The organism is Limimaricola variabilis (assembly GCF_034371605.1).
Taxonomy (GTDB): Bacteria; Pseudomonadota; Alphaproteobacteria; order Rhodobacterales; family Rhodobacteraceae; genus Limimaricola; species Limimaricola variabilis.
The window spans coordinates 1,493,030-1,548,473 of sequence record NZ_CP139691.1; the positions used below are offsets into that span (position 1 = coordinate 1,493,030).

The following is a 55,444-nucleotide window of genomic DNA, read 5'->3' on the forward strand; positions in this document are numbered from 1 at the left end:
CGAGGCCGAGCGGATCGTCAACTGGTCCTTTCGCCAATTCGCGCAGCGTGACATCGGCGAGGCTGGCACCCGGATCGCCGAAGCCGAGGTCTGGATGGGCGAGCGCGACCGCGTCGGCCTGACGCTGGCCGAGGATGTCTCGCTGCTGCTGCCGATCACGGCGCGCGACGATGTCGAGGCCGAGGTGGTCTACCAAGGTCCGATCGAGGCACCGATCGAAGCCGGTCAGGAACTGGCCGAGCTGGTGATCGCGCGCGAAGGCATGCCGGCCACCCGGGTGCCGCTGGTGGCCGAGAACGCGGTCGCGCGTGGCGGCTTCCTGCCGCGCGTCCGGGTCGCGGCCACGGTGCTGTTCGACCGCTTCGGCCCCGAGGGCGTCGCCCTTCCCGGGCTGGACCCGCTGGGCGGCGTGCCGCGGGCGGAGCCCGAGGCCGAGCCCGCCCCGAATGCCGAGGCGACGACCGGCGACGAAACCTGAGCACGTGGCACGCAGCCTCTTCATCAGCTTCGAGGGCATCGACGGCTCGGGCAAGTCGACCCAGGCGCGTCGCCTGCATGACAGCCTGCGGGCCCGGGGCCTCGACCCCGTTCTGACCCGTGAGCCCGGCGGCAGCCCCGGTGCCGAGGAAATCCGGCAGCTCCTTCTAACCGGCGATACGGCCCGCTGGTCGGCCGAGACCGAATTGCTGCTGTTCACCGCCGCGCGGCGCGACCATCTGGAGCGGACCATCGGTCCGGCGCTGGAGGCGGGCCGCCCGGTGATCACCGACCGCTTCGCGGATTCCACCCGGGTCTACCAAGGTGCGACGCGCGGCGATCTGCGCGACATGGTGGACCGGTTGCACGCGCTGACGATAGGCACCGAGCCGGATCTCACCTTCCTCATCGACATGGACCCGGCGACCGCGCTGGCGCGCGGGCTCGCCCGCGGTTCCGGAGAGGATCGGTTCGAAGAGATGGGCCTCGGCTTCCAGCAGACACTGCGCGCCGGCTTTCTTGAACTTGCCGCCGCTTCACCCGACCGCTTCAGGGTGATCGATGGCGATCGCGCGCCGGAGGCCTTGGCCCAAGAGATCGCCGCCATCGCCCTGCCCCGCCTCGGTCTCGCGCCGTGAGCGAGGATCTCCCCGATCCGACCGGCCTGCCGGGCCTGCCGCATCCGCGCGAGACGGCGCAGCTCTTTGGCCAGGACGCCGCCGTCGAGGAGTTCCTCGCTGCACAGGCGGGAGGGCGGCTGCATTCGGGCTGGCTGCTGACCGGGCCGGCGGGGGTGGGCAAGGCCACGCTCGCCTACCGCATCGCGGCGCATCTGCTGGGCGGTCACGACGCCGATCGCGGTCTCGACCTGCCGGCGGATGACCGCGATCTGCGGCTGATCCGGGCTGGGTCACATCCGCGGCTCTTCGTGCTGCGGCGCGGACCGAACGACAAGGGCGACCGTCTGTCGGCGCAGATCCGTGCCGAGGAAATGCGCAAGCTGCGCAGCTTCTTCCACCTCAGTTCCACCGATGGTGGCCACCGCACTGTCATCGTCGACGCCGCCGATGAGATGAACGTCTCGGCCGCCAATGCGCTGCTCAAGGAGTTGGAGGAGCCGCCCGCCGACACCACGCTCATGCTGATCGCGCACCAGCCCTCGGCGCTCCTGCCGACGATCCGTTCGCGCTGCCGCGTGCTGCGACTGCGCCCGCTCGCGCCTGAGCCGATGGCGCGGGCCTTGGAACAGGCCGGGGTGACCGGCGCGGCGCCCGAGGCGCTGTCGGTCCTCGCCGCGGGATCCGTCGGGGCCGCTGCCCGGGTCGCGCAGGCCGAGGGCGTCGCGCTCTATGGCGAGCTGGTGGCGCTGCTGTCGGGGCTACCGCATCTCGACCGTCCGCGCGCCATCGCCATGGCCGACAGCTGCGGCGGCAAGGGGGTTGAGACACGCTTTCCCCTGCTGCTCGACTTGATCGACCTGCTGCTGGTACGCGCGGCGCGGGCCGGACTCGCGGGCGCGCCGGAGACCGAAGCCGCGCCGGGCGAGGCGCGCCTTCTTGTCACGCTGGCGCCTGATCCGGCGGCGGCACGGCGCGTCGCCGGGCTGCAGCAGGAGCTGTCGGCGCGGGCGCGGCACGGGCGGGCGGTCAACCTTGACCCATCGGCGCTGCTCCTAGATATGCTGCTGAGGATCGAAGCGATGGCGACCGGTGTCGCCGCAGCCTGAGGCCAGATGACTTCTCCAGATTTCCAACTTGTCGACGCGCATTGCCACCTCGACTTTCCCGACTTTGCCGAGGAACGCGACGCGGTGATCGCTCGCGCCATCGAAGCCGGCGTGAAGCGGATGGTCACGATCTGCACCCGGCTGAAGAACGCGGATGCCGTGCGCGCCATCTCGGACGCGCATGACCCGGTGTTCTGGGCCGCAGGTACTCATCCGATGAGCGCCGCGGACGAGCCGCTGGCCTCGGTCGAGGATCTGCTCGCGCTGGCCGAACATCCCAAGATGGTCGGCATCGGCGAGACCGGGCTCGACTACCACTACACCGCCGACAGCAAAAGCGTGCAGCAGGAGAGCCTGCGCATCCATATCGAGGCGGCCCGGCGCAGCGGCCTGCCGCTGATCATCCATGCGCGCGACGCCGATGACGACATGGCGCGGATCCTGTCGGAGGAACACGCGGCCGGGGCGTATCAGTGCATGATGCACTGCTTCTCCTCCTCGGCGGCACTGGGGCGCGCGGCGCTGGACCTCGGCTTCTATCTGTCGATGTCGGGCATCGCCGCCTTCCCGCGCTCGAAGGAGCTGCGCGAAATCTTCGCCTCGGCGCCGCTCGACCGCATTCTCGTGGAGACCGACAGCCCCTATCTCGCGCCGCCGCCCCATCGCGGCCGCCGGAACGAGCCCGCCTACACCGCCCATACCGCCAAGGTCGGTGCCGAGCTGTTCGACCTGTCCCTGCCCGATTTCGCGGCCCGGACATCGGCCAATTTCGATCGGCTCTTCGCCAAGGCAGCCGCCTGGTCCTCGCCGCGGAGCCAAGCATGACCGACCGGCTGGAGGCGCGCATTCTCGGCTGCGGCTCCTCGGGCGGCGTGCCGCGGCTCGGCAATCTTTGGGGCGACTGCGACCCGTCGGAGCCGCGCAACGCCCGCACCCGCTGTTCGCTGCTGCTGACCCGCTATGGCGCGAACGGCGCAACCCGCGTGCTGGTCGACACGTCGCCGGACCTGCGCGCCCAGCTTCTGGCAGCCGAGGTCGGCGAGCTTGACGGCGTGGTCTGGACCCACGCCCATGCCGACCACGTGCACGGCATCGACGATCTGCGGATGATCGCCTTCAACATGCGGGCGCGGCTGCAATGCTGGGCCGACGCGCCGACGCGCGAGGCGCTGCTGGCGCGTTTCGGCTACGCCTTCGAGACGCCGCCAGGTTCCTCCTACCCGCCGATCTGCGACCTGCACATGCTCGAAGGCGAGGCGACGATCGACGGCGCCGGCGGGCCGATCAGCCTGACCGCCTTCGATCTCCAGCATGGCGACATCACCGCGCTCGGCCTGCGCTGCGGGCCGCTGGCCTACCTGCCTGACGTCAAAGAGATCCCGGACGCGGCATGGTCACACTTGGACGGGCTCGACTGCCTGATCGTCGACGCACTGCGCCGCAAGCCGCATCCGAGCCACGCGCATCTCGAGCTGACGCTTGAATGGATCGCCCGTGCAGCCCCTGCCCGCGCGGTGCTTACCAACATGCATTTCGATCTCGACTACGCCACCCTCGCGGCCGAGACGCCCGATCATGTCGTGCCCGCGCATGACGGGATGACCATCGGCTTCGACATCTAGACGCGGGGGCCCCGCCCCTTCGCCGTTCCGACCATACGCATTTCCGCGGCACCCGCCCGCGCGGAGGCCCGATCATGCTGTTGCTGACCGTCACTCTACCGGTCTTTCTGGTGCTGGGTTTCGGCTACCTCGCCTCCTGGCGTGGCTGGATCGGTGAGACGGCGATCGATGGGGTGATGAAGTTCTCTCAGGGCTTCGCGATCCCCTGCCTGCTGTTTCTGGCCATCGCGCGCCTCGATCTCGCGCAGGAGTTCGACCTCGCCCTACTTGGCAGCTTCTATGCGGGCGCCCTTGCCGGCTTCTTCGCGGGGCTGTTCGGCGCCCGGCTGATCTTCGGCCGGAGCTGGGAGGACGCGGTGGCGATCGGCTTCGTCGGGTTGTTCTCGAACTCGTTGCTCCTTGGCCTGCCGATCACCGAGCGGGCCTACGGACCGGATGCGCTGCAGGCAAATTTCGCGATCATCGCTCTGCATTCACCGTTTTGCTACGCGGTCGGCATCACCGCGATGGAGCTGGTGAGGGCCCGGGGCGGCGGGCTGCGGCAGCTGCCCGGCAAGGTGCTCAAGGGCATGGGGCGCAACGCGCTGATCCTCGGCATCGCACTGGGCGCCTTGGTCAACGTGTCGAACCTGCCGATGCCGGAGGTGCTCGTCGAGGCGCTGGAGCTGATGGCGCGCGCTGGCCTGCCGACAGCGCTGTTCGGGCTGGGCGGCATTCTCTACCGCTACCGGCCCGAAGGCGACATGCGGGTGATCCTCTACGTCGTCGCGGTGTCGCTGGTGCTGCATCCGGCGGTCGTCTGGGGCCTCGGTTCGCTGGCCGGCCTCAAGCTCGAGGCGTTCCGCTCGGCGGTGATCACCGCGGCCATGGCGCCGGGCGTCAATGCCTATCTCTTCGCCTCGATCTACGGCACGGCCAAGCGGGTCGCGGCCTCGGCGGTGCTGATCGGCACCGCGGCCTCGATCGGGACCGCGACGCTCTGGCTGGCGCTGCTCCCCTAGGCTTTGGACCCCAACCCGAAGGGCCGACAGCAAAATGCCCCGCACGCAGGCGGGGCATTTCGAGCTCTGCGAATAGGTCGGCGGATCAGCCCGGCGACATGCCCCGGAGCCGCTCGGAACGGCGCCGCAGCACCTCGAGCGTGACCAGCAGCACCACCGAGATCGAGATCAGCACCGTCGCGGCGGCGAGGATGGTCGGCGAGATCTGCTCACGCAGGCCGGTGAACATCTGCCACGGCAGCGTCTTCTGCCCGGCGGAGCCGACGAAGAGCACCACCACCACCTCGTCGAAGGAGGTGATGAAGGCGAAGAGACCGCCGGAGACCACGCCCGGCAGGATCAGCGGCATCTGCACCTTGAAGAAGGTGCGCACCGGACCCGCGCCGAGGTTCGCCGCCGCCCGCGTCAGCGAGCGGTCGAAGCCCACCAGCGTCGCGGTCACGGTGATGATCACGAATGGGATGCCCAGTGCCGCATGCGCCAGCACGACGCCCCAATAGGTGCCCTGCAGGCCGATCCGGCTGTAGAAGAAGTACATGCCCGCGGCCGAGATGATCAGCGGCACGATCATCGGCGAGATCAGGATCGCCATGATCGCGCGCCGGAACGGCACGTGGGGCTGGCTCAGGCCGATCGCCGCGAGCGTGCCCAGCGCCACCGACAGGAAGGTCGCGACGGGCGCGATCTTCAGCGAGTTCCACAACGGCACCTGCCAGTCGGGGTTGGTGAAGAAGTCGCGGTAGTGCTTGGTCGAATATCCCTCCGGGTCCAGCGCCAGCATCTCCGGGGTGAAGGTGAAGAAGTTCTCGGCGTTGAACGACAGCGGGATGATGATGAGGATCGGCGCGATCAGGAAGAAGAAGATCGCCGCGCAGATCACCAGGTAGGAATAGTGCCAGACCTTCTGGCCGGTCGAGGCATAGGGGGGAAGTCCAGCCATGTCTCAGCCTCCCAGCTTGACGTTGTCGATGCCGACGATCCGGTCGTAGACCCAGTAGAGGGTGAGCACGAGCGCCAGCAGGATCGTGCCCAGCGCGGCCGCGAGGCCCCAGTTCAGCGACGACGAGATGTGATAGGCGATCCGGTTCGAGATGAAGACACCCTCGGTGCCGCCGACGATCTCGGGCGTGATGTAGTAGCCGATCGACAGGATGAAGGCGAGGATGCTGCCCGCGCCGATGCCCGGCACCGAGAGCGGGAACCACACCCGCCAGAACGCGGTCCAGTCATTCGCGCCCATCGACTTGGCAGCGCGCATGTAGCTCGGCGGGATCGTCTTCATCACCGAATAGAGCGGCAGGATCATGAAGGGCAGCAGGATGTGCGTCATCGCGATCACCGTGCCGGTGGCGTTGTTGATCAGCGCGAGACGGTTGGCGTCGGACACGATGCCGAGCCAGACCAGCGTGTCGTTGATCACGCCCTGCTGTTGCAGCAGCACCTTCCAGGCCGAGGTCCGCACCAGCAGCGACGTCCAGAACGGCAGCAGCACGAGGATCATCAGCACGTTGGCCGAGCGCAGCGGCAGCGTCGAGAGCAAGTAGGCGATCGGGTATCCCAGCAGGATGCAGGAGAAGGTGATCGCCAGCGACATCCACATCGTGCGCCAGAACAGCTTGAGATAGATCTGCTCGTCGGCGGGGCGCCATTGGGCGTCGCCACCGGGGCCGTTCATCATGTCGACCGAGTTCAGGAAATAGCCGTCGGTATAAGCCGGGCTGTAGGTCTTGATGACCTGCCAGATCTCGGGATCGACCCAATCCTCGTCCGACTCCTCGAACAGCGCCTTGATCGAGACGCTTTCGAAGCCGGAGACGTCGACGTCGGGGAAGCCGGCAGGCGCGGCGCCGTTCGAAAGATCGCGATAGAGCGCGGTATAGACGAAGTCCTCGACATCCTCCTCGAGCGGGTCGTCCTCATAGGCCTCGACGGTCAGCTTGACCCAGGCATCCCAGGCGTCGGCGGTCGCGGGCAGCGCCGCGCGGATCTCGTCGTTCGCCATCCAGTTGGACCACGCCACGGGGTCCTCAAGCGCGGGCTCAGCCTCGACGAACTGGTCGGTGTAGATATCGGTGTCGAAGCGGCCGACATCGCGGCCGGTGCCGCGGAACAGCGAGCTGAGGCCGGTCATCTCGTAGTTGAGACGGCTGCCGAGGCGCGTGTGCGACTTGTACTCGGCGGCGATGAAGAGGTCGGTGTAGAGCGCCTCGTAGACCGGCTCGCCGGGAGCGGCCTCGGGCAGGTTCTGGTCCTCGCGCAACGCCACCACGGTGCGGGGCAGCGTCTCGGAGACGATCTGGTTCTCGACCGAGCGGAACAGCATGTCCGCGATCGGGGCCACGAAGGCCACGAGGATGAAGATCAGCAGCGGCGAGACCAAGAGGAAGGCGCGCAGCTTCTCGCGCCGGAGCGCCCGTTTCAGGCTGTGCTTGAGAGGCCTGCCATCGGCGGCCAGCATCGGGCCTCCTTCGGTCACCTCGCCGCCCGGGAGCGCCGCCATCGGCTGTCTCGGGGGTGTCGTCGCGCTGTCGGTCATCATGCCTCCGGTATTGGGGGGTGGGACGGGGCCGTGGTGGCCCCGTCCCTCATGCGCTCAGGCGCGCGACGTCACTGGGCGAGCCAGGCCTGGAACTTGCTGTCCAGATCGTCGCGGTAGTCGGCCCACCACTCGTAGTTCTGCACGAACGCGCCCTTGGCGTTCTCGGGGTTGGTCGGCATGTGCGGCGCCATGTCGATCCCGAGCTCGGCGTGCTCGCCGACGAGCGGCGCGGAGGATTTGCGGGCCGGGCCGTAGGAGATGTACTTGGCCTGGTCCGCGAGACGCTGGGTGTCGGTCGCGAAGTAGAGGAAGTCCTTGACGCGGGCGAGCGACGCCTCGTCGAGACCCTCGGGGATGATCCAGCCGTCGAGATCGTAGGACTGGGTGTCCCACATCATGTTGACCGGCTGGTCCTGCTCGACGATCAGGCTGAACAGGCGACCGTTGTAGGTCGAACCGAAGACGACTTCGCCATCGGCGAGCAACTGCGGCGTGTCGGCGCCCGAGGACCACCAGATGGTCTCGTCCTTGATGGTGTCGAGCTTGGCGAAGGCGCGGTCCTGGCCTTCCTCGGTCTCGAGCACGTCGTAGACGTCCTCGTAGGCGACGCCGTCACAGATCAGCGCCCATTCGAGGTTGTTGTGGGGACGCTTCTCGAGCGACCGCGTGCCCGGGAAGTTTTCCAGGTCGAACACGTCGCAGATGCTGTCCGGCTCCTTGCCGTTCCACTCAGCCACGTCGTTGCGGTAGCCGAAGGTGTAGGAATAGGCGATCTGCGGGATGAAGCAGTCGGAGACCAGCATCTCCTCGCCGAAATCCTCGGAGGCCGGGGTGCCGTCGGGCGCCGGGGCGAGATCCTCATCGGGATCGATTTCCATCGCGAGGCCTTCGTCGCACAGACGCATCGCGTCGGCGGCGGTGGCGTCGACGAGGTCCCAGGTGACGTTGCCGGCTTCGTTCTGGGCGCGCAGCTTGGCCACGGCCTCGGCCGAGCTTTCGTCCCAGGTGACGGTTACCTCGGGATGCATCTCGAGATAGGGCTCGACATAGGCCTTGAGCTGGCTCTGCTGGTAGGCGCCGCCCCAGCTGACGATGGTCATCTCATTGGCCATTTCGACATGGCTTTCCGCCCCGGCGACGGTGGCGGAGGCCACGAGCGCGGTGGTCGCGGTCAGAAGACGAGTGATGTTCATTCAGAACTCCCGTTGTTTACCCGGTTCTTGGTTTCACAGGGGACGCGGTCCGGGTGACGACGCCCCGCATAGGCCGCGCCCCTTTTGCGGGGCGCGGTGGCGCGATCGACGTCAGGCGTCGAGCGCGCGGCAATCCTCGGCGAGCCAGCCGATCCGGATCTGCTCGCCCGGCTTCAGGCGCGGCTGGTCGGGGGCGTTGCGGGTCTTCATGATGAAGTCGTCGCGCCCGGCGACATTGAGCCGCGTCCGGAAGGTGTCACCCATGTAGATGAACTCCTGCACCGTGGCCGGCAGCGTATGCGCGTCGGGATGCAGGCGATCGAGGTTGGATTCGACTCGCTCGGGGCGGATCGAGACGCGGGTGCGCTCGCCCACCTTCGAGACGTTGACCGGCAGCGCGTCGATCACCTCGCCACCGTCGAGCCGCACCAGGCAGGAGGTCGCGTCGATCTTCTCGACCACGCCCTCGAGCGTGTTGTTCTCGCCGATGAACTGGGCGACGAAGCTGTTCTGCGGCTTCTCGTAGAGCTCATCGGGCGGCGCCAGCTGCTGGATCCGGCCATCGTCGAACACCGCCACGCGGTCCGACATGGTCAGCGCCTCGGTCTGGTCATGGGTGACGTAGACCACGGTGATGCCGAGACGGTGCGCCAGCTCGGTGATCTCGAACTGCAGGCTTTCGCGCAGCTGCTTGTCGAGCGCGCCGAGCGGCTCGTCCATCAGCACCAGCTCGGGTTCGAACACCAAGGCGCGCGCCAGCGCGATCCGCTGCTGCTGGCCGCCCGAAAGCTGGGTGGGACGGCGGTTCTTGAACTCGCCCATCTGCACCATGTCGAGGGCGCGGGCGATCTTCTGCTCGCGCTCGGACTTGCTCAGCTTGCGCACCTCGAGCGGGAAGGAGAGGTTCTCCCCCACCGTCATGTGCGGAAACAGCGCGTAGTTCTGGAACACCATGCCGATGCCGCGCTTGTGCGGCGGGATGTTGTTGATCGACTTGCCGTCGAGCCGGATCTCGCCATGGGTGGCGGTCTCGAAGCCCGCGAGCATCATCAGGCAGGTGGTCTTGCCGGAGCCGGACGGCCCCAGCATGGTCAGGAACTCCCCCTTGGGCAGAGACAGGTTGAGGTCCTTCACGACGAGCTTCTCGCCGTCATAGCTTTTCTGCACGCGTTCGAACTCTACGAACGCCTCCGAACTCGAGCCGTTGGCCAAGCCTTGCTCCCCGTTGTTGTGCCGGCGGATTGGTCCGCGCTTGTCTGGGGAAACTAAAACAAGCCGCCCTCCGCATTGCAACCGAATAGCCGAGAAGTCGATATGACGCCGGGTCACTCGCGCTGCGGCGCGGCATCAACCTCCTGCGCTGCAAGCCTCTCGCGCTTCGCAACGCGGTGCAATGCCGCAGGCAGATCAAGGAAGATTTCCTACAATCTGAAGATGTATCTCAGCAGGATTTTCTCGAAATACGATTCTCACCTGTCTCATGGCGACATGCGAATGTCGCGAAACGACATGATCGGCGAGCCGGAATGCGGTGGATCCAGCGAGGCCGCGAACACGAAAAAAGGGCCTGCGTTTCCGCGGCCCGGCATCCGGTTCATCAGGTCATCGAGGAGGCTGTCTGCCCGCCGCTCCGGCGGGCCCTCCTGAATGGTGCGGTCGAGAAGACTCGAACTTCCACGGGTGTTACCCCACAGCGACCTCAACGCTGCGCGTCTACCAATTCCGCCACGACCGCACGTGATCAGGTAGGATGGCGGCCTCATAGCCTTGGCTCTCGGGGGAGCGCAAGAGCGAAAATCACCCCTACCCCACGTCAAGCGCGAGAAAACGCATCGCGCCACCGGCTTTGACTTTTCGCCCCGCCCACGGCACCTCATTCGCAGGGAAACCGGATCGGAGCACGGGCAATGGTGGACTGGATCGTGAGCGACGGGCTGACGCCCTATGAGAACGCCCTCTCCGCCATGGAAAACCGGGCGCAGGCCATCGCCGCCGGCGAGGCCCCCGAGGCAATCTGGCTGCTCGAACATCCGCCGCTCTACACGGCCGGCACCTCGGCCAAGCCCGCGGACCTGGTGACGCCCGACCGCTTCCCGGTCTTCGAGACGCGGCGTGGCGGGCAATACACCTATCACGGTCCCGGCCAACGCGTCGTCTACGTGATGCTCGACGTCGGCGCGCGCGGCCGCGACGTGCGGGCCTTCGTCAAGGCGCTGGAAGGCTGGGTCATCGACACGTTGGCGGAATTCAACGTCACGGGCGAGCTGCGCGACGGCCGGGTCGGCGTCTGGGTCCAGCGGCCGGACAAGCCTTTGACCCCCACGGGCGCCGTCGCCGAGGACAAGATCGCGGCGCTGGGCATCCGGCTGCGCAAATGGGTGAGTTTTCACGGGCTGGCAATCAACGTCGAGCCGGATCTGGAGCACTTCGGCGGCATCGTGCCCTGCGGCATCGCCGAGCACGGGGTGACCAGCCTTGTCGATCTCGGCCTTCCGGTGACGATGGCCGACCTCGACACCGCGCTGGAGCGCTGCTTCGCGGGCCGGTTCGAAGGAGAGCTGCGGCGCGCCCCGCATCTGTGACAGAAACCAGCTGCGCGGCTTGGTGAGCGCTCCGTGGACCAATGGATCGCGCGCGGCGCTGCCACGCGGCGGCAGCCGCGCCGAAAACCATGCGCTGGCCCCTCGCAGACGGGACCAAAAGGGCGCCACGACCCCCATACCTGCGGCACCGTGACCGTTGCCCTGCCCGGCATCTCCTTCTAGAAGGGCGCCAATTGCCTGCGCGAGTCTGCGTGCGGGCCCGTCAGGCAACCAAAACTCGGGAGAGCCACATGGCAGACGCCGCCATCCACGGCCACGGGCATGATGACAAGCGGGGGTTCTTCACCCGCTGGTTCATGTCCACCAACCACAAGGACATCGGGATCCTCTACCTCTTCGCGGCGGGCTTCGTGGGCCTGCTGTCGGTGATGCTGACGCTGCACATGCGGCTCGAGCTGATGCAGCCGGGCGTGCAGTTCATGTGCACCGAGAACGTCGGCGCCAACCCGATCATGACCGTGCTGCGCTCCTGGGTGCCGACCGCCTCCGAGGCCTGCACGCCCAACGGCCACATGTGGAACGTCGCGATCACCTATCACGGCGTGCTGATGATGTTCTTCGTCGTCATCCCCGCGCTGTTCGGCGGCTTCGGCAACTACTTCATGCCGCTGCAGATCGGCGCGCCGGACATGGCCTTCCCGCGCATGAACAACCTCTCCTTCTGGATGTTCATCGCCGGCGTCGCGCTGGGCGTGGCCTCGCTCTTCTCCCCCGGCGGCAACGGCCAGTCCGGTTCGGGCGTGGGCTGGGTGCTCTACCCGCCGCTCTCGACCTCCGAGCCCGGCATGTCGATGGATCTCGCGATCTTCGCGGTGCACGTCTCGGGCGCCTCGTCGATCCTCGGTGCGATTAACATCATCACCACCTTCCTCAACATGCGCGCGCCCGGCATGACGCTGCACAAGGTGCCGCTCTTCGCCTGGTCGATCTTCGTCACCGCCTGGCTGATCCTCCTCGCCCTGCCCGTGCTGGCCGGCGCGATCACCATGCTGCTGACCGACCGTAACTTCGGCACCTCGTTCTTCCAGCCCGCTGGCGGCGGCGACCCGATCCTGTACCAGCACATCCTGTGGTTCTTCGGTCACCCCGAGGTCTACATCATCATCATCCCCGCCTTCGGCATCATCAGCCACGTGATCGCGACCTTCTCCAAGAAGCCGATCTTCGGCTACCTGCCGATGGTCTACGCGATGGTGGCGATCGGCGTGCTCGGCTTCGTCGTCTGGGCGCACCACATGTACACCGTGGGCATGTCGCTGACGCAGCAGTCCTACTTTATGATGGCCACCATGGTCATCGCGGTGCCCACCGGCGTTAAGATCTTCTCGTGGATCGCGACGATGTGGGGCGGCTCGGTCGAGTTCAAGACGCCGATGCTCTGGGCCTTCGGCTTCCTGTTCCTGTTCACCGTGGGCGGCGTCACCGGCATCGTGCTGTCGCAGGCCGGCATCGACCGCGCCTATCATGACACCTACTACGTCGTGGCGCACTTCCACTACGTGATGAGCTTGGGCGCCGTGTTCGGCATCTTCGCGGGGATCTACTTCTACTTCCCCAAGATGACCGGCAAGATGCTCCCGGAACTCGCGGGCAAGATCCACTTCTGGCTGATGTTCATCGGTGCGAACATCACCTTCTTCCCGCAGCACTTCCTTGGCCGTCAGGGCATGCCGCGCCGCTACATCGACTACCCGGAGGCCTTCGCCACCTGGAACATGGTCTCGTCGATCGGTGCCTTCATCGCCTTCGCCTCGTTCATCTTCTTCATCGTGGTGCTGTTCTACACCCTCGCCAAGGGCAAGCGGATCAACGTCGCGAACCCCTGGAACGAGTATGCCGACACGCTCGAGTGGACCCTGCCCTCGCCGCCGCCGGAGCACACCTTCGAGACGCTCCCCAAGCAGAGCGACTGGGACCGCAGCCACGCCCACTGAGGCACGGCCCGCGCGACATCACCGAAGGGCCCGGCGGCAACGCCGGGCCTTTTTCGTTCACGAGGATCTCCATGCCGCATGAATGGACCCGCCCGCCTTCCGAGACGGGCCCCGTCGAGGCGGAGCTGCAACTCTGGCCCTATCGCTCGCTCCCGAAGCGCGGCTTCGCGGGCTTTGTCGGCGGCACCGCGGCGCTGATCGCCCTGCCACTGCTGATGGTGCTGGGCACGCCGGTGTTGTGGGCACTGCTGCCCTTCCTCGCCGGCGCCATCGCCGCGATCTGGTGGGCGCTGGCGCGCAGCTACCGCGACGGCGAGGTGATCGAACGACTTGAGATCCGCCCCGACCGGATCCGGCTGACCCGGCGCGACCGCGGTCGGCCCGAGCGTGTCTGGGAGGCCGATCCCTATTGGGTCGAGCTGCGGCTGCACGAGGGGGAACGACCGGTACCGGGCTATCTCACGCTGCGGGGGGCGGGCCGCGAAGTCGAGCTTGGCGCTTTTCTACCCGAGGACGAGCGCCGCGCGCTGGCCGAGGATCTGCAGCGTCTGCTGGCCCGGATCGGCCGGCGGTGATCCCCTTTCCGACCCCGCGTCGTTACGTCGCCATGGAACTCCGGGCCCGGGATGGGCATTTTCATGACAACGGAGGATTCGACATGCCCAAGCATACCCCCCAGAAGGAAACGATCCGCAGGCTGGCCGAGGCCGGTCGTGCCCTCGCCGACGTCATCACCGGCGCGCTGCTGCCGCAGCCCCGGCCCCAGCATCGACCGATCCCGATTCCCGTCAACAAGCCACGCCAGCGCTGATCTAGCGCGGCATTCCCGGGCCCAAATGACGAGGGGCGGCTTCTTCGCAGAAGCCGCCCCTTTCTTTGGCGGTCAGCCCTTCTTGTCGGGCAGGTCCTTGCGCTTGGTATGGGCGATATCCTCGAGCTCGGATTCGCTCATGTCGTCATACATTTCCTTCGACGACCCCTTGAGGTCCTTGACCTTGGTGTCGCCGCGCTTGGCCGAGAGCGCCGCCCCGGCCGCCTTCTGCTGCGCCTTGGACTGTGCCGGCATATCGATCCTCCATAGCCAGAGTCTCGAAAACGCCCGAGGGTTGCGCCCCGTTCCCGGCCCTCAGCCGAGCCGGTCGCGCACCAGTGGCCCCACCCGGCCGAAATCCATCCGACCTGCATAGCGCGATTTGAGCGCCGCCATCACCCGGCCCATGTCGCGGATCGAGGTCGCCTCGGCCGCGGCGATCGCCTCGTCCACCGCGGCCTCGGTCTCCGACTCGCTGAGTGGGCGCGGCAGAAATTCCTCGATCACCGCGACTTCGGCGCGTTCCTTTTCGGCCAGTTCGATCCGACCGGCTTCGTCATAGGCACGTGCACTCTCCTGGCGCTGCTTGACCATCTTGGCCAGAATCGCCAGCACCACCTCGTCCGAGACCAGCCCCTCTTCGCCTTCACCCCGCGCCGCGATGTCGCGATCCTTGATGGCGGCGTTGATGAGGCGCAGCGTGGACAGCCGATCGGCTTCCTTGGCCTTCATCGCATCCTTGAGCGAGGCGTTGATCTTGTCGCGCAATGTCATCGGGTCCGTTCCGGATTGTTGCAGACACAAGCGCGCAAGCTACCCGGTTCGGCGGGGCCTGACAACAAGCCGCGCCGGATGCCGCCGCGTCTTGATTCTTTCCGCCCCTGCCCCTAGGTAGCGGCGGGTTTCAAAACAGGAGCAATGACGCCATGCCGCAAAATGTTTCCGGCAAGCCGACCGCCTGCCTCGCGCTCGCGGACGGGACCGTGTTCTACGGGCAGGGCTTCGGCGCTCCGGGCCGCGTCGTGGCCGAGCTGTGCTTCAACACCGCGATGACCGGCTACCAGGAGATCATGACCGACCCGTCCTATGCCGGGCAGGCCGTGACCTTCACCTTCCCGCATGTTGGCAATACCGGCACCACCGAAGAGGATGACGAGGCCGCCGACCCGGTCGCCTCGGCGATGATCGTCAAGTGGAACCCGACCGAGCCGTCGAACTGGCGTGCCACCGACACCCTGTCGGGCTGGCTGGCGCGGCGTGGCCGGATCGGCATGGGTGGCATCGACACCCGCCGCCTGACCCGCGCGATCCGCCAACAGGGCGCGCCGCATGTCGCGATCGAGTTCAACCCCGAGGGCAACTTCGACCTCGAGGCGCTGGTCGCCGAAGCGCGCGGCTTCAAGGGGCTGGTCGGTCTCGACCTCGCTAAGGAAGTCAGCTGCGTCCAGTCCTACCGTTGGGACGAGATGCGCTGGGCCTGGCCGGACGGCTTCAAGAAGCAGGACAACCCGCGCCACAAGGTCGTCGCCATCGATTACGGCGCCAAGCGCAACATCCTGCGCAGCCTCGCCTCCTCGGGCTGCGAGGTCACCGTGCTGCCCGCCACCGCCACCGCCGAGGAGATCCTCGCCCTGAACCCTGACGGGCTGTTCCTGTCGAACGGCCCCGGCGATCCGGCTGCGACCGGCGAATACGCGGTGCCCGCGATCAAGGCGGTGCTGGACCGGTCCGACATCCCGGTCTTCGGGATCTGCCTCGGCCACCAGATGCTGGCGCGGGCGCTTGGCGCGCAGACCGTGAAGATGAATCACGGCCATCACGGCGCCAACCACCCTGTGAAGGATCAGGAGACCGGCAAGGTCGAGATCACCTCGATGAACCACGGCTTCACCGTCGACAGCCAGACGCTGCCCGACGGGGTGATCGAGACGCATGTCTCGCTGTTCGACGGATCGAACTGCGGCATCCGCATGACCGACCGGCCGGTCTTCTCGGTGCAGTATCACCCCGAGGCCAGCCCCGGCCCGCAGGACAGCTACTACCTGTTCGAGCGCTTCGCCGAGGCGATGGAAGCGCGGCGCGGCTGATCCCTTAATGACGCGTTAACTACGCACGGGCGAGCATCGGGGCGACATTCCCAGGAATGGCGTCCCGATGACGAAGAGTTCTGCCCCAAGGGGGGCGCAGCCCGCCCGGCCGCCCCCCGGCGCGGCCACCGCCAGCGCGGCCCAAGGCCCCGATCCGCTGCACCAGCCGCCCGATCCGCGCCTGTTGCGCCGCTTCGGCACGCTGCGTGCCTGGCGCTTGGGCGTTCTGCCGTGGCGACGGGTCGGCGGGGCGGTGGTCGTGCTCGGCCGCCCCCCGCCCGACCCGGAGCTGCGCCGCGTGGTCGCGCTGACCGGCTGGACAGAGCTTCGGTGGGCGCCCTGCCCCCCCGACCGGATACGCGCAGCCCTGCTGCCGCATGTGGCGCCCCTCTTGCTACTCATGGCCGAGGCACGGCTACCGTTCGACCTGAGCTGCCGGGCGGTTGGCCGCAGGCCATTGGCGCTGTTGGGCGCGGGCGCAATCATCGCCACCGGAGCCGCAGTGGCGCTCGCCCCTTCGGCGGCCATGGCGCTGCTCTGTGCCTTGGGCGCCTTGGTACTGATCCTCAATGGCGGCCTGAAGCTCGCCGCCGCCATCGCCACGCTGCTGCGCCCTCCGACCAAGCAGGATCCTGCGATGATCACGGGTGCGCAGCTTCCAATGATCTCGCTGCTGGTGCCCTTGTTTCGCGAGGCGGCGATGATCAAGCCGCTGCTCGAACGCCTGGAACAGCTCGATTATCCCCCCGACCGTCTCGAGTTGCGTCTGATTGTCGAGGCGGGTGATCGCCGGACCCGCGCCGCGCTCGCCCATGCCGCGTTGCCCGACCGCGCCCAAGTCGTGGTGGTGCCGGAGGGCCGCGTCCGAACCAAGCCGCGTGCACTCAACTACGCGCTTTTCTTCACGACCGGCACGATCATCGGCATCTATGACGCCGAGGATGCGCCAGCGCCCGATCAGCTTCTGCGCGTCGCCGCGCGCTTCGCGATCTGCGGGCGCGCCACGGGCTGCCTCCAAGGCGTGCTCGATTTCTACAACCCGCGCTGCAACTGGATCGCGCGCTGCTTTGCGCTCGAATACGCGAGCTGGTTCCGGGTCATGCTGCCCGGCCTCGAACGGCTCGGTCTGGTGGTGCCGCTGGGCGGCACGACGCTGTTCCTGCGGCGCCACGCCATCGAGACGGTCGGCGGGTGGGATGCCCACAATGTCACCGAGGATGCCGATCTGGGCGTCCGGCTCGCCCGGCACGGCTTTCGTACCGAGCTGATCGATACGGTCACGCGGGAGGAGGCCAATGCCCGCGCCTGGCCCTGGATCAAGCAACGCGCGCGCTGGCTCAAGGGTTATGCGTTGAGCTGGGGCGTGGCGATGCACGACCCGGGCCGCCTTTGGCGCGAGCTGGGACCTTGGCGCTTTCTCGGGGTGCAGGCGCTGTTTCTCGGCACGCTGACGCAATTTGCGCTGGCGCCTCTGCTCTGGTCGTTCTGGCTGGTGGTCTTCGGCCTGCCGCATCCCATGGCGCCCTGGCTGCGGGAAGGAGCGCTATGTGGGCTAGCCTTGCTGTTTGTGCTGGCCGAATGCGTGACCTGCGCGATTGCCGCGCTGGCCGCGTGGCGGGCCGGGCAGCCCAAGCTGGCGCTCTGGGCGCCGGTGCTCCAGGTCTATTTCCCGCTTGCGACGATCGCGGTCTGGCGGGCGCTGTGGCAGGTGCTGCGCCGCCCCTTCCACTGGGACAAAACGCGGCACGGCATCTTCACCCCGGCCGGATCGCCTAGCGGGCCGCCTCCACCTTCGCCGCGTCCAGCTTCAACCGCGTGACGAAGGCGTGGCTGATGTGATCGCGCAGCGCCCGGTCGGCGGCATCGCCATCCCCCGCCTCGATCGCCGCGACAATGGCAGCGTGCTCCTCGAGCGCCCCGCGCCCGCGCCCCTCGGCGGCGAGCGAGGTCGATGCCAGCAGCGCCATGGAGCGGTGCACGAGGTCGAGCTGCCGCACCAGGAACCGGTTGTGGCTGGCGAGGTGGATCTGCTTGTGGAAGCGCCGGTTGGCGCGCGCGAGCGCGTCCGGATCGTTCACCAGCGCCTGATCCGCCTCGAGCATGTCGCGCAGTACCCGCACCTCCTCGGGCGCGGCGTGCCGCGCCGCGAGCCGCGCGGCCAGCCCCTCGAGTTCGCCGCGCACCACGTAGAGTTCCGCCAGCTGCGTGTGATCGAGCGACGCCACGATCAGTGAACGACCGTCGCGGGTCAGCATGCCTTGGGTCTCGAGCCGCTGCAGCGCCTCGCGCACCGGGGTACGCGACACGCCGAAGCGATCCGCCAGCTCGCTTTCGACCAGGCGGTCGCCGGGCCTGTAGATGCCCTCGTCGATCGAATCGAGGATCAGCCCGTAGGCGTCCTTCTGCGCGGGTCTGGTATCCTGCATCCGCCGCCTTTCCCTGGATCGACGGAAGATAGACCCGCAGGCGGCCGCGGTTCAACCCGCGACCCGCTTGTGACGGTCCCGCCGTGCCCATAGGGTCGCGCACATGACGCATCCCCTCACCGACATCGCTGCCGATTTCACCCATGTCCGCGCCTGGGTGTTCGATCTCGACAACACGCTATACCCACCCGAGGCGCGGCTGTTCGACCAGATAGAAGTCCGGATGCGCGACTGGATGGTGCGGATGTTGCGGATCGACGCGGTCGAAGCCGACCGGCTGCGGGCCGATTACTGGGCCCGGCACGGCACCACGCTGGCCGGGCTGATGGCGGAGCACGGCCTGCCGGCCGACGATTTCCTTCGCGACGTACACGAGATCGACCTCGGCGGACTCGACGCCGATCCTGGCTTGGCTGCCGCGATCGCGGCCCTGCCGGGGCGGCGCATCGTCTACACCAACGGTTCGAAGCCCTATGCGCTGCGAGTGCTGAAGGCGCGCGGCCTGTCTGACGTGTTCGACGCGGTCTACGGGGTCGAGCATGCCGGGCTGGTGCCCAAGCCCCAACGCGCGGCCTTCGAGGCGGTCTTCGCGCTCGACGGGCTGGCGCCTGAGCAGGGCGCGATGTTCGAGGATGATCCGCGCAACCTCGCCGTGCCGCACGCGATGGGGATGCGGACGGTGCTGGTAGGGCCGCCTGCCGTCACCCGCCATGACCACGTCCATCACCATACCGGGGACCTGCGGGACTTCGTGTCGCGGCTGGTCTGACCTTTCCCCGCCCCCCGGCCCGGCCTATCTGTGAGCCATGACAGCACGCGTCGACATTCTGGTATCAGGCGGCGGCATCGCCGGCCTCTCCGCCGCGGCCGCCTTCGGCGCGGCGGGCTTCTCGGTGATCTGCGTCGATCCCGCGCCGCCGGTGCGCGAAATGGCCGATACCGGCGCCGACCTGCGTTCAACCGCCTTCCTGCAGCCCGCCCGCGAATTGCTCGAACGCGCCGGTTTGTGGGCGGCGCTGGCCCCGCATGCGACGCCATTGCAGGTCATGCGGATCGTCGAGGCCGGGCGTGGCGCGCCGGTGATCCGCGATTTCGATGCCGCCGATCTCGGCCCCCTGCCCTTTGGCTGGAACCTGCCCAATTGGCTCCTGCGTCGCGAGATGGCCGCCCGGCTGGACGAAATGGAGCGGGTCGAGTTTCGGGCCGGCTGCGGCTTTGCCGGGCTCTCGACCCGTGAGGACCGCGCCCTGGTTCGGCTGTCGGATGGCACCTCCGTGGCCACCAAGCTGGTGGTGGCGGCAGATGGCCGTGCCTCGCCGGTGCGCGAGGCCTGCGGCATCGGCCTGCGCACGCGACGCTACGGCCAGAAGGCGCTCGCCTTCGCGGTCACGCATGAGCGCCCGCATGAGAACGTCTCGACCGAGATCCACCGCTCGGGTGGCCCCTTCACGCTCGTCCCTTTGCCGGATCATGAGGGACAGCATTCCTCGGCCGTGATCTGGATGGAGCCGGGACGCGAGGCCGAACGGCTCGTGGCCCTACCGGTGCCGGATTTCGACATCGAGGCCACGGCCCGGTCGGAACGCATTCTCGGCCGGCTGCACCTCGTGACCCCGCGCCAGAGTTGGCCGATCGTCATGCAGACCGCGCAGGCCCTGACCGCCCAGCGCGTGGCCTTGGTGGCCGAGGCCGCGCACGTGATGCCCCCGATCGGCGCGCAAGGCCTCAATACCTCGCTCGCCGACATTGCCTGCCTCGTCGATCTCGCGGCGGCGCGACCCGAGGGGCTCGGCGATGCGGCGATGCTCGACGTCTACGCCAAACGGCGCGCGGGCGACATCGCACTCCGCGAACACGGCATCGACGCGCTCAATCGCCTCGCCATGGTGGGCGGTCCAGTAGCTCAAGGGCTGCGCGGCCTCGGCCTCGGCGTGCTGCACGATGTGGCACCCCTGCGGCGGCGGCTGATGCGTCTCGGGCTCGGGGCGCGTTAGAGCGGCCCGGGCAGCCGCTCCTCAGAAAGCAGCACGTTGGCCTCGACCGGCCCGATCCCCGGCAGCGTCATGATCCGCCGCCTGAGAACCCTTTCGAAATCCTCTAGATCGCGCGCCACCACCCGCAGCCTGTAGTCGTAGAGCCCCAGCACGTGCTCCACGGTCTGTACCTCGCGAATCGCGCAGACCGCGCGTTCGAAATCCTCGAGGCTGGCACGACCCCGGCTGGCCAGCTTGATGCCAAGAAATACGGTCACGCCAAACCCCAGCGCGGCCGCGTCGAGATCGAGACGACGCCCCTTGAGCGCGCCTATCTCGCGCAACCGCCGGATCCTGCGCCAGGTGGCGGGCTGCGAAAGACCCAGCTCGCGGCCCAGATCGGCGGCGGGACGCGAGGCGTCGAGGCTGAGCGCGCGCAGCAGGCTGCGGTCGATGGCGTCGAGATCGTTCACAGCGGCAGCTTTTCGTCTGACTTCACCACGCTGACCGTCATAAGGCTCTCGATGTCGGCGATATGCGGCAGCGCGAGGATGCGCTCGCGGTAAACCGCCCGGTAATGCTCCAGATCGCGCGCCACCAGCTGCAGCCGCACATCGACCCGCCCCAGAAAGGTCTGGATCTCGATCACCTCGGCGACCTCGCGGGCGCGGGCGAGAAATTCGTCGAAGGCGCGCGGCTGGGTCTTGTCGAGGGTCACCCGCAGGCTCACCGCCACTTCGAAACCCAGCGCCTTCCAATCGATCACCGCGCGCTGGCCGCGCAGCACGCCCGCATCCTCCAACCGCGCGAGGCGCCGCGCGCAGCGCATCGCGGTCAGGCCAGCGCGGTCCGCTAGTTCGGCGGTGGTGAGGTCCGGCGTCTCCTGAAGGAGGCGCAAAAGTCGGCGGTCGGTATCGTCCTGCATGAAAATCACGATAATGGTCATATCCGCGCATGACCAGAACCATCATAGCGCGAAAAACATGCGCTGCGTTCCTCGCATTGCCGCCGCCATTGCGTATTGTGCCGACAGAACCAGACACGGCACTGCATTAGGGAGCAGATCATGCGCGTTTATTACGACCGCGATTGCGACGTGAACCTCATCAAGGACAAGAAGGTCGCGATCCTCGGCTATGGCAGCCAGGGCCATGCCCACGCGCTGAACCTGCGCGACTCGGGCGCCAAGAACCTCGTCGTGGCGCTGCGCGACGGCTCGCCCTCGCGCGCCAAGGCCGAAGGCGAAGGCCTGCAGGTCATGGGCATCGAGGAAGCCGCCGCCTGGTGTGACGTGATCATGTTCACCATGCCCGACGAGTTGCAGGCCGAGACCTATCGCAAGCACGTGCATGACCATCTGAAGGAAGGCTCCGCCATCGCCTTTGCACATGGCCTGAACGTGCATTTCGGCCTGATCGAGCCGAAGCCCGGCGTCGACGTCATCATGATGGCGCCCAAGGGTCCGGGCCACACCGTGCGCGGCGAATACGTCAAGGGCGGCGGCGTGCCCTGCCTCGTCGCGGTGCATCAGGATGCGACCGGCAAGGCGATGGAAATCGGCCTGTCCTACTGCTCCGCCATCGGCGGCGGTCGTTCCGGCATCATCGAGACCAACTTCCGCCAAGAATGCGAAACCGACCTGTTCGGCGAGCAGGCCGTGCTCTGCGGCGGTCTCGTCGAGCTGATCCGCATGGGCTTCGAGACGCTGGTCGAGGCCGGCTACGAGCCCGAGATGGCCTATTTCGAGTGCCTGCACGAGGTGAAGCTGATCGTCGACCTGATCTACGAAGGCGGCATCGCGAACATGAACTACTCGATCTCGAACACCGCCGAGTACGGCGAATATGTGTCGGGCCCGCGCGTCCTGCCCTACGAAGAGACCAAGGCGCGGATGAAGGCGGTTCTGACCGACATCCAGAACGGCAAGTTCGTGCGCGATTTCATGCAGGAGAACGCGGTCGGCCAGCCCTACTTCAAGGCCACCCGCCGTCTCAACGACGAGCACCAGATCGAGCAGGTCGGCGAGAAGCTGCGCGCGATGATGCCCTGGATTTCCAAGGGCAAGATGGTCGACAAGTCGCGCAACTGATCCGCGCTTCGGCGGACCACAGCGAACACAAGGATCGGGGCGCCAATCGGCGCCCCTTTCAATTCAATGGGATAGAACCCCACCCCATTGGTATAGTTCAGGGCTAAGGCCATGATTTTCGTCAATTGTTGCCGCAATCGCGGTCGAGAGAGTGACGAATTCATGCAAGGAGCATCTGTAATGATCAGTGGAATCGTCTCTACCGCCCAATCGGTTCTGTCGCCCAGCCCGACGAACCAGCAGCAGGCCGCGCAGACCGAGACGGCCGCCGCCGAGGAACCGGCGCCCACCGCCAACGATCCGGACGCCGCCGTCGCCAGCGCGACCAGCGCCAACACCCAGTCCAGCCTCTCCGTCGCCGGAGCCCAGGCAGTCGAAGCCGAGAACCAGGCCTCCGCGAATGATCAGGGCACGAAGAGCGCCTCTGGCAGCGGCACGACCGCCAATATCAATGCCAGCACCAGCGCCAGCGCAGGGGCCAGCAACGGAGCGGTCGCGGCAGAGGCCGAAGCGAGCGTCAGCGCGGACGACCTCGCCCGCTCGCGCGCCGAAGCGATTGCCGCGCAGAACAAGATGAAGACGGCCTCGCTCGTGGCCTCGGTGTCGGAAGGCGGCGCCAAGGCGCCGAACATCGCCCCGATCGAATCCGCGAAGGCGGCCAAGTCCGCGGCGAATTCCTATGCCGCCAACAGTTCGGCTGCGCCGACCGACACGGCCAAGGCCACGGCCGAACTGCGTGCCTGAACGAATTGGGGCCGGCTCCTTGACCGGCCCCTTCCACGCCAGATGACGCGCATCAACGGTTGATGACTTCGAACTGCCGCGTCGCGACGATCTGTCCGTCGACCCGCAGCACCGCCGTGACATCCCGCCGCATGGGCTGGCTGAGCGGGACTCTGACATTGCTGTTGGCGCCCGCATGGAGACGCTGGGTGCCGATCAGGGTCTGGGAGCCGTCCGGCCCCTTGACGTAGAGTTCGACAGTGCCATCTCGCTCGATCAGAACCCGGCCGATATCAACAACCGATTGCTCTTCTTGGAAACGATGGAGCGAGGTGAAACCGTTATGGCCGATCATCGCCTGCGCTCCGGTGACCGTGGTGGCGAGAACCGCCGCCATGAGAAGCTTTGCATACATGGTATGGACCTTCCTGTGACTCACCGGGTCCGCGACCCGCAGGAACAGGCTGCGCCTCGTTCATTCACAGCGCGAGCGCTGTAACATCACGAAACCGTACCGCAGATTTGAAGAGCGTGACCACTTGCACCGAGGCCTAGCCCGAGCAGAGGGGGGATTCGGCGCGGCAGAAAACAACCGAGTTTTCCGTGGCGCACCGGTTTCAACCTAGAGCGTATCACCCCTGCCTATATTAGCTCGCGATCTCGTGATCGTTTCGTGAGGATCACGAAGATCTGCCTTGGCGGATGTGAGGACAGGTGAGCATGCGTGAGCTATGTTGCTCACAGATTGTGCATCAGTGGGTCAAATCGCCGTGCAAGGCGAGTCGCGGATCCGTGCTACACGCATGGACTTTGCCCGTCAGGCGTGCTCAAGCGGTGCCATGACCGCGCGCCCGACCACCGCCAACTGGCTCTCCATCCTGCTTCTCGGCCTGATTTGGGGCGGGACCTTTGCCGTCGTGCGGGTCGCGCTGGATGGTTACGGGCCGATCACCGTGGCCTGCGCCCGCACCACGCTCGGCGCTCTGGCGATGCTGGGGCTGATGCAGGCCATGGGACGGCGGGTGCCGCGACTGGATCGGCGTCTCGCGGGATATCTCGCCGCGATCGGCGCGCTCTCGACGGCGTTGCCCTTCCTGCTGCTGGCTTGGGGCCAGCAATACGTGCCTTCCGCCTTCGCGGGGATCTCGATGGCGGCGCTTCCGCTTTTCGTCCTGCCGCTGGCCGCCCTCTTCTCCGACGAGCCGTTCAGCGCACGCGCCGCCACCGGGGTCGGCGTCGGCTTTGCCGGCGCGCTGGTCCTGATCGGGCCGGGCGTGCTGGCGCCGGGCGCGGGCCTCGCGGCCTGGGGCCAGATGGCCTGTCTCGCCGCGGCGCTGTCCTATGCGGTGGCTTCGATCCTGACCCGGCGCTGCCCGCCGGTGGACGGGATCGTGCTGACCGCCCTCAGCCTTGCAGTAGGGGCGGTGATCCTGCTGCCGATGATGCTGTTGACCGAAGGCCTGCCGGGCTGGGACAGCCCTGCCACCGGCGCGGCGCTCATCTTCCTGGGACTTTTACCGACTGCGCTCGCGGCGCTGATCCGGGTGACGGTGATCCGTTCGGCCGGCTCGGTCTTCATGACGCTGGTGAATTATCAGGTCCCGGTCTGGTCGATGGCGATCGGAGCGCTGGCGCTCGGCGAGGCGCTGCCCTGGCGCTTCTTCGCAGCGTTGGCGCTGATCCTCACGGGCCTCGGGATCAGCCAGGGCCGGAACCTGCAGGCGCTGTTCGCGCGCACAGGCTCCCGGCCCGCCTGAGGTCAGGCGACCGACTGCACCTCGGCGACGATGCCCTCGACCACCTGGTTGAGCAGCGAGTCGTCCTCGCATTCCGCCATGACGCGGATCAGCGGCTCGGTGCCCGACTTGCGGATCAGCAGCCGCCCCTTGCCTTCGAGCAGACCTTCGGCCTGGGCGATCGCGGCCTTGACCGCCGCCGCACCGAGCGGGTCCTGACCGGGTGCGTAGCGCACGTTCTTGAGAAGCTGCGGCACCCGCTCGAACTGCCGCACCAGCGCGCTGGCGGGCCGCCCGGTCTCGATCATCGCCGCGAGGAACTGCAGGCCGGCGAGCAGGCCGTCGCCGGTGGTGGCATAGTCGGTCATGACGATATGACCCGACTGCTCACCACCGAGGTTCCAGCCGCCGCGCCGCATCGCCTCGACCACGTAACGGTCGCCGACCTTGGTCCGCTCCAGCTTGAGGCCCTGCGCGGTCATGAAGCGCTCGAGCCCGAGATTGCTCATCACCGTGGCCACGAGCGTCCCGCCGCGCAGCCGGTTCTCGGCGGCCCAGCGGCCCGCCATCAACGCCATCAGCTGGTCGCCATCGGCGATCTGGCCGGTCTCGTCGATGATCATCACCCGATCGGCGTCGCCATCGAGGCAGATCCCGAGATCGGCCCCCTCCTCCAGTACCCGCGCGGCGGCATGGCGCGGCGCGGTCGAGCCGCAGTTCTGGTTGATGTTGGTGCCGTCCGGCGTGACCCCCACCGGGATCACCGTGGCGCCCAACTCCCACAGAACCTCGGGCGCGACCTTGTAGGCGGCGCCATTGGCGCAATCGATCACCACCTTGAGGCCGTCGAGCCGCTTGCCCTGCGGGAAGGTCGATTTCAGCCGCTCGGCATAGCGGAAGCGGCCATCGTCGATCCGCCGGGCACGGCCGATATTGGCAGCCTTGGCCGGTTCGATCTGACCGGCGACGATCGCCTCGATCTCGGCTTCGGCCTCGTCCGAGAGCTTGAAGCCGTCGGGGCCGAAGAACTTGATGCCGTTGTCATGATGCGGGTTGTGGCTGGCCGAGATCATGATGCCCATGTCGGCGCGCATCGAATGGGTGAGCAGGCCCACCGCCGGCGTCGGCACCGGGCCGAGCAGCAGGGCGTTCATCCCCGTGGAGGTCAAGCCGGCGGTCAGCGCGTTTTCGAACATGTAGCCCGAGAGCCGCGTGTCCTTGCCGATCACCACCCGATGGCCGTTCGAGCCGTCATTGCGGAAATAGCGCCCGGCGGCGGCGCCGATCCGGAGCGCGATCTCGGCCGTCATCGGCCAGGTATTTGCGGTGCCGCGCACCCCGTCGGTGCCGAACAGCTTGCGAGTCATCCCTCATTCCCCATCAAGGCGGCCTGCAGCGCCAGCGCCTGCCGCGTTTCCTTCACATCATGCACACGGATCACCTGCGCGCCCTGCCGCGCGGCCCACAGCGCGACCGCAATCGAGCCCGGCATCCGGTCCTTCGGCGTCTCGGCGCCGCCGATCGTGCCGATGAAGCGCTTGCGCGAAACGCCCACCAGAAGCGGCAGCCCGAAACCGTGGAACGCCGTCAAACCGCGCAGCAGCGTCAGGTTGTGATCCAGATCCTTGCCGAAGCCAATACCGGGATCGACGATCAGCCGCGACCGGTCGATGCCCGCCGCCTCGGCAGCAGCGATGCGCCGTTCCAGCGCCTCATACACCTCGGCGAGCACATCGTCATAGCGCGGCGCCTGCTGCATTTCGGCAGGGCTGCCTTGGGCATGCATCAGGCAAAGCGGCACCCCGGCCTCAGCGACCACCTCGGCCATCCCGGGGTCGTGGCTCAGTGCCGAGACGTCGTTGATCATGTCGGCGCCCTCGGCCAGCGCGGCCTTGGCGCAGGCGGCGTTGCGCGTATCGACGGATATCGGTGCCGCGACCCCGGCCGCCCGCAATGCTGCGACCACGGGGACAACTCGGGCGATCTCCGCCTCCACCGGGACAGGCGCGGCGCCGGGACGCGTCGATTCACCACCGATGTCGAGGATGTCGGCACCCTCGGCCAGCAGCGCCTGCGCATGCGCCACGGCAGCGGCGCGATCGGCATGATCGCCACCATCCGAGAAGCTGTCCGGCGTAACGTTGAGAATACCCATCAGCCGCGGACGATCGAGCGACAGCCCGGCCATGGGAGCGCGCGCCCGGCCCAGACGTTCGCGCAGCGCCGGATCGAGGCTGTCAGCGAGGACGACCCGCCCGGTCGCGTCGAGCGCCTCGGCGAAACGCAGCCCCTTCAGCCCCGCCAGCGGGGTGGCGCGCGCCTCGCCCAGCGGCCAGAGCGGCAGCGGGACAACCGGTCTCACGTCCCGATCTCCAGTCGTCGCAGCGGGCGGGCGGTCTCCGGGGCGTCGGCCCCGACCAGCACGATCTCGGAAGCATCGAGCGCATCGGCCAGCCATAGCGCCAGATCGACGCCGCGCGTGCCTCGGGGTCCCGCCACCGCCGAAACGGCCATCCTCGCGGGCGCCCAGAGAGTCGGCGCTCCGCGACGCTGGGCCCAGTCGATCTCGGTGCGATTGTCGCGGACCTCCACCTCGGGCAGCGCCGGCGCCAGCCGCCAGGCGGCCTGGTCATGAGCCAGAAGCTCGATCCGGTCGCGCGCCGCGGGATCCGCGACGTCGCCAGCCACCGATCCGGCCTCGACACACAGGATGAGCGGGTCCGGCATGGCCAGCAGTTCCGCGCGCCAGCTTTCGGGCCGGGCGGCGGCGTCGACCGAGATCAGCGCCAGCACCGGGCGCGGCGCGGCCGAGGGGGCGAGGCTGCTCGGTCCCGCGCGCACGATCTCCACCCCCAGCGCGCCGGGGCCGCGATCGAGCTTGCGGATCCGCACGAAGACGCGTTCGGCCTGCGGCTCCGCGAGAATGCGGTCGGCAATGCGCTCCGCGAGTGTTTCCAGCAGGTCGAGCCGCTCGGTCGCGAGCGCGTCGGCCACCGCTTCGGTCAGCCGGTCATAGGAGAGGATGCGGTCGACATCGTCCCCGGCGGGCGGCGCGGGGGCCAGTTCGGCCACGATGTCGAAGGCAAGGCGCTGGGTCGCGCCACGTTCGGCCCGGAACGCACCGATCTCGACCTCGACCACGTGATCCTCGAGCAGGATGCGATCGCGGGGGCTGTCGCCGTGGGGCGTGGCGGCGGCACGGGCCTGCGGATGGGCAAAGGCGTGGCGGGTCTCGTCGGTCATCGGGCCCCTCCGGGCTTGCGGGCATGGGGCATCTAACCGCCCTCCGCCCGCCCGGCAAGCACCCGGCGCGTTACCGCGTCGATCAGTTCGACGCGGTACGCGTCGCTTCGCGATAGAACAGATGGGCGCCAATCGCGGCGGTGCGCGGAATCCGCTTCGACCACGAGGGGTTAACCGCGGTCGTGTGGTAATGCGTCGCCCCGGCGGTCAGCTCGCGCGGGCCGTCATCCATCATGATCGCCGCGATCCGGCCCAGCTTGGTCCAAGAGCGCCGATCGTTGACGGTGTCGGGAATGCCGTCGCAGGTATAAGAGAACTGGCAGGCATATTTGCGACCGGTGCCCTGGTTAACCACGCCGCAGATGTCATCGGGGTAGTCGGGGCTGTCGACGCGATTGAGGATCACCTCGGCCACAGCGAACTGGCCCTTCACGCTCTCGCCGCGGGCCTCGAAGTACAGCGCCTCGGTCAGGCATTCCCACTGCGCGTCGCCCTTGGCCTGCGGCAGCGAGGCGAGAAGCACGTCGTAATCCTGGCTGCTGCCCGAAGCGATGCTCAGCCCGCGCTCTGCGGCGGCCGGCAGCGGCTCCACCTCGGTCGTCGCAACGGCGGGAACAATTTCCACGTCGTCGCGTTGTTGGCCCAGAAGCAGAGAGAGCCGGGTATCCGCCGCCGGGGCGGAGATCTTCGAGATTCGCGCCGCTGCGGGGGCTTCCCCACTGGCGGTGGCTGGTGCTGCGGCCGCAACCGCCGCAAGACAAGCCATCGCGCCGAACATCGGCAGGCGCAGAAAGTTCAATCGCTTCATTGCAGTATCCCCGGTTCCTCGCGGTCGGCCCCGCGCTGGCAGTGGGGAGGTATGGGATCGCTTCCGAAGTGTCTACCTTCGGGTCAGGCAATCGGTATGGAACCGGCGATTCTATGCCACAGTTGCAAGCAGAAAATCGCCATTTCCAGAAAATCGGTATACGTTGGTGGTATTCCTGCCATGCCCAAAGGTCATGTATTGGGCTTGGCCTCCCTGTCGCGCAGCGCAAGCTGCGCCGCGCCGAGCCGCGCGACAGGCACGCGGAACGGCGAACAGGACACGTAATCAAAGCCCTGCTTGCGACAGAACTCGATCGCCGAGCGTGATCCGCCATGCTCGCCGCAGATCGACAGCGTCACGTCAGGCCGTCCGGCCCGCCCGCGCTCTGCGCCGATCTTCAGCAGCTCGCCCACGCCTTCGAGGTCGAGGCTGTGGAACGGGTCCTCTTCATAGACACCGTTCTTGACGTAGATCGACATGAAACGACCCGCGTCGTCGCGCGACAGCCCGTAAGTCATCTGGGTGAGGTCATTGGTGCCGAAGGACAGGAACGCCGCATGCTGGGCGATGTCGGCGGCACGCAGCGCGGCGCGCGGCGTCTCGACCATCACGCCGAGGCGATAGTCGAACTCGACCCCCGAATGGGTACGGACCTGCGCCGCGATCGCGTCGATGCGGGCCTTGACCAGTTCGACCTCGCGCATCGCCGAAACCAGCGGGATCATCACTTCAGGCACCACCGGATCGCCGTCGCGGCTGGCCTGCACCGTCGCCTCGAAAATGGCGCGCGCCTGCATTTCATAGATCTCGGGCACGGTGATCCCGAGACGCACCCCCCGCATGCCCAGCATCGGGTTGTATTCGGTAAGGGCCGTGACCCGCGCTTCGACATCCGACAGCGACACGGCGAGACCGTCGGCCAGGTCTCGCATGCCGGCGCGATCCGACGGCAGGAACTCGTGCAGCGGCGGATCGAACAGCCGGATACAGACCGGCTGGCCCTGCATGATCTCGAACAGCCTCGCGAAATCGGCGCGCTGCATCGGCAGCAACCGCTCCAGCACGGCGCGACGCGCGCCCTCGTCCTTGGCGAAGATCATCTCGCGCATCATGCCGATGCGCCCCTCTTCGAAGAACATGTGCTCGGTCCGGCACAGCCCGATGCCTTGGGCCTGGAAGTTGCGCGCGGTCTGCGCGTCGGCAGGGGTGTCGGCATTGGCGCGCACGCCGATGTCGCGGAAATCATCGGCCCAATCGAGTAGCGTCCGGAAGGCGCCGTCGAGCACCGCCTCGAACATCGCGGGCTCCCCGGCCAGCACCTCGCCAGAGGTACCGTCGAGGGTGATGATCTCGCCCTCCGACAGCCGACGTCCGCCGGGCGCCACGATCTGCCGCTTCTTGCGGTCGATGGTCAGGTCGGAGGCCCCCACCACGCAGGGCAGGCCGAGGCCGCGGCCGATCACCGCCGCGTGGCTGGTGATGCCGCCGCGGATCGTCAGCACGCCTTCGGCCGCGTGCATGCCACGGATGTCCTCAGGCGTGGTCTCGCGCCGCACTAGGATACAGGGCTCGCCGCGTGCCGCCGAAGCCTGCGCCGCGTTGGCCGAGAACACGATCCGGCCCGTGGCGGCGCCGGGCGAGGCGGCAATGCCCGACACTACGAGATCGCGGGGCGCCGAAGGATCGACATGGCGATGAAGCAGCTCGGACAGCGCCTGCGGCTCGACCCGGAGCACCGCCTCTTCGCGCGGGATCATCCCGTCCTCAGCCAGCGCCACGGCGATGCGCACAGAGGCCCGGGAGGAGCGTTGCACCCGCACGGCGTCGAGCACGTGCAGCTTGCCCTCCTGCAGGGTGAACTCGATCTGCATTTCCTCGCGCAGGCGTTCGCGACACAGATCGCCCATCCGCAGGAGCCGCGCGAAGGCGTCGGGGCAGAGATCCTCGAAGGAGGGGCCGCGATCGTCGCGGGTAAGATAGATCGCCCCTGCCCCGGCCTTGAGCGCGTCGCGCCCCTGGCTCTGGCTGAGATAGCGGCCCGTCACCTGCGGCTTGCCAGTCTGGCTGTCGACGAACTGGATCACCCCAGAGCCGCATTCGCCCTGCCCGACGCCGAGCGCCATCTGCTGGACCACGAGCCCCAGCCCCGCATCGGCGGGCGCGCCCTTGGCCTGACGCAGCAGCCGTGCGGTCGTGCCCTCCCAGGCGCGGGCCATGGAGCGGAGCACCTCGCAAAGCTGCACGCCGGGGTCCTGCGGGAAGGGCTCGTCGGCCTCAGCCTCATAGGCCGAGAGCAGGCTGCGCAGGGTCTCCGGCCCCGGCGGGCCGGAAATGTCGAAGCTGTCCGGATCGAGCCGCGCCACATGCACCGCCCAGGACTGGATGAAGCGCATATAGAGCGAGGTCGCCGCCTCCTCGCCGATCTCCTCGCACAGCCGGGCATGGCTGTGATCGGTCATGCCGATGTTGAGGATCGCGCCAGGCCCGCCCCAATCGGGATCCTGGCTCGACGGGCGCACCGACAGGAGAGGAGACTCGCCGAAATGGCGCATGATCTCGTCCATGTCGGGCATGCGGCCGTTCGCGATGCCGTGCACGCAGGAAAAGGACAGCGCCACGGTGGTCGGCACCGGGAGCCCCATCCGCACCAGCCGCTGCAGGCATTTCGCCCGGCCGCCATGACGCGCCGCCGACATGTCGGCCTCGTCGGTGATCAGCAGGATCTTTGGGTCGCGCGGAAATTGCTGCACTGCGGCACTCCTTTGGACCGCAAGATAGGCCGTGCCGGGCGATCCGCCAAGCACGGCCTTCGTATCGATCTCAGCCTTCGATCTTCGACAGGTCGGCCACGGCGCCGCAGATGCCGCGAATCCGTGACAGCAGGTTGAGCCGGTTGCGCCGCAGCACCTGGTTTTCGCTGTTGACCTGCACCGCCTCGAAGAAGGCGTCGATCGGAGCCCGCAGACCCGCCATCGCCGCCATCGCCGCACCGAAATCTTCGGCGGCCATCGCCCCGTCGATCTTCGGCTGCGCCGCGTCAAGCGCGGCGAAGAGCGCCTTCTCCTCGGGATCCTCGGCGAATTTCGCGTCGGCACCGTAGGAATATTCCACCCCGTCGCGCGCCTCGGCCTGCGTCAGGATGTTGTTGGCGCGCTTGAAGCCCTGCACGAGGTTCTCGCCATCCTCGGTCTTGAGGAAGGCTGCCAGCGCCTCGGCCCGCGCGACCAGCAGCGCGAGATCATCATTGCCGGGCATGGCGATGCAGGCGTCGATGACGTCATGCGGAATGCCCTCGGCGCGCAGATGGACCTTGAGCCGGTCGTGGAAGAAGGAGAGCAGGTCGTCCGCATCGGCGCGTGTATCCGCCTTGCCGATCAGTTCACGCAGTCGCAGCCGCAACCCGTTCGACAGGATGAGACGGATCACGCCCAGCGCGGCGCGGCGCAACGCGAACGGGTCCTTGGAGCCGGTAGGCTTCTCGTCGATCGCCCAGAACCCCGCCAGCGTGTCGAGCTTGTCGGCGAGAGCCACGGCGACCGAGATCGGCGCGGACGGCACCGCGTCCGAGGGGCCGAGCGGCTGGTAATGTTCCTGCACGGCAGCGGCGATTTCCGGGCTGAGACCCTGAGCATCCGCGTAGTAGCGACCCATCAAGCCCTGAAGCTCGGGGAATTCGCCCACCATCTCGGAGCGCAGGTCGGCCTTGGCGACCTTGGCCGCGCGCTCGGCATCATCGGCATCGGCCGAGACCTGCGGCGCGATCGCGCGCGCCAGCGCCGCGATGCGGGCAATGCGGTCGGACTGGCTGCCGAGCTTGTTGTGGAAGGTGACGTTGGAGAGCCCCGCCGCCATGCCTTCGAGCCCCTGCTCGCGGACCACGCGCAGGTCGTTCTCCCAGAAGAACTTGGCATCCGAGAGCCGTGCGGCGAGCACCTTGCCATTGCCGGCGAGGATCGTCGCGCCGTGATCGCGGGTCTCGATGTTGGCGACGGTGACAAAGCGGGTGATCTTGCCGGATTTCGGATCACGCACCGAGAAGAACTTCTGGTGCTCCTTCATCGAGGTCTGCAGCACCTCGGGCGGCAGGTCGAGGAAATCCTCGCCGATCTCGCCCATCAGCACCACGGGCCATTCCACGAGCCCGGCCACCTCGTCGAGCAGGCCGCGATCCTCGACCAGTTCGAGGCCTTGCGCAAAGGCCTGCGACGAGGCTTCGGACCAGATCGTCTCGGCCCGCTCCTCGGCGCGCAGCACCACGTTGGCGCGCTTGAGCTTCGCCTCGTAATCCTCGAAGTCCGTGACGGTGAAGGCATCAGGCCCCATGAAGCGGTGACCGCGCGTCTGCGCGCCCGCCTCGATACCGCCGACGCCCATCGGCACGACGCGTGCGCCCTGCTCGTCCGACAGGATGCACAGGATCGAGTGCAACGGCCGCACCCAGCGCAGGTCGCCCGCGCCCCAGCGCATGGATTTGGGCCAGGGGAAATCGCGGATCGCGCCCTCGAGCACCTCGGCGACGATCGCCTCGGCGGGCCGCCCCTTGTGGGTGATCCGCGCGAAATAGGCCTGGCCCTTCTTCTCGTCGCGGATCTCGAGCTGCTCTCGTGTCAGCCCGGTCGAACGCAGGAAGCCCTCGAGCGCCTTTTCGGGCGCATCGGTGCGTGGGCCCTTGCGCTCCTCGACGGTGTCGCGGCTGGCCTCGGAGAGTCCCTCCACCGACAGCGCGAGGCGGCGCGGCGTGTGGAAGGCCCCGGCGGAGGCATAGGTGAGACCGGCTTCGACCAGCCCGTCGGTCACCATGCGCTTGAGGTCCTCCGCGGCACGCGCCTGCATGCGGGCGGGGATTTCCTCGGAAAACAGTTCGATCAGCAGGTCGGGCATCAATTGGTCCCTTCGGGTGGGGTCGGACAGCCCGGCGGCACCGGATCGCCGTCGAAGACGATCTCGCCGCAGGCGTTGATCTGGTTCCAGGCGAGGCCGCGCCCATCGGGCATCACGGCCAGCACGCGGTCGATGCCGTAGGGCTCGTTGAGCTTCCAGACATAGGCCTTGGCCTGCCCGCTCTCGAGCGCCTCGCCTACCTCGCGCGCGTCGAAGCAGTCGAACCAGCCGGGCGCGACCAGCGGCTCGGCGCGTTCATGCTCCACGGCGTGCTCGAAGGGGGTGACATCCTCGACGGTCATGCAGGCGCGAAAGCGGATGGGCGAGCTGTCGGCATCGATGGCCCGCAGTTCGCTCACCGCGACCGGGATCGGCGCCGCCCGGTCGTCGAGCACTACGACCTCGCCGACCTGCGCCGGGGTCAGTTCCTCGTAATAGGCATAGACCTGTAGGTACCACATCAGCACGCCAGACAGCAGCGCGAAGGCCAGCAACGCCGAGATGACGATGCGGGTGATCACGCCTCGGCCCCGCCGGCGCGGGTGGTGACGAAGGCGTCGGCGCAGGCCTTGGCCAGCGCGCGCACGCGGCCGATATAGGCCTGCCGCTCGGTCACCGAGATCACGCCGCGCGCATCGAGTAGGTTGAACAGGTGCGACGCCTTGATCGCCTGGTCATAGGCGGGATGCGCCATGACGATGCGCTTGCCGCTGCGCGGGTCCTCGGCCGGGGCCGCGAGGATTTTCGCGCATTCGGCCTCGGCATCCTCGAAATGCCGTAGCAGCATCTCGGTGGTCGCGGTGTCGAAGTTGTGGCGCGAATATTCCTCTTCGGTCTGGCGGAACACGTCGCCGTATTTCAGCGCGATCGGCGCGTCGGGGTCGTTGAACGGCATATCCATGACGTGATCGACGCCGAGCACGTACATCGCCAGGCGCTCCAGACCATAGGTCAGCTCGCCCGAGACGGGGCGGCAGTCATGCCCGCCGACCTGCTGGAAATAGGTGAACTGCGACACTTCCATGCCGTCGCACCAGACCTCCCAGCCCAGCCCCCACGCCCCCAGCGTCGGGCTCTCCCAGTCATCCTCGACGAAACGGATGTCGTGCAGCGAGGTGTCGATGCCGATCGCGTCGAGCGAGCCGAGATAGAGCGCCTGCAGGTCCGGCGGCGAGGGTTTGATGATGACCTGGTATTGGTAGTAATGCTGCAACCGGTTCGGGTTCTCGCCGTAGCGGCCGTCCGTGGGGCGACGCGAGGGCTGCACATAGGCCGCGGCCCAGGGGTTGGAGCCCAGCGCCCGCAGCGTCGTCGCCGGGTGGAAGGTGCCGGCGCCGACCTCCATGTCGTAGGGCTGCAGCACGGCACAGCCCTTGGAGGCCCAGTAGGACTGCAGCCGCAGGATGATCTCCTGGAAGGAAAGGGGGGCGTCGGTCATGGGGCCTCTCGCGGGTTGGCGGATCGCGGGCCTGCTTACGGCGCGCCGCCGTGACGGTCAATCATGGCGCGGCGGCGCAACAGGCCGGGTCGAGGCGGCCGGTTCGGCGTGGCCCCCGGCGGTGGGGATGCTATGCTCTCCCGCCACATCCAGAACCACGGGACGCGCGATTCACATGAAACGACTGCTAGCAGCCCTGCTCGCCTCCGGCTTCTTCAGCGGCGCCGGCTGGGCCCAGGACGGCGGCGTCTGGCTGCAGGTCGAGGCGCGCCCGACCCTGAACCAGGCGCAGGCCCGCGCCCGTGCCTATGCCGGGCGCTTCGACGCCGTGTCTGGCTACGCGCTCGGCTCGGGCTGGTACGGCATCGCGCTCGGCCCCTATGACCCGAGCGAGGCGCGGCGCCTGCTCAAGGAGCTCAAGTCGAGCGGCGCCATTCCCGGTGATGCCTTCATCGCCGATGGCGGGCAGTATCGCAGCCGGTTCTGGCCGGTCGGCGCACGCGGCGATGCGCCGGGCGCCGGAACAGCCGCCTCCCCCGCCCCGCAACAGGCCGCGCAGCCAGCGCCGGAAGTTGCCGAGGAGACTTCAGAGCCTCCGCGCGAAACGCTGGCCCAAGCCCGCGCCGCCGAGGCCGCGCTCGATCAGGCGGCGCGCGAGCGGCTTCAGACGGCGCTGCGCTGGGCCGGCGTCTACGACGCGGCGATCGACGGCGCTTTTGGCACAGGCACCCGTTCGGCCATGGCCGATTGGCAGCAGCGGAACGGCTTCGAGGCGACCGGCGTGCTGACCAGCTCGCAGCGGACGGCCCTCCTTAGCGCCTATGATGCAGTGCTCGAAGGGCTCGGCCTCGAGGCGGTGCGCGATGAGGAGGCCGGGATCGAGATGGTGATGCCGACCGCCCTGGTCGGACGCGGCGACGTCGAGCCGCCCTTCGTGCATTACGATGCCAAGGGTGACGTCGCGGCGCAGGTGTTGCTGATCTCGCAGCAGGGGGACTCGCGGCGGCTGGCCGGGCTCTACGAGATCATTCAGACGCTCGAGATCGTGCCCACCGAAGGGCCGCGCGGCCTCGAATCCCGCAGCTTCGTCATCGAGGGCACCGATGACAGTCGGGTCGCCCATGTCGAGGCAACGCTGATCGACGGCGCGATCAAGGGCTTCGCTCTGATCTGGCCGGCTGGCGACGAGGGCCGACGCGGCCGGGTGCTGGCCGAGATGGCGGCGAGCTTCCGCGCCCTGCCCGGCGCGCTGGAGCCCGCCGTCCTGCCCGCCGATGACGCCCCCTCCGTCGATCTGGTTGCAGGGCTCCGCGTCCGCAGACCGCTTCGCGAGGCAGCGGGCATTTTCGTGGATGCGCAGGGGCACGTTGCGACGGCGGCCGCCACCGTCGAAGGCTGCGGCGAACTGTCGATCGACGGGCAGTCGGGCGCCACCGTTCTACTTGAGGACGAGGCCACCGGGCTCGCGCTGCTGGCCCCGGCCGGGAAACTCGCGCCGCGCGACGTCGCCAGCTTCCGCACCGGCGCGCCGCGGATCGGCGACAAGGTGGCGGTTGCGGGCTTCCCCTATGGCGGTGCGCTGCCGCGCGCCGCGGCCACCTTCGGGCGGCTGGCGGACACGCGCGGCCCCGGCGGCGAGGCGGATCTGCGACGGCTCGACATGCGCGTCCAGCCCGGCGATGCCGGTGGCCCGGTGCTCGACATGGGCGGCGCGGTGCTGGGGCTGACGCTGCCTGGCGACCGGCAGGCCGACCGGGTATTGCCCGAAGGCGTGGCGCTGGCGCTCGACGCCGACACGCTGATTGCAGCGCTCGAAGCACAAGGCATTACGGCGCAGCGCAGCGAGGCGCGCGACGACCAGACGGTGCAGGCGGTGGCCCGTCGCGCCGGCGAAATCACCGCGCTGGTCAGCTGCTGGGACTGAGCCTCAGATCAGCTCGGGGGTGAGCCGGATCAGCGTTGGCCCGTCCGCGGCCAGCGCCCGCTCCAGCGCGGGTCCGATCGCGTCGAGGCTGTCGGGCGTCTCGGCACGCGCGCCCCATGCGCGGGCCAGCGCCGCGAAGTCGGGGTTGCGGGCGCGGGTGGCGAAGGGCGCGATCTGCGCCGCGCGCATGCTGTCCTCGATCTCGCCCAGCGCCGCGTTGTCCCAGACCAGCAGCGGCAGCGGCAGGCCCAGCTCGACCGCCGTGCCCAGTTCGGAGATCGTGTATTGCAGCCCGTGATCGCCGGCCAGCGCGACCACCGGTGCGTCCGGGCGCCCGATCTTCGCGCCAATCGCAGCGGGCAGCGCATAGCCCAGCGTGCCGAAGCCAGAAGGGTGGTGCCACAGCCCCGGCGCGACGGCGGGCCAGGTCTCGACCGCCGCATAGGCGATCTGCGTCATGTCCGAAAAGACCATCGCGTCGGAGGGCAGCCCCGCGCGCAGCGCGTCGATCACCGCCAGCAGGCCGGGCCGTTCGGCGTCGATCTGCGCGAACCAGCGGCGGCGCGCGGCGTCGATCCGCTCCGGCGACCAGTCGCCATGCGGCGCGCCCGCCCCCAGCACCGCCGTCATCGCCCCCAGCCCCGCCGCGGCATCGCCGGTCAGCCGCAACTCTGAACGGCGGTCGGCCGCGAGGATCGCGGGATCGATGTCGAGCCGGATCACCCGCGCCGCCGGATCGAAACCGCATTCGGCGCGCCACAGATCGGTCTCGGACAGGGTGCAGCCCGCGACCAGCACCGCATCTGCACGGGCGATCTCGCGGGCGCTGTCGGGGCGGCCGAGGAAGCAGCCGTAATGCAGCGGATCGCCCGGTGCGATCACCCCGCGCCCGGCGATGGTGGTGAAGCTCGCCGCGCCGAGCCGCTTGGCCAGCGCCCGCGCCTGCGGCGCCGCACGGCGCGCGCCGCCGCCCAGGATCAGCAGCGGACGACGTGCCTCGCCCAGAATGCGCGCCGCGCGGGAAACCAGCCCGGCATCGGGCGGCCCGGGCGGTTGCGGGCGGGATGGCGGCGGCGGTGGCGGCGCCATCGCCTCGAGCAGCGGCACCGGCAGCTGCAGGTGCACCGGACGCGGCCGCCGCGCGGAGAAACCCGCGAAGGCCCGATCGAGCAGGCCATAGGCATGCTCGGCGTCGCGTGCCTCCTCGGACCAGGCGGTGACGGCGGCTGCCGCGCCCCGCTGGTCGCGCATCTCGTGCAGCCGGTGATCGGGTGGGCCGCCATTGGGCAGGCAGGAGGACAGCGCCAGTATCGCGACGCTGTCGGACCAGCTCTGGCCCAGCGGCGTCATCAGGTTGCACAGCCCCGGCCCGGTGATCACGCAGGCGATGCCGGGCCGTCCGGTGGCGCGCGCATAGCCATCGGCCATGAAGCCCGCGCCCTGCTCGTGCCGCGCCAGCACATGGCGCAGCCCAGCCTCTTCGATGCCACGATAGAGTTCCTGGTTGTGAACGCCGGGGATCCCGAACAGCACCTCGGCGCCGCGCGCCGCCAGTGCCTGCGCGATCCGCGCACCCAGCGGCCGCCGGTCTTCCCCCGCGCTCGGCGGCGCCCCTGCCCCAGCCCCGCTCATGGCCGCCAGAACTCGCGAGTGACGACGACCAGCACGACCAGAAGTTCGAGCCGTCCCACGAACATCGCCAGCGTCAGCGTCCACTTGGCAGGATCCGGCAGCGGCTGGAAATTGCCCGCGGGGCCGATGATCGGGCCGAGGCCCGGGCCCACATTGGCGATCGCCGTCGCCGCGCCGGAAACGCTGGTGATGAAGTCGAGACCGGCGAGCGACAGCAGCACCGAGGTGATGCCGATCGACACCACGAAGACCACGAAGAAGCTCATCACCGAGGACAGCACGTCCGGCGGCACCGGCCGTCCGTCATAGCGCGGGGTGAAGACGCCATGCGGCTGGTGGATCTTGCGGATCTGCGCGGCGATCGAGGCGAAGAGGATCTGGTAGCGGAAGATCTTGACCGAGCAGGCCGTCGATCCGGCGCAGCCGCCGATCAGCCCGATGAAGAAGAACATCGCCACCGGGAACGGGCCCCAGGTCATGTAGTCGGCGCTGGCATAGCCGGTGCCGGACATGATCGAGACCACGTTGAACAGCGACTCGCGGAACGCGATCTCAGTGAATCCATGGCTGTAATTGGCCAGCGACAGCGCGATCAGCAGCACGCAGACCATGATGGTCAGGAAGAAGTCCCGCACCTGACTGTCGCGCAGCAGCGGCCGGGGCTGGCCTGCGGCGAACTGCACGTAACGGACATAGGGCAGCGCCGACAGGAACATGAAAAGGGTGCCAACATAGTGCGGCCCCGCCCCATAGGCCCCGAAAGAGGCGTCGGTATTCGCGAACCCACCGGTGGAGAGCGTGGTCATCGCGTGCACCATTGCATCGAATGGCTCCATCCCGGTGGCGATGTAGGCCAGCGCACAGGCCAAGGTCATCCCGACATAGATCACCGCGATGCCGGCAGCGATCTCGGCGGCGCGGGGCAGGATCTTGCCCATCGTCTCGAACGCCTCAGAGCGGAACACCTGCATGCCGCCGACCTTGAGCTCGGGCAGGAACACCATCGCGACGACGATGATGCCGATGCCGCCCAGCCACTGCAGGATGCCGCGCCACAGCAGCAGGCCGCGCGGCAACTCCTCGAGCCCGGTCAGCACCGTGGCCCCGGTGGTGGTGATGCCCGACATCGCCTCAAAGAAGGCGTCGGTGAAGCTCGAGTCGGTGGCGCCGAGCACGAAGGGCAGCGCGCCGAAAGCCGGCAGCGCGATCCAGACAGAGGAGGTCAGCAGGAAGGTCTGTCGCAGAGACAGCTTGGGCTTCACGCCGTTATGGCACGACAGCGCCATCAGCATCCCGGTCAGCAGCGTCAGCACGGCGCTCTCGAGGAAGACCGGCCAATGCCCGTTGCCAGCCGCGAGATCCGCCAGCATCGGGCCCAGCATGGTCAGCCCAAGCACCGAGAGCAGCAGGCCGTTGACGTATCCGACGGGACGCAGGTCGATCATGCGGGAGCGTTGGCCCAGCCCCCCGCCCCTGTCAAGCGAGCGGCGCAGCCCGGTACCACGTCGTGGTTTCCGCGCCGCGCCGCGGCCTCAGCCGGCGTGCAGCAGGCTGGCAAAGAGCTGCGGGTCGAGGCTCTCGGAGGCGAAGGTCGGTCCCTCGGTCAGCAGGCTCACCGCGTCATGGCTGTGCAGGCTTTCCTGATGGCTGGCCATCACCCGGAAATCACCGATCCGCGGATCCGCCATCAGCTGCTCGGCAAAGAGCCGGGCCGCGTCCTCGACGAAGATCGGGTTGGCGGCGTTGAGTTCGGCAAAGGCCTGCTCGTCCTCGCGCTTGACCATCACCTGCGTTTCGGTGGGCACCGCCGCGCGAGCCATCTCGACAAGATCCTCGAACCACAGCACCGGACCAGGGTTGGTCACCACCGAGAGCCGCGCCACGGAGCGCTGCGAATGCGGCGTGGCGAGCTGGCCGCGATACTGCCGGGCATGCTCGCTGAGCTCCAGTGAGCAGGGGCAGGTCGAGGAATAGACATAGTCGAGATGCAGGATCTTCTTGGCCACGCCGGCCTGCTCGACCAGCTCCAGCGTCAGGTCGTAATACTGGTAGCCCGCCAGCCCCGAACGCAGCGACGGGCGCAGCATCGGAAAGCGCACCCGCATCTGGATGCGGGCGTCGAAGCTCTTGAGATCGGCGATGTAGTCGGCCAGCGCCGCCTCGATCACCTCGAAGGAGAAGGTCTTGTCGGCATGGCGGTAGAAGGACCGCATGATGCGCGACATGTTGATGCCCTTCTTCTCAGCCTCGAGGCTGACCGTTCCGGTCACGCTGGCCTCGAGCGCGAGATCGCCGCCGTCACGGGTGTGGAACTTGATCGGCAGGCGGAAATTCGAGATCCCGACATGCTGGATCGGCCGCGCCGCGCCGCGGATCAGCGAGGAAGGCCCGTTCTGAAGGTCCGGCAGCAGCGCACGATAGTCGTCGTCGACGACGAAATCCTCGGGATAGGCACGGCCCAGCGCGGGATAGTTCGACAGCTCCTGCCCGGGCAGGAGACGCCCGACCAGCGGATCAAGCGTGGCCACTTCCTCGGGGCTGGCCGTGGCGGCCCATTCGCGCAGGAGGCGCAGCGCCGCCGCCGCATCGGCGCGGTCGGGCGCGTCGGATTGGACGGCCGCCGCCGGGCGATGCAGGTCACGTGTGGCTTTGGTCACGATGGGGTCCTCCGGCGGCGCTGTTACTTAAGTATAGCTTTCTATACCTATAGTGAGGGGAGACTTAGCCTTTTCGTCAAGCCATTTTCGCCCAGTTTCAGACAAAATTCACATTTCACCAATAGCTTGCCGCAGATCCTCGATCAGATCCTCGGCATCCTCGAGCCCGACCGAAAGCCGGATCAGCCCCGGCGTGATGCCGAGCGCCGCCTTTTGCGCCTCCGGCAGCCTCTGATGCGTGGTCGAGGCGGGATGCGTCGCGATCGATTTCGCATCGCCGAGGTTATTGGAGATGATGACGATGTCGAGCGCGTTCAAGAGCCGGAAGGCCGCTTCGCGGCTTCCCGCGTCGAACACCACGACGGTGCCGCCAGCCCCCATCTGCCGCATTGCCAGATCATGCTGCGGATGCGCGGGCAGGCCCGGATAGGCGACATGTGCCAGCTTGTCTTCGTGCGACAGCGCCTCGGCGATGCGCTGCGCGCTTTCCGCCTGCGCCTTCACCCGCAGCTCGATCGTCTCCAGCCCCTTGAGCATCAGCCATGCGCTGAAGGGCGAGAGCGAGCCGCCGGTGTGCTTCATATAGGGCTCGACCACGCCGCGGATATGTTCCTCGGTGCCCAGAATCACGCCGCCCAGCGCCCGGCCCTGCCCGTCGATATGCTTGGTCGCGGAATAGACGACGACATCGGCCCCTTGGGCGATCGCATCCGAATAGACCGGCGTGGCAAAGACGTTGTCGCAGACCACCTTGGCGCCGACCGCGTGGGCCAGCTCGGACACGGCGGCGATGTCGACCACCTCGAGCGCGGGGTTCGACACGCTTTCGAAGAACACGGCCTTGGTGTCCTCGCGGATCGCCGCCTTCCATTCGTCGATGTTCTTGCCGTCGACGAAGCTCACCTCGACGCCATAGCGCGGCAGGATCTCCTCGAGGATATAGAGGCAGGAGCCGAACAGCGCCCGGCTCGACACCACGTGGTCGCCCGCCCGGAGCATCGAGGTCAGCGCGCCGTTGACGGCGGCCATACCGGAGGCGCAGGCGAAGGCGGCCTCGGCGCCCTCCAGCGAGGCGAGCCGGTCCTCGAACATCTTGACGGTCGGGTTGCCGTAGCGGGCGTAGATGAACTCGTCGCCCTCGATCTTGACGAAGCGCTGCTCGGCGGCTTCGGCGGTCTCGTAGACGAAGCCCTGCGTCATGAAGATCGCCTCGCTCACCTCGCCATATTGGCTGCGGCGGGAGCCGGCGTGGACGGCGCGGGTGCGCTTGCGATACTCGGTCATGTCGGGGCCTCCGGGCCTGATTGTCTTGGCCGGCGGTGACCGGCGCCGCAGTTCCCTGCCGCGATAGCCCCCGGCCCGGTTTCGGTCAAGCGCGGGCCACGCTTGCATCGGGCGCGGTGCGCGGTCAGGCTCCGCCCGTCGCCACAGGAGGACCGCCGATATGACCGCCCCGATTGACCTGCATTACTGGCCCACACCGAATGGCTGGAAGGTGTCGATCGCGCTCGAGGAGATGGGCCTGCCCTACCGGGTGCGGTTGGTGAATATCGGCGCGGGTGAACAGAAGCGCCCTGAGTTTCTCGCGATCTCACCCAACGGGCGGATGCCGGCGATCACCGATCCGGAGGGGCCCGACGGCGCGTCGATCTCGCTCTTCGAAAGCGGCGCGATCCTGCAATACCTGGCCCGTAAGACCGGCCGCTTCTGCGGCGCGACCGAGCGCGACCGCATCGACGTCGATCAGTGGCTGATGTGGCAGATGGGAGGTTTGGGCCCGATGGCCGGCCAGGCGCATCACTTCCTGCATTATGCCCCGGGCATGACGCCGCCGCAGGACATTCCCTATGCAAAGGACCGCTACCGGGATGAGGTCGCGCGCCTTTACGGCGTGCTCGACCGCCAGCTTGCCACGCATGAATACGTCGCGGGCGGCGATTACAGCATCGCAGACATGGCGATCTTTCCTTGGGCGCGGCTGTGGCAGCGCCAGGAGCAGCAGATCGAGACGTTTCCGAACATGCGCCGCTGGCTGGAGACGCTCGAGGCGCGCCCGGCCGTGGCGCGTGGCGTGGCGTTGCATCTCGAGCTGCGCCAGGGCACCGCGACCCGTGACCAGCAGGCCCATCTCTTCGGGCGTCTCTGAGGGTCTCAGCCCTCGGTCTTGCCTTCGGGTTCGATCATGTAGCGCTGCAGGCTCACGATCTGCAGCCAGAGGAACAGGAACAGCGCCGCAGGGAAGGCAAAGGTCTCGATCTTGACCCAAAGCTCCTCGGATTGGGTGCGCCAGACGATCTCGTTGGCGACGGCCAGAAGCGCGAACATTGCGGCGAGCCGCCGGGTGAGCAGCATCCAGCCTTCGTGGCGCATCGGCAGTGCCTCGCCCATCACCCATTCGAGCCAGCTCTTCTTCAGTACTAGCCCGGTCACGAGGATCGCCGCGAACAGGCCGTAGACGATGGTGGTCTTCATCATGAAGAACCGCTCGTCGTTGAACCAGGCGGTCAGCCCGCCGAAGAAGATCACCATGAAGGCGGTGAAGACCTGCATCCGGCTCAATGCCCCGGTCAGCGCCCAGAGCGCCCCCATCGCGGCGAGCAGGATCGGGATGAAGATTAGCGTGGCGAGGATGAAGCCCGAATACTCGGTCCCGGCGATCACGAAGCTGCCGTCCTTGAGCCTGAGATAGACAAGGAAGAAGGCCAGCGTCGGGCCCAGCTCGAGCGCCTGCTTGAGCCAAGGATTGATGTCGCGTTTCGCCATGCCTGCGGTCCCCTCGTCCGGCTGCCCGGCGCATCAGAGCCGGTCGGGGCCAGACATAGGTGTTCGGAGGCCGCGAAGCCAGTCTCGCCGATGCGGGAACAGTCGAGCCGCCCTCGCCGTTGTCACGAAAACGTCAGGGAGACCCGAAACCCATGCTCGAAGCCCTGCAGGCCGATCTCTCCACCGGGTTCCGCGCCACCGGCCCATGGGTGGCGGCGATGCGGTTGATGGCGGCCATCGTTCTGGCCGGGCTGATCGGGGTGGAGCGCGAATGGCGGGGCAAGCCCGCGGGCCTGCGCACCCATATCCTCGTCGGGCTGGCAGCTTCGCTCTTCGTGATGCTGGGGCAGGAGGTCACGCAGCTCGACTTCGGCGGCACCGACGACAAGCGGATCGACCCGCTGCGCCTGATCGAGGCAGTGACCTCGGGCGTGGCCTTCCTCGCGGCCGGGATCATCTTCACCGCCCGCGGCGAGGTGCGCAACATCACCACCGGCGCGTCGCTATGGCTCGCCGGGGCCGTGGGCCTCGGCTGCGGCGCGGGTCAGATCCCTCTGGCCGCGATGGCGAGCCTGATGGTGGTGGTGGTGCTGATGCTGCTGCGCGAAGTCGAGCGGATGCTCGGCTGGCACGACTAGGCGAGCTCACCTTCCGCCCCGGTCAGCGCGCGCGCGAAATCCTCGGGATCGAACGGCGCGAGATCATCGATCTGCTCGCCTACGCCGATCGCATGGATCGGCAGCCCGAAACGGTCCGCCAACGCCACCAGCACGCCGCCGCGCGCCGTGCCGTCGAGCTTGGTCATCACCAAGCCGGACACATCGGCGATATTGCGGAAGATCTCGACCTGGCTCAACGCGTTCTGGCCCGTGGTGGCGTCGAGCACGAGAAGCGTGTTATGCGGCGCGTCGGGGTCCTTCTTGCGGATGACGCGGACGATCTTCGACAGTTCCTCCATCAGGTCCTGCCGGTTCTGCAGCCGTCCGGCGGTGTCGATCAGCAAGAGGTCCGCACCCTCCGCCTGCGCCTTGGTCATCGCATCGAAAGCGAGGCTCGCGGGATCGGTGCCCTGCGGCGCGGTCATCACCGGCACGCCGGCGCGGTCGCCCCAGATCTGCAGCTGCTCGACGGCGGCGGCGCGGAAGGTATCGCCCGCGGCAATCACCACCGACTTGCCGGCCTCGCGGAACTGGCTCGCGAGTTTGCCGATGGTCGTGGTTTTGCCCGAACCGTTGACGCCGACCACCAGCACCACCTGCGGTGTCTTAGCATAAATCGGCATCGGCTTGGCCACCGGCTCCATGATCCGGGCGATCTCGGCTGCGAGCAGGTCCTTGATCTCGGGCACCGACAGCTTCCGGCCCATCCGCCCCTCGGCGATGTTGGCGGTGACGCGCAGCGCCGTCTCCACCCCCATGTCGGACTGGATCAGCAGCTCCTCGAGCCGCTCGAGCATCGCATCGTCAAGCTCGCGGCGCGGTGCCGCCGTCTCGCCCCGGCCGAACAGGCGACCGATCAGGCCCGGCTTCTGCGGTGCCGGCTCTGGCATGGGTTCGGGCGCGGGCTCCTCGCGCACCGGCGGCGCGGGCGGCGTCACCGGCGCGGCGGGCATGCCCGGAGTGACCGGCGGCGCGACCGGCGGTTCGGCATCGGGCGTTGCTGGACGGGGTCCGGCCGGGGCGCTGGGCTCTGGCCGAGCCTCGGGCATTGGTTCGGAAACCGGTTCGGGAGACGGCTCGGCTGCCGTCTCGGCGGGCCCTTTGGCCTCCGCCCCCTCCTCGACGATCTCCTCGAGCCCGCGATCGAGCTTGGAGGAAGAGGTGAAGAGCCGATCCTTGAGTTTTCCGAAAAAGGACATGCGCCGTCCGGTCCTGCTGTCGCGTCTGGTCCCTTTCACCTAACCCTTGCAGGGGGTCTTGGAAAGGGAGGGCGGGCCGCGCGAGGATGGCGCCACCGCCCTGCCCCGGGAATCGCCCATGTCGCCTGCCTCGCTCGCCTTTGCCACGGCCACGCTGTCGCCCCTGCTGCTGACCGGTGCGGCGACCATCTGGGGTGGTGCCTGGGCCTTGGCCGCGGTACTGGCGATGACGCTGCTTACAGCCCTGCTGGACGAGATCGGGGCACGGCTCGCGCCGCCCCGGGCGGGGGTCGAGTTTCCCGCCTCCGGCCTTTTGTCAGGCATCATCGGCCTCTCCCATTTCGCGCTGCTCGCGTCGACGGTGGCGGCCCTCTCGCATGGCTGGCTCGGCGCGGCGGAAAAGGCGGGCCTCTTTATCGCCGCCGGTCTCTGGCTCGGGCAGGTGAGCAACGCCAATGCCCATGAGCTGATCCATCGCAGCGGGCGCGGCACGCGCCGGCTCGGCGTCGCCGTCTACGCCTCGCTGCTGTTCGGCCATCACGCCTCGGCCCATCCGCTGGTTCATCATGTCCGGGTGGCGACCCGCGAGGACCCCGCCACCGCCAGGCGCGGTGAGGGGTTCTGGCGCTACGCGCTGCGGGCCTGGCGCGGCGGTTTTCGCGAGGGTTTCATGGCCGAGCGCGTGCGGCGGAAGGGACAAGGCCTCCATCCCTACGCCGCCTATGCAGGTGGCACCGCGCTGGCGCTGGCAGTATCGGCGTTGATCGGGGGTTGGCGCGGGATCGCCGCGCATCTGGCCCTGGCGAGCTTCGCGCAGGTCCAGCTTCTGCTGTCCGATTACGTGCAGCATTACGGGCTGGAGCGCGTCCGGCGCCCCGACGGCAGGCTCGAACCGGTGGGCGCGCGCCATAGCTGGAACAGTCCGCATCCGGTTTCGTCCTGGATGATGCTGAACGCGCCGCGCCACTCGGACCACCACGCGCGGCCGATGCGGCCCTACCCGGCGCTCGAACTGCCAGAGGCGGCGCCCATGCTGCCGCGGTCGCTGCCGGTAATGGCCTGCCTGGCGCTTTGGCCGCGGATGTGGCGCCGCGTCATGGACCCGCGCGTGGCGGAATGGCGCGCAGGGCGCATGGAAGGGCTGGCGGCACAGGCTGCGGAATGAAAGGCTGGGACATGGTTTTGCTCCGCCTCGCCCTCACGCTGCTGATCGCCCTGCCCGCCGCCGCGCAGGAGCGCGTGCCGCTCGACGCCGAGGCATTCGCGGAGCGGGTGACCGGCCGCACGCTCACCTATCGCAGCGGCGGTGCCCCCTACGGCATGGAGCATTACGGCCCGGACCGACAGGTGACCTGGTCGTTCCTCGACGGGCGTTGCCTCGACGGCGAATGGTATCCCAATGCCGGGGCGATCTGCTTTGCCTACGAGGATGGCACCGGCCCGGAATGCTGGCGCTTCTACGACGAGGCAGGTCGGATCGTGGCCGAGTTCCTCAACGATCCCGCGCAGCCGCAGATATATGAGACCGGCGACAGCGAGACGCCGCTCTCCTGCCAGCCCGAGGTCGGCGTCTAGAGCAGCGTCCCCTGTTCGGGCGGGGTGGTTGCCGTAGCGCGGCGCGGCTTCGCAGAGGCCGGGCCGACCTGCATCCGCCCGTCCCTGAATTCGATCTCCAGCGAGGTCGCGGCCTGCGCCGAAGCGCGGTCGGTCACGACATGGCCGTCGCCGCGCACCACCGCATAGCCACGCGCCAGCGTCGCCTCGTAGCCCAGCGTGCCGCGCAGCCGCTCCAGCGCGGCGAGCCGCTCGCGCAGCCGGCCCACCCGGTCGAGCACCAGCTCCGGTCGCAGCCGCGCCGCCAACCGGTCGAAATCGCGCCGTTCCCGCTTCAGTGCCGCGTCGAGCGCGCCCGGATTGAGCCGCAGTCCTGTCAGCCGCAGCCGCTTCTGCGCGAGGCCCGATTGATGTGCACCGGGAAGACGTGCCGCCACAGCGGCCAGACGGTCGCGGCTCCGCTCCAAGGGCCGCATGACGAGACCGGGGCGCAGCGGGTGTTCGGAGAGTTCGATCCGCTTGGCCGAGATCGCGCCCCGAAGCGCGCCCGGCAACCGGGTTTCGACCGCGTCGAACCGCTGCTGATACGGCGCAAGCAGCGCATCCATGCGCGGCAGCCCGCGGGCAAGATCGCGCAGCCGTTCCGCCCGCCGGTCAAGGCCGGCACGCGAACACTGGCCCAACCGCGCGCCGAACTGCGCGACCGTGGCCTGAAGTTCGGAACGCACCGGCACCGCCATCTCGGCGGCGGCGGTGGGGGTCGGCGCGCGCCGGTCGCTCGCATGGTCGATCAGCGTGGTATCGGTTTCGTGCCCCACCGCCGAGATCAGCGGGATTGCGCTTTCGGCGGCGGCGCGGACCACGATCTCCTCGTTGAAGCCCCACAGATCCTCGATCGAACCGCCGCCACGCGCGACGATCAGCAGGTCGGGGCGCGGCAGCGCGCCGCCCGGGGTCATCGCGTTGAAGCCGCGGATGGCGGCGGCCACTTCGACCGCCGAGGACTTGCCCTGCACCGCCACCGGCCAGACCAGCACCTTGCGCGGAAAGCGGTCGCGCAGCCGGTGCAGGATGTCGCGGATCACCGCGCCGGTGGGCGAGGTCACGACACCGATGATCTCCGGCAGGTAGGGAATGGGCTGCTTGCGCCCCGCGTCGAAGAGCCCCTCGGCGGCGAGCGCCTGCCGCCGCTTTTCCAGCATCGCCATCAACGCGCCGGCCCCCGCCGGCACCACGTCCTCGACATTGAGCTGATAGCGCGACTGCGGTCCGAAGGTCGTCATCCGGCCGGTAGCGATGACCTCCATGCCCTCCTCGGGGCGGTGGGTGAGTTTGGCGACCTGGCCCTTCCAGCTCACGCTGGCGAGCACCGAGCGGTCATCCTTGAGGTCGAAATACATGTGGCCGGTGCGTGCCACGGTGACGCGGCCGACCTCACCGCGCACGCGGACATGGCCGAACTCGCCCTCGATGGTTTTCTTCACCGCCCCCGAGATCTCGGAGACGGTGAACTCATGCGCGTTGCCGCCCCGTTCGGGCGCGTCGTCTTCGAAGAGGTCCATGCCCCCTAACTGCACCACGCCGCGCGACGGGGCAACGGGGTCAGAGACCGGTGTCGTTCTCTTCGCCCTCGCCATAGAGCCAGGCGGAATACTCCTTGCGGGCCAGACCGGTCATGAAGCGCTGCGCCCCGGCGACGCTGCTCAGATCGGGCTGGATGCGGCCGCGCGAATTCTGCGGCAGGAACTGCGCGGCCTCGATCACACCGCGGCGCGTGCCCGGCCCCCAGGCGGCGTCGAGCGCCCCCTCATAGAAGCCACCCCAGCTCAGCTCCTCCTGCAGGTCGCGGCGGCTCTGGGCGGGCAGCTGCATGAAGATCGCACCGAGCGGGTCGTCTTGCGCCAGCGCGCTCTTGGCGCCAAGAGCCAAGGCGAACGGAATTGCGGCAAGAAAATGACGTCTTTGCATAATGTTAACTCCAATTAAACCTTGGGTTGCATGACATGTGAGATCTCACCCGGCCAGTGGGTTCGGGGCAATCGGGCCAAGGAGACGCTGCCGGCCATGGCAGATGGGCCACATCATTGCCCCCCGAGGCGCGCCCGCTTAGAAGCGGCCGCAACGGCAAGCTCTGCGGGAGACGCGACATGAACATCCTCATCCTCGGGTCCGGCGGACGCGAACATGCCATCGCTTGGGCGGTGATGCAGAACCCGAAATGCGACCGACTGATCGTGGCCCCGGGCAATGCCGGCATCGCGGCCATCGCGGAATGCGCCGATCTCGACATTCTCGACGGCGACGCCGTGGCGGGTTTCGCGGCCGAGCAGGCGATCGACCTGATCATCATCGGCCCCGAGGCGCCGCTCGCCGCCGGCGTTGCCGATACCTGCCGCGCCGCCGGGCTGACCGTGTTCGGTCCCTCCGCCGAGGCCGCCCGGCTCGAAAGCTCCAAGAGCTTCACCAAGGCGATCTGCGACGCCGCCGGGGCGCCCACCGCCGGATACGCCCATTTCACCGATCTGGAGGCGGCGCGCGCCTATCTCGCCCGCCAGCCGATGCCGATCGTGATCAAGGCCGACGGCCTGGCGGCCGGCAAGGGCGTCGTGGTGGCGACCGAGCGCGACGAGGCGGTGCGCGCGCTCGAGCACATGTTCGGAGGTGAATTCGGGGCCGCCGGCTCAGAGGTGGTGATCGAGGAGTTCATGGAGGGCGAGGAAGCCAGCTACTTCGTGCTCGTGGATGGCGAGGAAGTGCTGCCGATCGGCACCGCGCAGGACCACAAGCGCGTCGGCGACGGCGACACTGGCCCCAATACCGGCGGCATGGGCGCCTACTCTCCGGCGCCGATCCTCGATTCGCAGGTGGCGCGGAAGGCGCTCGACGAGATCATCCGCCCCACCATGCGCGAGATGGCGAAGCGCGGCACGCCCTATCGCGGCGTGCTCTATGCCGGGCTGATGATCCATCACGGCCAGCCGCGCCTCGTGGAATACAACGTCCGCTTCGGCGACCCGGAGTGCCAGGTGCTGATGATGCGGCTTGGCGGCCAGGCGCTCGACCTGATCCAGGCCTGCGCCGAGGGGCGACTTGGCGCGGTCGAGGCGCAATGGGCCGATGATCACGCGCTGACCGTGGTGATGGCGGCCAAGGGCTATCCGGGCAGCTACGAGAAGGGGTCGGAGATTCGCGGGCTCGACGCGCTCGAGGCAAGCTCCTCTGCGATGGTGTTCCATGCCGGCACGAAGGCCAGGGATGGCGGCATCGTCGCCAATGGCGGCCGAGTTCTCAACGTCACCACGCGCGGCGCGACATTGGCCGAGGCCCGCGATGCCGCCTACGCGATGGTCGAGGCAATCGATTGGCCGGAAGGGTTCTGCCGCAGCGACATCGGCTGGCGAGCCCTGCCCCAGAAGGGCTGAACACGACGCCTGTATTAGCGTCAGCAAGGGAATGGCGACGGCGGACCCTCGGCGTCGTCATCTCGACGAACCGGACGCCGCATCGACGAGCGCAAACAGCAAGGGCCGCGCCTTTCGGCGCGGCCCTTCTACATTCGCTGTAGCGCGATCAGGCGGCGGCGGCGCGGCCGACCAGAACGCCGTCGATCTCGCGCGCGGCGGCGGCTTCGTCATTGCCGGACACGGCGGCGATCTCGCGGATCAGCCGCTCGAGCGCGGCCTCGTAGAGCTGCCGCTCGGAATAGGACTGCTCGCGCTGGTCGTCGGCGCGGTGCAGGTCGCGCACCACCTCGGCGATGGCGATCAGGTCGCCAGAATTGATCTTCTGCTCGTATTCCTGAGCCCGGCGCGACCACATCGCCTTCTTGACCTTGGCCTTGCCCTTCAGGGTCTTGAGGGCATGTGCCACCACGTCGGGCGAGGACAGCGAGCGCAGCCCGGCCTCGGTCGCCTTGTGGGTCGGCACCCGCAGGGTCATCTTGTCCTTCTCGAAGGAGATCACGAAGAGTTCGAGCGACATGCCCGCCACTTCCTGCTCCTCGATCGAGACGATCTTGCCGACGCCATGCGCCGGGTAGACGACGAAATCATCGGGACGGAATTCGTTCTTCTTCTTGCTCATGATGTCCTTCCTGGAGATCGAGTCCGGTGGGGATGACACGAAAAGAACCCGGCGAACCGCATGGTTCGTCAGGTGCAATAACGACCGGACAGGATCAGGTTTTCAGCAGCATTACCGAGACAGCATACCATAAAAACGCCCCCGACGGAAGCGGGGACGCGAAATCTGCCTACGAATGCCGCGCAGCGGCGTCAGCCGCCCTCGCCGGGCTTCTCCGAGAACAGTTCCATCTTGCCCGGCTTGCCGTCCATCTCGGCGGCCCCCGGCAGCGGATCCTTCTTGGTGACGATCACCGGCCAGATCTCGGAGTATTTCCGGTTGAACTCGACCCATTTCTCGACATCCGGCTCGGTGTCGGGACGGATCGCGTCGGCTGGGCATTCGGGCTCGCACACGCCGCAGTCGATGCATTCGTCCGGATGGATGACGAGCATGTTCTCGCCTTCGTAGAAGCAGTCGACGGGGCAGACCTCGACGCAATCCGTGTACTTGCAGGCGATGCAGTTGTCCTTGACGACATAGGTCATTGGCGGGCCCTCGATGCTTGTTGCGGCCTAGCTAGAGCAGAGCGCGAGGTCATTCAAGCGTCGGCGACCCCTCGCCGGACCCGGCCTGCGCCGGCGGATCGAGATCGTCATAGAGGCCGCGCGCCTCGGGCGCCGGGCCCCGCCGATCCCCCAACGCCACGATCCGGACCACGCGAATCGCATTACCCTGCGGAAAGGTCAGCACGTCCCCGGCCCCCACCCCGCGCGAGGCGCGCGCGGCGGGCTGGCCGTTGACCCGGACCCGGCCCTTGGTGACCAGCGCAGCGGCGAGGCCGCGGGTCTTGAAGAACCGGGCCTGCCAGAGCCACTTGTCGAGGCGCAGCGTCTCGCGCGGCGCCTCGGCAGGGTTCGTCCCGCCCCGGCTCAATCGCGCTTGAAGCCCGCGAGCGCGGCGGCGAAGGGATTGTCGGGGTCGATCTTCTTCTCGCGCGGCGGCTGCGAGGAGAAGTTGCGCGGCCGATCGTCCCGCTCGGGCTTGGGACCACGGCGCTTGTCGCCCCGGCCCTCGCCCTTGCCACCCGGCTTGCCCTTGGCACCGCGCGGCGCGTCGCCGCGGGCATTATCGGGCTTGCCGCCCTGACGCCGGCCCTTCGCACCCTCACCGCCCCGGCGCTGACCGCGCCCGGCCCAGGTGAAGGTATAGAAGGTCTCAATCTCGGCGCCGGCATCCTCATGCGCGGCCTGCGGCGCGGTCTCGCCCACGGCGATGGTGCCCGGCGGGATCTCGGTCGGATTGCCGGCCGGAATGCCGACCGGCGGATCGCTGTCGGGCATCTCGTCGGGCTGCGGCGCGGGGCCGCGATCAGGCGACTCGCCCGGAAGCTCCGATGGCGGCAGGTCCGGCTCGGTGCCCGGCACGTCGGTGGGGCTGGCGGGCGCGTTGTCGGGACGCTCCGGTGCATCCGGGGTCTCGTTCGGCAGGTCCGGCTGCTCGGGCGCGTCGGGCGGGGTGATGCCCGGCGCGTCGGGCTGATCGGGGGCCTCCTGCGGCGTGTTGCCCGGGACGTCCGGCCCTTCGGGGGCCGGCGGCGTGGTGTCGGGGGTCTCGCCGGGTACTTCCTGCGGACCGTTGGCCTTCACAGGCTTGGCCTTGGGCCGCTCGCCCTTCTCCGCCTTGTAGCCCAGACCGGTCATCAGCTCGGCAAACTGCTCGAGCGTCAGGCCGGTGATCGACAGCATGTCGGGCACCGCCTCGAAGCCGCGCTTGCTGTCGCGATCGCGCAGCATGTCGGCCAGCCGCTCGAGCATGTCGATGCGGATCGCCCGCTCGCCGGCGGCCCGGTAGCCTGCCATGGCATAGTAGCCCGGCGCGGCACCGCGCGTCGCGGGCACGGTCACGAGGCCCGGCGGCGGCGTCTCGGGGAATTCCTGCAGACCCTTGGACAGCGCCCAGAGCACGAGACGGATGCGGGTCGGCGCGGGCTTCAGCAGCGCCGGCATGAAGACCGTGAACTGGCCAAAGCGGATGCCGTGCTTGCGCAAAGCGCCGCGCGCTTCCTGGTCCAGACCGCGCACCTCGTCGGCGATCTCGCCGCGCGGGATGATGCCGAAATTTTCGACCATGCGATAGGCGAAGCCCTTGGCCTGGCCGGTCAGTGTCTCGTCATTGCCCAGCGCCAGCAGCGGCTCCTGGGTGGCGGCGATCTTGCGGTCGATGAAATGCTGCAGCCGCCGCTTCACCTTCTCGGCGATCTCGGGACCGGCTTCGTCATCGACATAGGCCACGACCTGCGGCTTGAACGGGTCGGCGCCGGAGACCAGCTTGCCCACCGCCGAGGAGCCCCACATCAGGCCGCCCTGCTCGGTTACGTCGATTTCGGTATCGGGCGCGTTGTAGAACCGGTCGGCGCGCAGATGGAACTGGGGCGCGAGCGCCTTGTCCGCCGCCTGGCGCAGCGTCCTCGCCTCGTCGGGGCTGCCCGACTTGTCGGCGCGGAACCGGAACCCTTCCAGCCGCCCGACGAATTCACCCTCGACCGTCACGTCGCCGCTGTCTTTCACTTCGGCCACCATGACCTCCTTCTGCTTGAGCCGCCGGGCCAGAACACTGGTCCGCCGGTCCACGAATCTTTGAGTCAGCGCGCCATGCAGCGCATCCGACAGGCGATCTTCTACAGCGCGCGTCACCCCGCGCCAATGGCTTTCGTCCCCAACCCAGCCGCTGCGCTGGGCCACGTAGGTCCAGGTGCGGATATAGGCCAACCGCTTGGACAATGCATCGATGTCTCCCTCGGGCCGGTCGATCCGCTCGATGCGCTTGGCGAACCAGTCATCGGGGATGCGGCCCCGGTCCTGCAGATGGGCGAAAATCTGCCCGACCATCTCGGCATGCTCGCCCCGGCCGATGCCGCGGAAATCCGGCAGGCGGCAAACCTCCCATAGCAGCCGCACCGCCGTGCCGTCGCGGGTCCGGGCTTGGATCAGCGGGTCGGCGGCGAGGGATTTCAGCGCGGCGAGGTCGTCGCTCTCGCGCACCCGACCGAGCCAAGGGTTGTTGGTGCGGCTCTCCAGCGTCTGGATCAACCGCTTGAGCGAGCCGAACTGCAGGTCCGAGTTGCGCCAGAACAGCCGCGTGACGGGCCGGAATTGGTGGTTTTCGATGGCCTCGACCACATCGTCATCCAATGGCGGCGCCTCGCCGGTGACGCCGAAGCTGCCATTAGTGCGGTGCCGCCCGGCACGTCCGGCGATCTGCGCCAGCTCGTCGGGGGCGAGGTGGCGCATCTTGTGGCCGTCGAACTTGATCAGCGACGAGAAGGCGACATGGCCGATATCGAGGTTGAGCCCCATGCCGATCGCATCGGTGGCGACGAGGTAGTCGACATCGCCGTTCTGGTACATCTCGACCTGCGCGTTGCGGGTGCGCGGCGACAGCGCCCCCATCACCACCGCCGCCCCGCCCTTCTGGCGGCGGATCAGTTCGGCGATGGCGTAGACGCTGTCGACCGAGAAGCCGACGATGGCCGACCGCTCGGGCATGCGGCTGAGCTTCTTGGAGCCCGAATAGCTCAGCGTCGAAAGCCGGTCGCGCCGCATCATGTCGGCCTCGGGCACCAGCGCCCGGATCGCCGGCGCCATGGTCTCGGATCCGAGGAACAGCGTCTCGTGCCGGCCG

Annotated in this window: 53 protein-coding genes and 1 tRNA gene (2 of these 54 cut by a window edge); 23 read left to right on the forward strand and 31 right to left on the reverse strand. The window is 68.2% G+C overall.

The window, feature by feature from the left end; genetic code table 11:
* The 6 genes from T8T21_RS07330 to T8T21_RS07355 form a co-directional block, all read left to right on the forward strand.
* Positions 1-478, forward strand: the 3' portion of a protein-coding gene (locus tag T8T21_RS07330) for a D-alanyl-D-alanine carboxypeptidase family protein (protein ID WP_322337372.1). It extends 776 nt beyond the left edge of the window; the window shows 478 of its 1,254 coding nt (coding positions 777-1,254); the start codon falls outside the window, past its left edge; it ends in the stop codon at positions 476-478.
* Positions 479-482: 4 nt separating this feature from the next.
* Positions 483-1,115, forward strand: a complete 633-nt coding sequence (tmk, locus tag T8T21_RS07335; RefSeq protein WP_322337373.1) for a dTMP kinase — start codon at positions 483-485, stop codon at positions 1,113-1,115.
* Positions 1,112-2,203 (forward strand): DNA polymerase III subunit delta', encoded by a 1,092-nt coding sequence (locus T8T21_RS07340; protein ID WP_322337374.1) that lies wholly within the window; start codon positions 1,112-1,114, stop codon positions 2,201-2,203. Before tmk ends, T8T21_RS07340 begins: the two co-directional genes overlap by 4 nt.
* A gap of 6 nt (positions 2,204-2,209) precedes the next feature.
* On the forward strand, positions 2,210-3,028 hold the full coding sequence (locus tag T8T21_RS07345; protein WP_322337375.1) for a TatD family hydrolase: 819 nt from the start codon (positions 2,210-2,212) through the stop codon (positions 3,026-3,028).
* On the forward strand, positions 3,025-3,825 hold the full coding sequence (locus T8T21_RS07350; RefSeq protein ID WP_322337376.1) for an MBL fold metallo-hydrolase: 801 nt from the start codon (positions 3,025-3,027) through the stop codon (positions 3,823-3,825). The genes T8T21_RS07345 and T8T21_RS07350 overlap by 4 nt, the downstream gene beginning before the upstream one ends.
* A gap of 74 nt (positions 3,826-3,899) precedes the next feature.
* Positions 3,900-4,826, forward strand: a complete 927-nt coding sequence (locus T8T21_RS07355) for an AEC family transporter (protein ID WP_407660123.1) — start codon at positions 3,900-3,902, stop codon at positions 4,824-4,826.
* An 85-nt stretch (positions 4,827-4,911) separates the two neighbouring features.
* On the opposite strand, the gene T8T21_RS07360 is transcribed toward T8T21_RS07355, so the two are convergent.
* The 5 genes from T8T21_RS07360 to T8T21_RS07380 form a co-directional block, all read right to left on the reverse strand.
* Positions 4,912-5,766, reverse strand: coding sequence for an ABC transporter permease (locus tag T8T21_RS07360; RefSeq protein ID WP_021692072.1), 855 nt, complete (start codon positions 5,764-5,766; stop codon positions 4,912-4,914).
* A 3-nt stretch (positions 5,767-5,769) separates the two neighbouring features.
* Positions 5,770-7,326: an ABC transporter permease gene (locus tag T8T21_RS07365; RefSeq protein WP_322337472.1), complete on the reverse strand. Its 1,557-nt coding sequence runs from the start codon at positions 7,324-7,326 to the stop codon at positions 5,770-5,772.
* Positions 7,327-7,433: 107 nt separating this feature from the next.
* Complete coding sequence (locus tag T8T21_RS07370) at positions 7,434-8,558, reverse strand: extracellular solute-binding protein (protein ID WP_183472001.1); 1,125 nt, start codon at positions 8,556-8,558, stop codon at positions 7,434-7,436.
* Between the two features lie 111 nt (positions 8,559-8,669).
* Positions 8,670-9,770 (reverse strand): ABC transporter ATP-binding protein, encoded by a 1,101-nt coding sequence (locus T8T21_RS07375; RefSeq protein WP_183471999.1) that lies wholly within the window; start codon positions 9,768-9,770, stop codon positions 8,670-8,672.
* Between the two features lie 436 nt (positions 9,771-10,206).
* Positions 10,207-10,293: transfer RNA gene (locus tag T8T21_RS07380), tRNA-Leu, on the reverse strand.
* A gap of 172 nt (positions 10,294-10,465) precedes the next feature.
* Here T8T21_RS07380 and lipB point away from each other — a divergent pair.
* From lipB to T8T21_RS07400, 4 genes are all read left to right on the forward strand, one after another.
* A complete protein-coding gene (gene lipB, locus T8T21_RS07385) occupies positions 10,466-11,140 on the forward strand; it encodes a lipoyl(octanoyl) transferase LipB (protein WP_322337377.1) in 675 nt (224 codons plus the stop codon).
* Between the two features lie 251 nt (positions 11,141-11,391).
* Complete coding sequence (ctaD, locus tag T8T21_RS07390; protein ID WP_183471995.1) at positions 11,392-13,095, forward strand: cytochrome c oxidase subunit I; 1,704 nt, start codon at positions 11,392-11,394, stop codon at positions 13,093-13,095.
* Positions 13,096-13,166: 71 nt separating this feature from the next.
* Positions 13,167-13,670: a DUF2244 domain-containing protein gene (locus tag T8T21_RS07395; protein ID WP_322337378.1), complete on the forward strand. Its 504-nt coding sequence runs from the start codon at positions 13,167-13,169 to the stop codon at positions 13,668-13,670.
* Between the two features lie 83 nt (positions 13,671-13,753).
* Positions 13,754-13,906 (forward strand): hypothetical protein, encoded by a 153-nt coding sequence (locus T8T21_RS07400; protein ID WP_322337379.1) that lies wholly within the window; start codon positions 13,754-13,756, stop codon positions 13,904-13,906.
* 72 nt (positions 13,907-13,978) lie between these two features.
* Here the strand turns inward: T8T21_RS07400 and T8T21_RS07405 are convergent, their stop codons facing one another.
* Both T8T21_RS07405 and T8T21_RS07410 read right to left on the reverse strand, forming a co-directional pair.
* The gene (locus T8T21_RS07405; RefSeq protein WP_322337380.1) at positions 13,979-14,161 is read right to left on the reverse strand and encodes a DUF3008 family protein; all 183 of its coding nucleotides are present in this window, start codon (positions 14,159-14,161) and stop codon (positions 13,979-13,981) included.
* Positions 14,162-14,221: 60 nt separating this feature from the next.
* Positions 14,222-14,680, reverse strand: coding sequence for a GatB/YqeY domain-containing protein (locus T8T21_RS07410; RefSeq protein WP_322337381.1), 459 nt, complete (start codon positions 14,678-14,680; stop codon positions 14,222-14,224).
* A gap of 152 nt (positions 14,681-14,832) precedes the next feature.
* On the opposite strand from T8T21_RS07410, the gene carA reads away from it, so the two are divergent.
* Both carA and T8T21_RS07420 read left to right on the forward strand, forming a co-directional pair.
* Positions 14,833-15,993, forward strand: a complete 1,161-nt coding sequence (carA, locus tag T8T21_RS07415) for a glutamine-hydrolyzing carbamoyl-phosphate synthase small subunit (protein WP_322337382.1) — start codon at positions 14,833-14,835, stop codon at positions 15,991-15,993.
* Between the two features lie 67 nt (positions 15,994-16,060).
* A complete protein-coding gene (locus tag T8T21_RS07420) occupies positions 16,061-17,812 on the forward strand; it encodes a glycosyltransferase (RefSeq protein ID WP_322337383.1) in 1,752 nt (583 codons plus the stop codon).
* Here the strand turns inward: T8T21_RS07420 and T8T21_RS07425 are convergent.
* A complete protein-coding gene (locus tag T8T21_RS07425; RefSeq protein ID WP_183471981.1) occupies positions 17,766-18,419 on the reverse strand; it encodes a GntR family transcriptional regulator in 654 nt (217 codons plus the stop codon). The two genes, T8T21_RS07420 and T8T21_RS07425, sit on opposite strands and share 47 nt — an antisense overlap.
* A 103-nt stretch (positions 18,420-18,522) precedes the next feature.
* On the opposite strand from T8T21_RS07425, the gene T8T21_RS07430 reads away from it, so the two are divergent.
* Together T8T21_RS07430 and T8T21_RS07435 are read left to right on the forward strand one after the other, a co-directional pair.
* Positions 18,523-19,188: a pyrimidine 5'-nucleotidase gene (locus T8T21_RS07430; RefSeq protein WP_322337384.1), complete on the forward strand. Its 666-nt coding sequence runs from the start codon at positions 18,523-18,525 to the stop codon at positions 19,186-19,188.
* Between the two features lie 37 nt (positions 19,189-19,225).
* Positions 19,226-20,413: a UbiH/UbiF family hydroxylase gene (locus T8T21_RS07435; protein WP_322337385.1), complete on the forward strand. Its 1,188-nt coding sequence runs from the start codon at positions 19,226-19,228 to the stop codon at positions 20,411-20,413.
* Here T8T21_RS07435 and T8T21_RS07440 read toward each other — a convergent pair.
* Positions 20,410-20,865: an Lrp/AsnC family transcriptional regulator gene (locus T8T21_RS07440; protein WP_183471975.1), complete on the reverse strand. Its 456-nt coding sequence runs from the start codon at positions 20,863-20,865 to the stop codon at positions 20,410-20,412. The two genes, T8T21_RS07435 and T8T21_RS07440, sit on opposite strands and share 4 nt — an antisense overlap.
* Positions 20,862-21,317, reverse strand: coding sequence for an Lrp/AsnC family transcriptional regulator (locus T8T21_RS07445; protein WP_322337386.1), 456 nt, complete (start codon positions 21,315-21,317; stop codon positions 20,862-20,864). The genes T8T21_RS07440 and T8T21_RS07445 overlap by 4 nt, the downstream gene beginning before the upstream one ends.
* A gap of 141 nt (positions 21,318-21,458) precedes the next feature.
* Between T8T21_RS07445 and ilvC the strand changes: the two genes are divergently transcribed.
* Both ilvC and T8T21_RS07455 read left to right on the forward strand, forming a co-directional pair.
* Positions 21,459-22,481 (forward strand): ketol-acid reductoisomerase, encoded by a 1,023-nt coding sequence (gene ilvC / locus T8T21_RS07450; RefSeq protein WP_183471973.1) that lies wholly within the window; start codon positions 21,459-21,461, stop codon positions 22,479-22,481.
* A gap of 180 nt (positions 22,482-22,661) precedes the next feature.
* Positions 22,662-23,225 carry a hypothetical protein gene (locus T8T21_RS07455; protein ID WP_322337387.1) on the forward strand — a complete coding sequence of 188 codons (564 nt, stop codon included), beginning with the start codon at positions 22,662-22,664 and terminating at the stop codon, positions 23,223-23,225.
* Positions 23,226-23,277: 52 nt separating this feature from the next.
* Here the strand turns inward: T8T21_RS07455 and T8T21_RS07460 are convergent, their stop codons facing one another.
* Positions 23,278-23,619 carry a hypothetical protein gene (locus T8T21_RS07460; protein WP_322337388.1) on the reverse strand — a complete coding sequence of 114 codons (342 nt, stop codon included), beginning with the start codon at positions 23,617-23,619 and terminating at the stop codon, positions 23,278-23,280.
* 424 nt (positions 23,620-24,043) lie between these two features.
* Here T8T21_RS07460 and T8T21_RS07465 point away from each other — a divergent pair, with 424 nt between their 5' ends.
* A complete protein-coding gene (locus tag T8T21_RS07465) occupies positions 24,044-24,961 on the forward strand; it encodes a DMT family transporter (protein ID WP_322337389.1) in 918 nt (305 codons plus the stop codon).
* 2 nt (positions 24,962-24,963) lie between these two features.
* On the opposite strand, the gene glmM is transcribed toward T8T21_RS07465, so the two are convergent.
* The 8 genes from glmM to T8T21_RS07505 form a co-directional block, all read right to left on the reverse strand.
* Positions 24,964-26,307 (reverse strand): phosphoglucosamine mutase, encoded by a 1,344-nt coding sequence (gene glmM / locus T8T21_RS07470; RefSeq protein WP_183471965.1) that lies wholly within the window; start codon positions 26,305-26,307, stop codon positions 24,964-24,966.
* Positions 26,304-27,302, reverse strand: a complete 999-nt coding sequence (gene folP / locus T8T21_RS07475) for a dihydropteroate synthase (protein WP_322337390.1) — start codon at positions 27,300-27,302, stop codon at positions 26,304-26,306. Before folP ends, glmM begins: the two co-directional genes overlap by 4 nt.
* The gene (locus T8T21_RS07480) at positions 27,299-28,183 is read right to left on the reverse strand and encodes a dihydroneopterin aldolase (protein ID WP_322337391.1); all 885 of its coding nucleotides are present in this window, start codon (positions 28,181-28,183) and stop codon (positions 27,299-27,301) included. The genes folP and T8T21_RS07480 overlap by 4 nt, the downstream gene beginning before the upstream one ends.
* 82 nt (positions 28,184-28,265) lie before the next feature.
* The gene (locus T8T21_RS07485; RefSeq protein ID WP_322337392.1) at positions 28,266-28,961 is read right to left on the reverse strand and encodes a cell wall hydrolase; all 696 of its coding nucleotides are present in this window, start codon (positions 28,959-28,961) and stop codon (positions 28,266-28,268) included.
* Between the two features lie 221 nt (positions 28,962-29,182).
* The gene (locus T8T21_RS07490; RefSeq protein ID WP_322337473.1) at positions 29,183-31,687 is read right to left on the reverse strand and encodes a putative PEP-binding protein; all 2,505 of its coding nucleotides are present in this window, start codon (positions 31,685-31,687) and stop codon (positions 29,183-29,185) included.
* A gap of 124 nt (positions 31,688-31,811) precedes the next feature.
* The gene (gene glyS / locus T8T21_RS07495) at positions 31,812-33,872 is read right to left on the reverse strand and encodes a glycine--tRNA ligase subunit beta (protein ID WP_322337393.1); all 2,061 of its coding nucleotides are present in this window, start codon (positions 33,870-33,872) and stop codon (positions 31,812-31,814) included.
* Positions 33,872-34,393, reverse strand: a complete 522-nt coding sequence (locus T8T21_RS07500) for a DUF6446 family protein (protein WP_322337394.1) — start codon at positions 34,391-34,393, stop codon at positions 33,872-33,874. The genes glyS and T8T21_RS07500 overlap by 1 nt, the downstream gene beginning before the upstream one ends.
* A complete protein-coding gene (locus tag T8T21_RS07505) occupies positions 34,390-35,310 on the reverse strand; it encodes a glycine--tRNA ligase subunit alpha (RefSeq protein ID WP_322337395.1) in 921 nt (306 codons plus the stop codon). Before T8T21_RS07505 ends, T8T21_RS07500 begins: the two co-directional genes overlap by 4 nt.
* Positions 35,311-35,485: 175 nt before the next feature.
* On the opposite strand from T8T21_RS07505, the gene T8T21_RS07510 reads away from it, so the two are divergent.
* Positions 35,486-37,234 carry a serine protease gene (locus tag T8T21_RS07510; protein WP_322337396.1) on the forward strand — a complete coding sequence of 583 codons (1,749 nt, stop codon included), beginning with the start codon at positions 35,486-35,488 and terminating at the stop codon, positions 37,232-37,234.
* 3 nt (positions 37,235-37,237) lie between these two features.
* Here T8T21_RS07510 and T8T21_RS07515 read toward each other — a convergent pair whose 3' ends face one another.
* From T8T21_RS07515 to metZ, 4 genes are all read right to left on the reverse strand, one after another.
* On the reverse strand, positions 37,238-38,866 hold the full coding sequence (locus T8T21_RS07515; RefSeq protein WP_322337397.1) for a thiamine pyrophosphate-dependent enzyme: 1,629 nt from the start codon (positions 38,864-38,866) through the stop codon (positions 37,238-37,240).
* Positions 38,863-40,311, reverse strand: a complete 1,449-nt coding sequence (locus T8T21_RS07520; RefSeq protein WP_183471947.1) for a TrkH family potassium uptake protein — start codon at positions 40,309-40,311, stop codon at positions 38,863-38,865. The genes T8T21_RS07515 and T8T21_RS07520 overlap by 4 nt, the downstream gene beginning before the upstream one ends.
* 87 nt (positions 40,312-40,398) lie before the next feature.
* Positions 40,399-41,523, reverse strand: a complete 1,125-nt coding sequence (folE2, locus tag T8T21_RS07525; RefSeq protein ID WP_322337398.1) for a GTP cyclohydrolase FolE2 — start codon at positions 41,521-41,523, stop codon at positions 40,399-40,401.
* A 108-nt stretch (positions 41,524-41,631) separates the two neighbouring features.
* On the reverse strand, positions 41,632-42,807 hold the full coding sequence (gene metZ / locus T8T21_RS07530) for an O-succinylhomoserine sulfhydrylase (protein WP_322337399.1): 1,176 nt from the start codon (positions 42,805-42,807) through the stop codon (positions 41,632-41,634).
* A gap of 160 nt (positions 42,808-42,967) precedes the next feature.
* On the opposite strand from metZ, the gene T8T21_RS07535 reads away from it, so the two are divergent.
* A complete protein-coding gene (locus tag T8T21_RS07535; protein WP_322337400.1) occupies positions 42,968-43,669 on the forward strand; it encodes a glutathione S-transferase family protein in 702 nt (233 codons plus the stop codon).
* A 5-nt stretch (positions 43,670-43,674) separates the two neighbouring features.
* Here the strand turns inward: T8T21_RS07535 and T8T21_RS07540 are convergent, their stop codons facing one another.
* Positions 43,675-44,286 carry an inner membrane-spanning protein YciB gene (locus tag T8T21_RS07540; protein WP_322337401.1) on the reverse strand — a complete coding sequence of 204 codons (612 nt, stop codon included), beginning with the start codon at positions 44,284-44,286 and terminating at the stop codon, positions 43,675-43,677.
* Between the two features lie 152 nt (positions 44,287-44,438).
* Between T8T21_RS07540 and T8T21_RS07545 the strand changes: the two genes are divergently transcribed.
* On the forward strand, positions 44,439-44,924 hold the full coding sequence (locus T8T21_RS07545; RefSeq protein WP_183471936.1) for an MgtC/SapB family protein: 486 nt from the start codon (positions 44,439-44,441) through the stop codon (positions 44,922-44,924).
* On the opposite strand, the gene ftsY is transcribed toward T8T21_RS07545, so the two are convergent.
* A complete protein-coding gene (ftsY, locus tag T8T21_RS07550) occupies positions 44,921-46,144 on the reverse strand; it encodes a signal recognition particle-docking protein FtsY (RefSeq protein ID WP_322337402.1) in 1,224 nt (407 codons plus the stop codon). The two genes, T8T21_RS07545 and ftsY, sit on opposite strands and share 4 nt — an antisense overlap.
* A 118-nt stretch (positions 46,145-46,262) precedes the next feature.
* On the opposite strand from ftsY, the gene T8T21_RS07555 reads away from it, so the two are divergent.
* Together T8T21_RS07555 and T8T21_RS07560 are read left to right on the forward strand one after the other, a co-directional pair.
* Positions 46,263-47,309 carry an alkane 1-monooxygenase gene (locus T8T21_RS07555; protein ID WP_322337403.1) on the forward strand — a complete coding sequence of 349 codons (1,047 nt, stop codon included), beginning with the start codon at positions 46,263-46,265 and terminating at the stop codon, positions 47,307-47,309.
* A gap of 11 nt (positions 47,310-47,320) precedes the next feature.
* A complete protein-coding gene (locus tag T8T21_RS07560) occupies positions 47,321-47,719 on the forward strand; it encodes a hypothetical protein (RefSeq protein WP_183471930.1) in 399 nt (132 codons plus the stop codon).
* Here the strand turns inward: T8T21_RS07560 and xseA are convergent.
* Both xseA and T8T21_RS07570 read right to left on the reverse strand, forming a co-directional pair.
* The gene (gene xseA, locus T8T21_RS07565; RefSeq protein ID WP_322337404.1) at positions 47,716-49,260 is read right to left on the reverse strand and encodes an exodeoxyribonuclease VII large subunit; all 1,545 of its coding nucleotides are present in this window, start codon (positions 49,258-49,260) and stop codon (positions 47,716-47,718) included. The two genes, T8T21_RS07560 and xseA, sit on opposite strands and share 4 nt — an antisense overlap.
* A gap of 40 nt (positions 49,261-49,300) precedes the next feature.
* The gene (locus T8T21_RS07570) at positions 49,301-49,666 is read right to left on the reverse strand and encodes a hypothetical protein (protein WP_322337405.1); all 366 of its coding nucleotides are present in this window, start codon (positions 49,664-49,666) and stop codon (positions 49,301-49,303) included.
* 179 nt (positions 49,667-49,845) lie between these two features.
* Between T8T21_RS07570 and purD the strand changes: the two genes are divergently transcribed.
* Positions 49,846-51,120 carry a phosphoribosylamine--glycine ligase gene (gene purD, locus T8T21_RS07575; RefSeq protein ID WP_322337406.1) on the forward strand — a complete coding sequence of 425 codons (1,275 nt, stop codon included), beginning with the start codon at positions 49,846-49,848 and terminating at the stop codon, positions 51,118-51,120.
* Positions 51,121-51,268: 148 nt separating this feature from the next.
* Here purD and T8T21_RS07580 read toward each other — a convergent pair whose 3' ends face one another.
* The 4 genes from T8T21_RS07580 to T8T21_RS07595 form a co-directional block, all read right to left on the reverse strand.
* Positions 51,269-51,781, reverse strand: a complete 513-nt coding sequence (locus T8T21_RS07580; RefSeq protein ID WP_183471922.1) for a CarD family transcriptional regulator — start codon at positions 51,779-51,781, stop codon at positions 51,269-51,271.
* Between the two features lie 191 nt (positions 51,782-51,972).
* On the reverse strand, positions 51,973-52,308 hold the full coding sequence (gene fdxA / locus T8T21_RS07585; RefSeq protein WP_183471920.1) for a ferredoxin FdxA: 336 nt from the start codon (positions 52,306-52,308) through the stop codon (positions 51,973-51,975).
* Positions 52,309-52,357: 49 nt separating this feature from the next.
* Positions 52,358-52,696 (reverse strand): RNA-binding S4 domain-containing protein, encoded by a 339-nt coding sequence (locus T8T21_RS07590; protein WP_322337407.1) that lies wholly within the window; start codon positions 52,694-52,696, stop codon positions 52,358-52,360.
* Positions 52,693-55,444, reverse strand: the 3' portion of a protein-coding gene (locus tag T8T21_RS07595; RefSeq protein WP_322337408.1) for a helicase-related protein. The gene runs 341 nt beyond the window's last position; 2,752 of the gene's 3,093 nt are visible here — the last part of the coding sequence; its start codon lies off the right edge, out of view — the gene reads right to left on this strand; its stop codon occupies positions 52,693-52,695. The genes T8T21_RS07590 and T8T21_RS07595 overlap by 4 nt, the downstream gene beginning before the upstream one ends.

Coding starts and splice junctions, on each gene's coding strand:
- T8T21_RS07345 (WP_322337375.1), top strand. CDS start 2,210: ATGACTTCTCCAGATTTCCAACTTGTCGACGCGCATTGCCACCTCGAC.
- T8T21_RS07350 (WP_322337376.1), top strand. CDS start 3,025: ATGACCGACCGGCTGGAGGCGCGCATTCTCGGCTGCGGCTCCTCGGGC.
- T8T21_RS07355 (WP_407660123.1), top strand. CDS start 3,900: ATGCTGTTGCTGACCGTCACTCTACCGGTCTTTCTGGTGCTGGGTTTC.
- T8T21_RS07360 (WP_021692072.1), bottom strand. CDS start 5,766: ATGGCTGGACTTCCCCCCTATGCCTCGACCGGCCAGAAGGTCTGGCAC.
- T8T21_RS07365 (WP_322337472.1), bottom strand. CDS start 7,326: ATGGCGGCGCTCCCGGGCGGCGAGGTGACCGAAGGAGGCCCGATGCTG.
- T8T21_RS07370 (WP_183472001.1), bottom strand. CDS start 8,558: ATGAACATCACTCGTCTTCTGACCGCGACCACCGCGCTCGTGGCCTCC.
- lipB (WP_322337377.1), top strand. CDS start 10,466: ATGGTGGACTGGATCGTGAGCGACGGGCTGACGCCCTATGAGAACGCC.
- ctaD (WP_183471995.1), top strand. CDS start 11,392: ATGGCAGACGCCGCCATCCACGGCCACGGGCATGATGACAAGCGGGGG.
- T8T21_RS07395 (WP_322337378.1), top strand. CDS start 13,167: ATGCCGCATGAATGGACCCGCCCGCCTTCCGAGACGGGCCCCGTCGAG.
- T8T21_RS07400 (WP_322337379.1), top strand. CDS start 13,754: ATGCCCAAGCATACCCCCCAGAAGGAAACGATCCGCAGGCTGGCCGAG.
- T8T21_RS07405 (WP_322337380.1), bottom strand. CDS start 14,161: ATGCCGGCACAGTCCAAGGCGCAGCAGAAGGCGGCCGGGGCGGCGCTC.
- T8T21_RS07410 (WP_322337381.1), bottom strand. CDS start 14,680: ATGACATTGCGCGACAAGATCAACGCCTCGCTCAAGGATGCGATGAAG.
- carA (WP_322337382.1), top strand. CDS start 14,833: ATGCCGCAAAATGTTTCCGGCAAGCCGACCGCCTGCCTCGCGCTCGCG.
- T8T21_RS07420 (WP_322337383.1), top strand. CDS start 16,061: ATGACGAAGAGTTCTGCCCCAAGGGGGGCGCAGCCCGCCCGGCCGCCC.
- T8T21_RS07425 (WP_183471981.1), bottom strand. CDS start 18,419: ATGCAGGATACCAGACCCGCGCAGAAGGACGCCTACGGGCTGATCCTC.
- T8T21_RS07430 (WP_322337384.1), top strand. CDS start 18,523: ATGACGCATCCCCTCACCGACATCGCTGCCGATTTCACCCATGTCCGC.
- T8T21_RS07435 (WP_322337385.1), top strand. CDS start 19,226: ATGACAGCACGCGTCGACATTCTGGTATCAGGCGGCGGCATCGCCGGC.
- T8T21_RS07445 (WP_322337386.1), bottom strand. CDS start 21,317: ATGCAGGACGATACCGACCGCCGACTTTTGCGCCTCCTTCAGGAGACG.
- ilvC (WP_183471973.1), top strand. CDS start 21,459: ATGCGCGTTTATTACGACCGCGATTGCGACGTGAACCTCATCAAGGAC.
- T8T21_RS07455 (WP_322337387.1), top strand. CDS start 22,662: ATGATCAGTGGAATCGTCTCTACCGCCCAATCGGTTCTGTCGCCCAGC.
- T8T21_RS07460 (WP_322337388.1), bottom strand. CDS start 23,619: ATGTATGCAAAGCTTCTCATGGCGGCGGTTCTCGCCACCACGGTCACC.
- T8T21_RS07465 (WP_322337389.1), top strand. CDS start 24,044: ATGACCGCGCGCCCGACCACCGCCAACTGGCTCTCCATCCTGCTTCTC.
- glmM (WP_183471965.1), bottom strand. CDS start 26,307: ATGACTCGCAAGCTGTTCGGCACCGACGGGGTGCGCGGCACCGCAAAT.
- T8T21_RS07480 (WP_322337391.1), bottom strand. CDS start 28,183: ATGACCGACGAGACCCGCCACGCCTTTGCCCATCCGCAGGCCCGTGCC.
- T8T21_RS07485 (WP_322337392.1), bottom strand. CDS start 28,961: ATGTTCGGCGCGATGGCTTGTCTTGCGGCGGTTGCGGCCGCAGCACCA.
- T8T21_RS07490 (WP_322337473.1), bottom strand. CDS start 31,687: ATGTCGGCGGCGCGTCATGGCGGCCGGGCGAAATGCCTGCAGCGGCTG.
- glyS (WP_322337393.1), bottom strand. CDS start 33,872: ATGCCCGACCTGCTGATCGAACTGTTTTCCGAGGAAATCCCCGCCCGC.
- T8T21_RS07505 (WP_322337395.1), bottom strand. CDS start 35,310: ATGACCGACGCCCCCCTTTCCTTCCAGGAGATCATCCTGCGGCTGCAG.
- T8T21_RS07510 (WP_322337396.1), top strand. CDS start 35,486: ATGAAACGACTGCTAGCAGCCCTGCTCGCCTCCGGCTTCTTCAGCGGC.
- T8T21_RS07515 (WP_322337397.1), bottom strand. CDS start 38,866: ATGAGCGGGGCTGGGGCAGGGGCGCCGCCGAGCGCGGGGGAAGACCGG.
- T8T21_RS07520 (WP_183471947.1), bottom strand. CDS start 40,311: ATGATCGACCTGCGTCCCGTCGGATACGTCAACGGCCTGCTGCTCTCG.
- metZ (WP_322337399.1), bottom strand. CDS start 42,807: ATGACCGAGTATCGCAAGCGCACCCGCGCCGTCCACGCCGGCTCCCGC.
- T8T21_RS07535 (WP_322337400.1), top strand. CDS start 42,968: ATGACCGCCCCGATTGACCTGCATTACTGGCCCACACCGAATGGCTGG.
- T8T21_RS07540 (WP_322337401.1), bottom strand. CDS start 44,286: ATGGCGAAACGCGACATCAATCCTTGGCTCAAGCAGGCGCTCGAGCTG.
- T8T21_RS07545 (WP_183471936.1), top strand. CDS start 44,439: ATGCTCGAAGCCCTGCAGGCCGATCTCTCCACCGGGTTCCGCGCCACC.
- ftsY (WP_322337402.1), bottom strand. CDS start 46,144: ATGTCCTTTTTCGGAAAACTCAAGGATCGGCTCTTCACCTCTTCCTCC.
- T8T21_RS07555 (WP_322337403.1), top strand. CDS start 46,263: ATGTCGCCTGCCTCGCTCGCCTTTGCCACGGCCACGCTGTCGCCCCTG.
- T8T21_RS07560 (WP_183471930.1), top strand. CDS start 47,321: ATGGTTTTGCTCCGCCTCGCCCTCACGCTGCTGATCGCCCTGCCCGCC.
- xseA (WP_322337404.1), bottom strand. CDS start 49,260: ATGGACCTCTTCGAAGACGACGCGCCCGAACGGGGCGGCAACGCGCAT.
- T8T21_RS07570 (WP_322337405.1), bottom strand. CDS start 49,666: ATGCAAAGACGTCATTTTCTTGCCGCAATTCCGTTCGCCTTGGCTCTT.
- purD (WP_322337406.1), top strand. CDS start 49,846: ATGAACATCCTCATCCTCGGGTCCGGCGGACGCGAACATGCCATCGCT.
- T8T21_RS07580 (WP_183471922.1), bottom strand. CDS start 51,781: ATGAGCAAGAAGAAGAACGAATTCCGTCCCGATGATTTCGTCGTCTAC.
- fdxA (WP_183471920.1), bottom strand. CDS start 52,308: ATGACCTATGTCGTCAAGGACAACTGCATCGCCTGCAAGTACACGGAT.